This is a genomic window from Streptomyces sp. NPDC055239, from assembly GCF_053606205.1.
In genome coordinates this window covers 187,375-231,853 of sequence record NZ_JBSGRD010000016.1, presented here as the reverse complement: position 1 = coordinate 231,853, position 44,479 = coordinate 187,375, and the positions used below count along the sequence as shown (strand labels likewise).

At 69.9% G+C, this 44,479-nt stretch carries 34 protein-coding genes, 1 tRNA gene and 1 rRNA gene (1 of these 36 cut by a window edge); 23 read left to right on the top strand and 13 right to left on the bottom strand.

Features of this window, described 5'->3' with window-relative positions; all coding sequences use genetic code 11:
• The 3 genes from rrf to ACWFRJ_RS38310 all read left to right on the top strand — a co-directional run.
• Window positions 1–87 (top strand): 5S ribosomal RNA (gene rrf / locus ACWFRJ_RS38320); the annotation flags it as partial.
• A gap of 114 nt (window positions 88–201) precedes the next feature.
• Window positions 202–864: a DegT/DnrJ/EryC1/StrS family aminotransferase gene (locus tag ACWFRJ_RS38315; RefSeq protein WP_453542089.1), complete on the top strand. Its 663-nt coding sequence runs from the start codon at window positions 202–204 to the stop codon at window positions 862–864.
• Window positions 865–950: 86 nt separating this feature from the next.
• Window positions 951–1,023, top strand: a tRNA-Thr gene (locus ACWFRJ_RS38310).
• A gap of 109 nt (window positions 1,024–1,132) precedes the next feature.
• Here the strand turns inward: ACWFRJ_RS38310 and ACWFRJ_RS38305 are convergent.
• On the bottom strand, window positions 1,133–3,796 hold the full coding sequence (locus ACWFRJ_RS38305) for a SpoIIE family protein phosphatase (protein WP_453542086.1): 2,664 nt from the start codon (window positions 3,794–3,796) through the stop codon (window positions 1,133–1,135).
• A 274-nt stretch (window positions 3,797–4,070) separates the two neighbouring features.
• Between ACWFRJ_RS38305 and ACWFRJ_RS38300 the strand changes: the two genes are divergently transcribed.
• From ACWFRJ_RS38300 to ACWFRJ_RS38260, 9 genes are all read left to right on the top strand, one after another.
• Entirely contained in the window at window positions 4,071–9,584 is a 5,514-nt protein-coding gene (locus ACWFRJ_RS38300; protein WP_453542083.1) for a HAMP domain-containing protein, read from the top strand.
• Between the two features lie 244 nt (window positions 9,585–9,828).
• Window positions 9,829–10,512 (top strand): response regulator, encoded by a 684-nt coding sequence (locus ACWFRJ_RS38295; RefSeq protein WP_453542080.1) that lies wholly within the window; start codon window positions 9,829–9,831, stop codon window positions 10,510–10,512.
• A gap of 170 nt (window positions 10,513–10,682) precedes the next feature.
• On the top strand, window positions 10,683–13,466 hold the full coding sequence (locus ACWFRJ_RS38290; RefSeq protein ID WP_453542077.1) for a DNA translocase FtsK: 2,784 nt from the start codon (window positions 10,683–10,685) through the stop codon (window positions 13,464–13,466).
• A gap of 188 nt (window positions 13,467–13,654) precedes the next feature.
• On the top strand, window positions 13,655–14,566 hold the full coding sequence (locus ACWFRJ_RS38285) for a helix-turn-helix domain-containing protein (protein ID WP_453542074.1): 912 nt from the start codon (window positions 13,655–13,657) through the stop codon (window positions 14,564–14,566).
• A gap of 93 nt (window positions 14,567–14,659) precedes the next feature.
• On the top strand, window positions 14,660–16,153 hold the full coding sequence (gene rimO, locus ACWFRJ_RS38280; protein ID WP_453542070.1) for a 30S ribosomal protein S12 methylthiotransferase RimO: 1,494 nt from the start codon (window positions 14,660–14,662) through the stop codon (window positions 16,151–16,153).
• On the top strand, window positions 16,150–16,878 hold the full coding sequence (gene pgsA, locus ACWFRJ_RS38275) for a CDP-diacylglycerol--glycerol-3-phosphate 3-phosphatidyltransferase (RefSeq protein ID WP_453542067.1): 729 nt from the start codon (window positions 16,150–16,152) through the stop codon (window positions 16,876–16,878). The genes rimO and pgsA overlap by 4 nt, the downstream gene beginning before the upstream one ends.
• Window positions 16,878–17,459, top strand: coding sequence for a CinA family protein (locus tag ACWFRJ_RS38270; RefSeq protein ID WP_453542064.1), 582 nt, complete (start codon window positions 16,878–16,880; stop codon window positions 17,457–17,459). The genes pgsA and ACWFRJ_RS38270 overlap by 1 nt, the downstream gene beginning before the upstream one ends.
• A gap of 109 nt (window positions 17,460–17,568) precedes the next feature.
• Complete coding sequence (locus ACWFRJ_RS38265; RefSeq protein ID WP_160507571.1) at window positions 17,569–17,943, top strand: helix-turn-helix domain-containing protein; 375 nt, start codon at window positions 17,569–17,571, stop codon at window positions 17,941–17,943.
• A gap of 255 nt (window positions 17,944–18,198) precedes the next feature.
• Window positions 18,199–18,669 carry a Dps family protein gene (locus ACWFRJ_RS38260; RefSeq protein ID WP_453542061.1) on the top strand — a complete coding sequence of 157 codons (471 nt, stop codon included), beginning with the start codon at window positions 18,199–18,201 and terminating at the stop codon, window positions 18,667–18,669.
• 498 nt (window positions 18,670–19,167) lie between these two features.
• On the opposite strand, the gene ACWFRJ_RS38255 is transcribed toward ACWFRJ_RS38260, so the two are convergent.
• The 3 genes from ACWFRJ_RS38255 to ACWFRJ_RS38245 all read right to left on the bottom strand — a co-directional run bounded on the left by ACWFRJ_RS38255 (window position 19,168) and on the right by ACWFRJ_RS38245 (window position 25,776).
• Complete coding sequence (locus ACWFRJ_RS38255) at window positions 19,168–20,019, bottom strand: SDR family NAD(P)-dependent oxidoreductase (protein WP_453542058.1); 852 nt, start codon at window positions 20,017–20,019, stop codon at window positions 19,168–19,170.
• A gap of 142 nt (window positions 20,020–20,161) precedes the next feature.
• Window positions 20,162–20,962, bottom strand: coding sequence for a DNA-formamidopyrimidine glycosylase family protein (locus ACWFRJ_RS38250; protein WP_453542055.1), 801 nt, complete (start codon window positions 20,960–20,962; stop codon window positions 20,162–20,164).
• A gap of 113 nt (window positions 20,963–21,075) precedes the next feature.
• Complete coding sequence (locus ACWFRJ_RS38245; protein WP_453542052.1) at window positions 21,076–25,776, bottom strand: Lhr family ATP-dependent helicase; 4,701 nt, start codon at window positions 25,774–25,776, stop codon at window positions 21,076–21,078.
• A gap of 79 nt (window positions 25,777–25,855) precedes the next feature.
• On the opposite strand from ACWFRJ_RS38245, the gene ACWFRJ_RS38240 reads away from it, so the two are divergent.
• From ACWFRJ_RS38240 to ACWFRJ_RS38225, 4 genes are all read left to right on the top strand, one after another.
• A complete protein-coding gene (locus tag ACWFRJ_RS38240; RefSeq protein ID WP_453542049.1) occupies window positions 25,856–26,749 on the top strand; it encodes an AraC family transcriptional regulator in 894 nt (297 codons plus the stop codon).
• A gap of 44 nt (window positions 26,750–26,793) precedes the next feature.
• Window positions 26,794–27,579 carry an AzlC family ABC transporter permease gene (locus ACWFRJ_RS38235; protein WP_453542046.1) on the top strand — a complete coding sequence of 262 codons (786 nt, stop codon included), beginning with the start codon at window positions 26,794–26,796 and terminating at the stop codon, window positions 27,577–27,579.
• A complete protein-coding gene (locus ACWFRJ_RS38230) occupies window positions 27,576–27,884 on the top strand; it encodes an AzlD domain-containing protein (RefSeq protein ID WP_453542043.1) in 309 nt (102 codons plus the stop codon). Before ACWFRJ_RS38235 ends, ACWFRJ_RS38230 begins: the two co-directional genes overlap by 4 nt.
• Window positions 27,885–28,031: 147 nt before the next feature.
• A complete protein-coding gene (locus ACWFRJ_RS38225; protein WP_453542040.1) occupies window positions 28,032–29,231 on the top strand; it encodes a PucR family transcriptional regulator in 1,200 nt (399 codons plus the stop codon).
• Here the strand turns inward: ACWFRJ_RS38225 and ACWFRJ_RS38220 are convergent.
• Window positions 29,202–30,158, bottom strand: a complete 957-nt coding sequence (locus ACWFRJ_RS38220; RefSeq protein WP_453542037.1) for a hypothetical protein — start codon at window positions 30,156–30,158, stop codon at window positions 29,202–29,204. The two genes, ACWFRJ_RS38225 and ACWFRJ_RS38220, sit on opposite strands and share 30 nt — an antisense overlap.
• A gap of 79 nt (window positions 30,159–30,237) precedes the next feature.
• On the opposite strand from ACWFRJ_RS38220, the gene ACWFRJ_RS38215 reads away from it, so the two are divergent.
• The 6 genes from ACWFRJ_RS38215 (at window position 30,238) to ACWFRJ_RS38190 (ending at window position 37,603) form a co-directional block, all read left to right on the top strand.
• Window positions 30,238–30,432: a DUF3046 domain-containing protein gene (locus ACWFRJ_RS38215; protein ID WP_351173787.1), complete on the top strand. Its 195-nt coding sequence runs from the start codon at window positions 30,238–30,240 to the stop codon at window positions 30,430–30,432.
• A 106-nt stretch (window positions 30,433–30,538) separates the two neighbouring features.
• Complete coding sequence (locus tag ACWFRJ_RS38210) at window positions 30,539–31,849, top strand: AI-2E family transporter (protein ID WP_453542034.1); 1,311 nt, start codon at window positions 30,539–30,541, stop codon at window positions 31,847–31,849.
• A 365-nt stretch (window positions 31,850–32,214) separates the two neighbouring features.
• On the top strand, window positions 32,215–33,348 hold the full coding sequence (gene recA, locus ACWFRJ_RS38205) for a recombinase RecA (RefSeq protein WP_453542031.1): 1,134 nt from the start codon (window positions 32,215–32,217) through the stop codon (window positions 33,346–33,348).
• 3 nt (window positions 33,349–33,351) lie between these two features.
• Window positions 33,352–34,101, top strand: coding sequence for a recombination regulator RecX (recX, locus tag ACWFRJ_RS38200; RefSeq protein ID WP_453542028.1), 750 nt, complete (start codon window positions 33,352–33,354; stop codon window positions 34,099–34,101).
• A gap of 302 nt (window positions 34,102–34,403) precedes the next feature.
• Window positions 34,404–35,057: an ArsR/SmtB family transcription factor gene (locus ACWFRJ_RS38195; protein WP_453542025.1), complete on the top strand. Its 654-nt coding sequence runs from the start codon at window positions 34,404–34,406 to the stop codon at window positions 35,055–35,057.
• Entirely contained in the window at window positions 35,054–37,603 is a 2,550-nt protein-coding gene (locus tag ACWFRJ_RS38190; protein ID WP_453542022.1) for an FtsX-like permease family protein, read from the top strand. Before ACWFRJ_RS38195 ends, ACWFRJ_RS38190 begins: the two co-directional genes overlap by 4 nt.
• A gap of 6 nt (window positions 37,604–37,609) precedes the next feature.
• Here the strand turns inward: ACWFRJ_RS38190 and ACWFRJ_RS38185 are convergent, their stop codons facing one another.
• From ACWFRJ_RS38185 to ACWFRJ_RS38150, 8 genes are all read right to left on the bottom strand, one after another.
• A complete protein-coding gene (locus tag ACWFRJ_RS38185) occupies window positions 37,610–38,032 on the bottom strand; it encodes a rhodanese-like domain-containing protein (RefSeq protein ID WP_453542019.1) in 423 nt (140 codons plus the stop codon).
• Entirely contained in the window at window positions 38,029–38,565 is a 537-nt protein-coding gene (locus ACWFRJ_RS38180) for a cysteine dioxygenase (protein ID WP_453542016.1), read from the bottom strand. Before ACWFRJ_RS38180 ends, ACWFRJ_RS38185 begins: the two co-directional genes overlap by 4 nt.
• A 76-nt stretch (window positions 38,566–38,641) precedes the next feature.
• Complete coding sequence (locus ACWFRJ_RS38175; protein WP_383270722.1) at window positions 38,642–38,728, bottom strand: putative leader peptide; 87 nt, start codon at window positions 38,726–38,728, stop codon at window positions 38,642–38,644.
• Window positions 38,729–38,771: 43 nt separating this feature from the next.
• The gene (locus ACWFRJ_RS38170) at window positions 38,772–40,415 is read right to left on the bottom strand and encodes an FAD-dependent monooxygenase (RefSeq protein ID WP_453542013.1); all 1,644 of its coding nucleotides are present in this window, start codon (window positions 40,413–40,415) and stop codon (window positions 38,772–38,774) included.
• 260 nt (window positions 40,416–40,675) lie between these two features.
• Window positions 40,676–41,620 carry an amino acid ABC transporter permease gene (locus tag ACWFRJ_RS38165; RefSeq protein ID WP_453542010.1) on the bottom strand — a complete coding sequence of 315 codons (945 nt, stop codon included), beginning with the start codon at window positions 41,618–41,620 and terminating at the stop codon, window positions 40,676–40,678.
• Window positions 41,617–42,264 (bottom strand): amino acid ABC transporter permease, encoded by a 648-nt coding sequence (locus tag ACWFRJ_RS38160; protein WP_453542007.1) that lies wholly within the window; start codon window positions 42,262–42,264, stop codon window positions 41,617–41,619. Before ACWFRJ_RS38160 ends, ACWFRJ_RS38165 begins: the two co-directional genes overlap by 4 nt.
• A gap of 168 nt (window positions 42,265–42,432) precedes the next feature.
• Window positions 42,433–43,353 carry a glutamate ABC transporter substrate-binding protein gene (locus ACWFRJ_RS38155; protein WP_453542004.1) on the bottom strand — a complete coding sequence of 307 codons (921 nt, stop codon included), beginning with the start codon at window positions 43,351–43,353 and terminating at the stop codon, window positions 42,433–42,435.
• A gap of 46 nt (window positions 43,354–43,399) precedes the next feature.
• The gene (locus ACWFRJ_RS38150) at window positions 43,400–44,179 is read right to left on the bottom strand and encodes an amino acid ABC transporter ATP-binding protein (protein ID WP_453542001.1); all 780 of its coding nucleotides are present in this window, start codon (window positions 44,177–44,179) and stop codon (window positions 43,400–43,402) included.
• A gap of 287 nt (window positions 44,180–44,466) precedes the next feature.
• Here ACWFRJ_RS38150 and ACWFRJ_RS38145 point away from each other — a divergent pair, with 287 nt between their 5' ends.
• Window positions 44,467–44,479 carry the 5' portion of a response regulator transcription factor gene (locus tag ACWFRJ_RS38145; protein ID WP_453541998.1) on the top strand. Its footprint extends 677 nt past the window's final position, so only the first 13 of its 690 coding nucleotides appear in the window; it begins with the start codon at window positions 44,467–44,469; its stop codon lies beyond the right edge, outside the window.

Genomic DNA, 44,479 nt, shown 5'->3' with positions numbered 1-44,479 from the left:
GGTTACATTCCGAACCCGGAAGCTAAGCCTCACAGCGCCGATGGTACTGCAGGGGGGACCCTGTGGGAGAGTAGGACGCCGCCGAACTATTATTAGAAGAGCTGGTCCCTGAACTTCGGTTCAGGGACCAGCTCTTTTTTGTTTTGCGACACTTGCCGTTCACGTTCCGCGGTCAGCATCTGAGCCATGGGGACAGTTGGCATGTTGCGAGCCGCAGGTGTCGGTGCCGGTGACGAGGTCATCGTGCCGGCGTACGGAAACGTCGAGATCGCCGAGGCCGTGGTCCTGGCAGGGGCCGTGCCCGTGTTCGCGGACATCGATCGGGCGACGTACTGCCTTGATCCTGACGCGGTGAACGCCGTCGTGACCTCACGTACGGCCGCTGTGGCCGTCGTGCACCGCTTCGGGCACCCGGCCGACGTCAGGCGGCTTCGGGACGTCGGACAGCGGCACGGCGTCCTCGTGCTGGAGCAGGGCGAGTCGGACGCACCGTACGACGAGCTCGCGCAGCGGCGGGGGCACGCGACCTACCTGAGCGGTCGGCTCGGCGGTGTGATCACCCCGGACGGTGCCGAGGGGCACAGCTATCAGCAGTACGTCGTGCGTGTGCCCGGCAACGGGCGGCCGGACCGGGACGCGTTCGCGCGTGCCGTGCGGGCCAAGGGAATTGACTGCCGGGTGCCCGTGAAGACGCCCGTTCACCGCACGCCTAAGTTTTGGCGGGACGTCTATCTGCCGGAGACCGAGCGTGCCGCCGACGAGACGTTGTCGCTGCCGGTCGGCGCTTCGATGTCGCGGCGCGAACTTCAGCGGGTCGTATCGGCGTGCAATGCGCTCGGAGGGCTTTTGCAGCCTGCCTTCTGAGGGGCGCTCACCGCGGTTCGGACCGGGCGCGAGTTCGGGGTATGCTTTATTCCGTTGCGAAGCGGGAAACCGCGAAAGCGCAACAGGCCCCTATAGCTCAGTCGGTAGAGCGTCTCCATGGTAAGGAGAAGGTCAGCGGTTCGATTCCGCTTGGGGGCTCAGAGAGTAAGTCGGGAAAGTCCCCGCCCAGTTGGGCGGGGACTTTTTTCCTTTCCCCAGGCCTGTCCGGAGGTTCGTCCGAAGGCCTGAAGGCCCCCGGACGGAACTCTCAGTCCTTCTGGATACCGGGCACTCGCATCGCGAGGATCGCCATGTCGTCCGACGGGGCGTCCGTCGCAAAGCGCTCCACCGCGCGCATGATGCGGGCCGCGACCGCGCCCGCCGTGAGGCCCGTGCAGGTCGTGAGGACGTCCGCGAGGCCGTCGTCGCCGAGCATGCGCGTGCCCTCGCGGCGTTCGGTGACTCCGTCCGTCACGCAGAGCAGGACATCACCCGGGTCGAGCGTCATCGTCTGTTCGTAGAGCTCCAGGTCGTCCATGACGCCAAGCAGCGGCTGCGGCTCCGCGTACGGCTCGACCGTGCCGTCCTGGCGCAGGCGGAGCGGGAGCGGATGTCCCGCGCAGACGATCTTCAGTACCGCCGAGCCGTCCTCCTGCGGCCACAACTCCCCGTAGAGGAGCGTGAGGAAGCGGCTGCGGGCGCCCTCGTCGAGGATCGCCGCGTTCAGGCGCTCCAGGACCGCCGGACCGCCGAAGCCCTCGCGGGCGAGCAGGCGCAGGGCGTGGCGGGCAAGTCCTGTGACCGCGGCGGCCTCCGGACCCGTTCCGCAGACGTCGCCGATCGCGAAGCCGTACGCGCCGTCGCGGATGGGGAAGAGGTCGTAGAAGTCGCCGCCGACCTCATTGCCCTCGCCGGCCGCGCGGTAGATGACGTCGACCTCGACGCCCGGGATCTGCGGGAGCCCCGGCGGCAGCAGACTGCGCTGGAGGGACTGGCTGATGGCCATGCGCTCGGAGTAAAGGCGGGCGTTGTCCAGAGCCAGGGCCGCTCGGCGGGAGAGATCTTCGGCCAATTCCAGGATCTCTTGGCGGAAGTGTTCGTCGGAGGGCTTGCCCAGAGTGAGCATGCCGATGACGCGGTTGCGGGCGACCAGGGGCAGGACGACCGTCTCGCCGCCCACCGCGGATGCCGTGGAGAGCGTCGTGCCGATTCCGGAGCCCAGGCTGAGGGGCTCACCGAGGCCGAGGCTGCGCATGGAGGTGCGCAGGGCGGCCTGATGGGCGGCTTCCGAGGGTGCGGCCCAGACGCGGGCTCCGGGGGTCGGTACGGGGTCAGGAGGAGCGATCTTGGAGAGGAGCGCCTTCAGTCCGTCGATGCGCTCCTCGTCCTCGTGGAGGACGTACGAGAGATAGGGATCGGACGCCTGATCGGCGATCGTGTAGACGGCGCACCAGGTGGCGAGAGTCGGGACCGTCATCTGGGCCATGAGGGCCAGGGTCTGGTCGCGGTCCAGGGTGCCGGCGAGGAGGTCGGAGGCCTCGACGAGGAAGGAGAGCGAGCCGCGGCGCAGGCGTTCGAGCTCGCCGAGGCGCGCGGACTCGACGGCGAGGGCGATGCGGTCGGCGGCGAACTGGAGGCGCAGGGCCTCCTCGTTCGAGTAGCGGTCGGGGGACTCGGCGGCGACGCCGAGGGAGCCCGTGAGGCGGCCCTCGACTTTGAGGGGGACCGTGACCACGGAGCGCATGCCCGTGCCGCTGAGGAGCGGGACGGCACCGGGGACGACCGTGAGGTCTTCGTGTACGGCCGGCATGCGGGCGGAGCCGTAGCGTCCGGGCCCCGCCTCCACGGGGACGCGGGCGAAGCGCTGGCGGGCCGACGGAAGGCCTGTGGAGGCACGGACCTCAAGCTCCGTCTCGTCGTCAGTGGCGAGGAGCAGGAAGGCGGCGTCGCCGTCGAGCATGTCGCGGGCGCGCTCGACCGTGCGCTGGAGCAGACCGTCGAGGTCGTCCGGCGCCGGGGAGCCGATGAAGACCTCGAAGGGGTCGGCGGTGTGCGACTCGGCGAGCACCCCGGGCTCGGGGGCGGGGCCGCGCAGCGGTGTCTGCAGGACGGCGCGCTCGTCGTCGCGCACGAGCAGACAGACCGTGGACGGTTCGCCGTCGGCGTCGCGGACGCGCAGGTGCGAGGCGTAGACGGGGGTCACGCGGCCGTCGGAGCTGCGGATGCCGTAACTGCCCTCCCAGCGGGAGAGTCTCAGGGCCTCCACGATGCCGGTGCTGGTGCCCGGGGTGTGCGGCCAGGCGGCGAAGTCGGTGAGCGGTTTTCCGGTGACCTGTTCGGCGGCGTACCCGAAGAGTTCTTCCGCGTCTTCGTTCCAGGCGGAGATCGCGCCCACGCGGTCGATCTGGACGACGGCGACGCGGACTCTGCCGTCGGTGAGCGGGAGCATCTCGGCCGGGAGCGCGGGGCCGGCGGCGCGGGTGCCCACCGAGCGGTCGGGGAGGTCGAGTTGGAACCAGACCTTCTTGTGCTCGGGGGTGTAGTCGACGCCCCAGCGGGTGGCGAGCGCCGCGCACAGCTGGAGGCCGCGGCCGCCCTCGCGGTCGGGGCTGCCCATGTTCGCGGCGGACTGCTGGAGCGGGATCTCGCGCTCCGGATAGTGGTCGGACACCTCGATGCGTACGGCGTCCTCGCTGCGCAGGCAGAGGACGTCCGCGGCGGTTCCGGCGTGGACCACCGCGTTGGTGACCAGCTCGCTGGTGAGGACGACGGCGTCGTCGACGATGTCCGTGAACCCCCAGCCCTGGAGGGTGTCGCGGACAAAAGAGCGTGCCGTCGCGACGGAACGCCCGACGGGGTCGAAAGTCGCAGCCGCGCGCGCGGTGATCACAGAACTCCTCGTACGAGTATCGACGCCCAGATCTCCCACCATGGTGCGGCCGCCCCTCCGATGCCCGCTTGTACGTGTGCCACCGCCCAGGCCGGGCAGGACCGGGGTGGTTGGACAGCCGGATGCCAGGTTACTTACCTTCGCCGTCCAAGCTGATGCCGGTCGTCAGTGTTTTCCGCCCGGAGGGTGTGCGGACGGTGTGCGAAGCTGCCGAACTGTTATGGCCTGGTTCAGCCATGGTGAAACACTGGGCAAGCTTCTTGGAGAGAGCCCAGGTAACCCGAGCAGTACGGTCGACCCTTGCGGGAGGGACACAGTGGAGTCTGGCGCAGCGACGCGGGGCACTAAAACGCGTGCGAAAGACGGACAGTCCACGAGCAAACAGCGCAAACCGCGCCACGGGGCGACTACGTCTGTGGACACGGCGGCCCTGAACAGACTGCTCGCGGCGCTCGCGGCCATGCGGGACGGAAACTTCCGCAAGCGGCTCACGGTCTCCGGTGACGACGTCATGTCCGAGATCGCCGCCGTTTTCAACGAGGTGGCCGATCGCAATCTGCATCTGACGGGTGAGATCTCCCGGGTGCGTCGCATGGTCGGCCGTGAGGGAAAGCTCACGGAGCGGCTCGAGACCGGCGCCAGTGAGGGCTCGTGGGCACATGCGATCGACGCGTCAAACGCGCTCGTCGACGATCTCGTGCGTCCGGTCTCCGAGGTCGGAAGGGTGCTTTCCGCTGTCGCGGACGGTGACCTGGAGCAGCGGATGGAGCTGCGGGCGCAGGTCGACGACGGGAACGGCCACCCGCTGCGCGGGGAGTTCCTGAAGGTCGGCCGCACCGTCAACAATCTGGTCGATCAGCTCTCGACGTTCACCGACGAGGTCACGCGGGTGGCCAGCGAGGTGGGCACCGAGGGCAAGCTGGGCGGTCAGGCCCGGGTCCGTGGAATGTCCGGTTCGTGGAAGGACCTCACGGATTCGGTGAACACCATGGCGTACCGGCTCACCGCGCAGGTACGTGACATTGCTCTCGTCACGACGGCGGTCGCCAAGGGTGACTTGTCCCGGAAGGTGACGGTTCACGTCGCCGGCGAGATGCTGGAGCTGAAGAACACCGTCAACACGATGGTGGACCAGCTCTCGTCGTTCTCCTCCGAGGTGACCCGTGTCGCGCGCGAGGTCGGCACGGAGGGCGAGCTCGGCGGCCAGGCGCAGGTGCCGGGTGTGGCGGGAGTGTGGAAGGACCTCACCGACTCGGTGAATCTTATGGCCGGCAATCTCACCGCCCAGGTGCGTGGGATCGCCCAGGTCACGACGGCCGTCGCGAACGGCGATCTGTCCCAGAAGGTGACGGTGAGCGCGCGCGGCGAGGTCGCTCAACTCGCCGAGACCATCAACCAGATGACCGAGACGCTGCGTACGTTCGCGGACGAGGTCACCCGGGTGGCGAACGAGGTCGGCGCCGAGGGACAGCTGGGCGGTCAGGCGAACGTGCCGGGCGCGGCGGGGACGTGGAAGGACCTCACCGACTCGGTGAACACGGTCTTCCGGAACCTCACCACGCAGGTGCGGGACATCGCGACGGTCACGACGGCGGTCGCCAACGGCGATCTGTCGCAGAAGGTCACCGTCGATGTCGCGGGCGAGATGCTCGAGCTGAAGAACACCGTGAACACCATGGTGGACCAGCTCTCCGCCTTCGGTGCCGAAGTGACGCGTGTGGCGCGGGAGATCGGCGTCGAGGGTGAGCTGGGCGGCCAGGCGCAGGTACAGGGTGCGGCCGGTACGTGGAAGGACCTGACGGACTCGGTCAACACCGCCTTCCGCAACCTCACGGGCCAGGTCCGCAACATCGCGCAGGTGACGACGGCGGTCGCCAACGGTGATCTGTCGCAGAAGGTCACCGTCGATGTCTCCGGCGAGATGCTTCAGTTGAAGAACACCGTGAACACGATGGTGGACCAGCTGTCGTCCTTCGCCGACCAGGTCACGCGCATGGCACGCGACGTGGGCACCGAAGGCCGCCTCGGCGGTCAGGCGCGCGTGGACGGCGTCAGCGGCACGTGGAAGGAACTCACCGACTCCGTCAACTTCATGGCCGGGAACCTGACGTCGCAGGTGCGTCAGATCGCCCAGGTCACGACGGCGGTGGCCCGGGGTGATCTGTCGCAGAAGATCGACGTGGACGCGCGTGGCGAGATCCTGGAGCTGAAGAACACCATCAACACGATGGTCGACCAGCTCTCCGCCTTCGCCGACCAGGTGACCCGGGTGGCCCGCGAGGTGGGTACGGAAGGCCGTCTGGGCGGGCAGGCGCAGGTGCCCGGTGTGGCCGGTGTCTGGCGCGACCTGACCGACTCGGTGAACGGCATGGCCGGCAACCTCACGGCTCAGGTCCGCAACATCGCGCAGGTCGCGACCGCCGTGGCGCGAGGCGACCTGTCGCAGAAGATCGACGTGGATGCGCGCGGCGAGATCCTGGAACTGAAGAACACCCTCAACACGATGGTGGACCAGCTCTCGGCCTTCGCCGAGCAGGTGACGCGGGTGGCCCGCGAGGTGGGCACCGACGGCATCCTGGGCGGCCAGGCCGAGGTGCAGGGTGTCTCCGGCACCTGGAAGGACCTCACGCAGTCCGTGAACGGCATGGCGAACAACCTGACCCTTCAGGTCCGCAACATCGCCGAGGTCACCACGGCCGTCGCCATGGGCGACCTCTCCAAGAAGATCACCGTCGACGCCAAGGGCGAGATCCTCGAACTCGTCACCACCGTGAACACGATGGTCGACCAGCTCTCCAACTTCGCCGAGCAGGTGAACCGCGTGGCCCGCGAGGTGGGCACGGAGGGCAACCTGGGCGGCCAGGCGCGGGTCCCGGGTGTCACCGGCACCTGGAAGGACCTCAGCGACAACGTCAACCTGATGGCGAACAACCTGACCGGCCAGGTGCGCAACATCTCCCAGGTCGCGGCGGCGGTCGCCAACGGAGACCTCACCAAGAAGGTCACGGTCGAGGCGCGCGGCGAGGTCGCGCAGCTCGCCGACACCGTCAACACGATGGTGAAGACACTGAGTTCGTTCGCGGACGAGGTGACCCGTGTGGCCCGCGAGGTGGGCACGGACGGCATCCTCGGCGGTCAGGCCCGGGTGCCCGGAGTCTCGGGTACGTGGAAGGACCTGACGGAGTCCGTGAACGGCATGGCCTCCAACCTGACCGGTCAGGTCCGCAACATCGCGATGGTCACCACCGCGATCGCCAAGGGCGACCTGACCAAGAAGATCGACATCGACGCCCGGGGCGAGATCCTGGAGCTGAAGACCACCATCAACACCATGGTCGATCAGCTGTCGTCCTTCGCCGAGCAGGTCACGCGGGTGGCCCGCGAAGTGGGTACGGAAGGGCAGCTGGGCGGTCAGGCGCGGGTGCGGGACGTCGACGGCACCTGGCGCGACCTCACCGAGTCCGTGAACGAGATGGCAGGGAACCTGACGCGTCAGGTGCGCGCCATCGCCGAGGTCGCCACCGCGGTGACGCGCGGCGACCTGAACCTGAAGATCGACGTCGACGCGGCGGGCGAGATCCAGGTCCTTCAGGACAACATCAACTCGATGATCGCCAACCTCCGCGACACCACCCTCGCCAACAAGGAACAGGACTGGCTCAAGGGCAACCTGGCCCGCATCTCCGGTCTGATGCAGGGCCGCCGCGACCTGGACGACGTCGCCTCGCTGATCATGAGCGAGCTGACGCCGGTGGTCTCCGCACAGCACGGCGCCTTCTTCCTCGCCCTGCCCACGGAGGACGCCACGGAGCCGGGCGCCGGGCAGGAGGACGCGTACGAACTGCGCATGATGGGCAGTTACGGCTACTCCATGGGCTCCATGCCGACGTCCTTCCGGCCCGGTGAGACTCTGATCGGCACCGCCGCGCAGGAGCGGCGCACGATCCTCGTGGAGAACGCGCCGTCCGGCTATCTGCGGATCGCCTCCGGCCTGGGTGAGGCGCCGCCCGCCCAGGTGATCGTCCTTCCGGTGCTCTTCGAAGGGACCGTCCTCGGTGTGATCGAGCTGGCCGCCTTCCAGCCGTTCACGCAGATCCAGAAGGACTTCCTCAGCCAGATCGCCGAGATGATCGCGACGAGCGTCAACACCATCAGCGTCAACACGAAGACCGAGGTGCTGCTCAAGCAGTCGCAGGAGCTCACCGAGCAACTGCGGGAGCGCTCGGCGGAGTTGGAGAACCGGCAGAAGGCACTGCAGGACTCCAACGCCGAACTGGAGGAGAAGGCCGAGCTGCTCGCCCAGCAGAACCGCGACATCGAGGTCAAGAACACCGAGATCGAAGAGGCCAGGCAGGTACTGGAGGAGCGCGCCGAACAGCTCGCTGTCTCGATGCGGTACAAGTCCGAGTTCCTGGCGAACATGTCGCACGAGCTGCGTACGCCGCTCAACTCGCTCCTCATCCTCGCCAAGTTGCTCGCCGACAACGCCGACGCGAACCTCACCCCCAAGCAGGTGGAGTTCGCCGAGACGATCCACGGAGCGGGCTCGGACCTGCTGCAGCTGATCAACGACATCCTCGATCTGTCCAAGGTCGAGGCGGGCAAGATGGACGTCTCCCCGACACGCATCGCCCTCGTCCAACTCGTGGACTACGTAGAGGCCACTTTCCGGCCGTTGACCGCGGAGAAGGGGCTCGATTTCTCCGTACGGGTGTCTCCGGAGCTGCCGGCGACCCTGCACACGGACGAGCAGCGCCTCCTTCAGGTCCTTCGCAACCTCCTGTCGAACGCGGTGAAGTTCACCGACTCCGGAGCGGTCGAGCTGGTGATCCGGCACGCGAACGCCGATGTGCCCAACGCCATCCGCGAACAGCTCCTCGAGGCGGGTTCGCTGCGGGACGCGGACGCGGATCTGATCGCCTTCTCGGTGAGCGACACCGGCATCGGGATCGCGGGCAGCAAGATGCGGGTGATCTTCGAGGCGTTCAAGCAGGCCGACGGCACGACGAGCAGGAAGTACGGCGGCACGGGACTCGGGCTCTCCATCAGCCGGGAGATCGCGCGTCTCCTCGGCGGAGAGATCCACGCGGCGAGCGAACCGGGCCGCGGCTCGACGTTCACGCTCTATTTGCCGCTGCACCCGAGCGAACTGCCGCCCCAGGGCTACACGCAGCTGGCACCCCTGCCGGGAGCGCCCGCGCGGCCCGCCCTGGAGGAGGGGGCGTCCACAGCCGAGCAGCCGCCGCAGAGCGAGCCGACCACGCCGCCGCAGACGGACGCGATGCCGGGGCCCGGCACGCTCTTCAGGCGCCGCCGCCGTGCCGCCCACGCCTCATCGGAGCAGCCGCCCGTGCTGCCCGGGCAGGGCGTCCCGGAGCCCGCGGAGGCGCGCGCGCAGGAGCAGTGGCCGACCGCGGGGCAGGAGACGTCCCAGGCCCGTCCCGGCTACCACTTCGGGGGTGAGAAGGTTCTCATCGTCGACGACGACATCCGCAATGTGTTCGCGCTCACCAGCGTCCTGGAGCAGCACGGGCTCTCGGTCCTCTACGCGGAGAACGGCCGTGAGGGCATCGAGGTCCTGGAACAGCACGACGACGTGACGGTCGTCCTGATGGACATCATGATGCCGGAGATGGACGGGTACGCGACGACGACGGCGATCCGCAGGATGCCGCAGTTCGCCGGGCTCCCGATCATCGCGCTCACGGCGAAGGCCATGAAGGGCGATCGGGAGAAGGCCATCGACTCCGGCGCATCCGATTACGTTACGAAGCCGGTCGACCCGGATCATCTGCTGTCGGTGATGGAGCAGTGGATGCGCGGGGAGTGACCGAGAAGAGGCTCCATTACGCGGAGTTGCTGACAGAGTGTGGCCGAAGTCGTGTAGAACCACGGTATTCGGGGAACCTTCTGGTCTCCCACTGCGTTTCTGCTACGTGCACAGTGACATCGCGGTGACAGGGTGTGGCGACAGGCGGGGTGCGGCTACCATGACCGGCACAAGGACGGACGGCGTAAGGGAGTCGTCCCCTGGGGCGGCGCCCGGTGTACCGCCGGGGCGAGGAGGGCGGGCCATGGTGCAGAAGGCCAAGATCCTCCTGGTCGATGACCGGCCGGAGAATCTGCTGGCGCTGGAGGCCATCCTCTCTGCGCTCGATCAGACCCTGGTGCGGGCATCGTCCGGGGAGGAAGCGCTCAAAGCACTACTGACGGATGACTTCGCGGTCATCCTGCTGGATGTCCAGATGCCGGGCATGGACGGTTTCGAGACCGCGGCGCACATCAAGCGGCGAGAACGGACCCGGGACATCCCGATCATCTTCCTCACCGCCATCAACCACGGTCCGCACCACACGTTCCGGGGTTACGCGGCGGGTGCGGTGGACTACATCTCCAAGCCGTTCGATCCGTGGGTGCTGCGCGCGAAGGTCTCGGTGTTCGTCGAGCTGTACATGAAGAACTGCCAACTGCGGGAGCAGGCGGCCCTGCTGCGTCTCCAGCTCGAAGGCGGCGGCAAGTCGGCGGCGGGTGACGCCAAGGAGCCCGCAGGGCTTCTCGCGGAGCTCTCCGCGCGCCTGGCGGCCGTCGAGGAACAGGCGGAGGCACTCTCCAAACAGCTCGACGAGGACTCGGCGGATGCCGCCGCAGTCGCCACCGCGGCTCATCTCGAACGCAAACTCACCGGTTTGCGGCGGGCTCTTGACGCCTTGGAGCCGGGCACCGGCAGCGGTGCGCCTTCGGTGTCCTCGCAGAACTGAGTTCGGCGCGGACACCGGGCGGAGCGGTGTCGGGGGCGGTGAACATCCGGAATCTCCTGGACCGGAGGCGGTGAACATCCGTCAGTTCACCGCCTCCGCAAGGGCGACACAGGCGGGTGAAGCGGTGGGCACACGTGTCCGCAGTGGTCTCCACCGGTAACCTCGGACCCATGGCCTCACGTCCGTCCGCAGCCAAGAAGACGCCCGCGAAGAAGGCGGCCGCGCCCACAAAGGCTCCGGCGAAGAAGGCCGCCGCCAAGAAGCCGCCGCCCAAGAAGGGTCCGGCGAAGAAGGCGCCCGCCAAGAAAGCCGTGGCGAAGAAGCCCGCACCCAAGCCGGCGCCCAGTCCCACGGGCGGCGTCTACCGCCTCGCGCGCGCCCTCTGGCTCGGTCTCGCGCACAGCGTCGGTGCCCTGTTCCGTGGCATAGGGCGTGGCGCGAAGGGTCTCGACCCGGCGCACCGCAAGGACGGCGTCGCGCTGCTGCTTCTCGGTGTCGCGCTGATCGTCGCCGCGGGTACGTGGTCGAATCTGCGCGGCCCCGTGGGCGACCTCGTCGAGATGCTGGTGACCGGCGCCTTCGGCCGCCTCGATCTGCTGCTCCCGATACTGCTCGCGGTCATCGGCGTACGCCTCATCCGGCACCCCGAGAAGCCCGAGGCGAACGGCCGCATCGTGATCGGCCTGTCCGCGCTCGTCATCGGCGTGCTCGGCCAGGTCCACATCGCCTGCGGTTCACCCGCCCGCGCGGACGGCATGGAGGCCATAAGGGACGCGGGCGGCCTCATCGGCTGGGCCACGTCCACTCCGCTGATCTTCACCATGGGCGAGGTCCTCGCCGTACCGCTGCTCGTCCTGCTGACCGTCTTCGGGCTCCTCGTGGTGACGGCGACGCCCGTCAACGCCATCCCGCAGCGGCTGCGGCTGCTCGGCGTCAAGCTCGGCATCGTCCATCCCGCGCCCGAAGAGGTGGAGGGCGACTACGGGGACGACGAGCGGTACGAGGAGCAGTGGCGCGAGGCGCTGCCCGCCCGCTCGCGCAGGCGCGCCGAGGCTCCTGAGTCGTACGACCCGGACCAGGCGGAGGAGGAGGCGCTCACCCGGCGGCGCAGGCCCCGCAGGGCGTCCCAGCCCTCGCTGGACCGGCCGATGGACGCGGTGGACGTGGCGGCCGCCGCTGCCGCCGCCCTGGACGGCGCCGTCCTGCACGGCATGCCGCCATCGCCGCTGGTCGCCGACCTCACGCAGGGCGTATCGGGGGAGCGCGAGCGCGATGAGCAGCCCGCGGAGACCTCCGCGCCGGTGCCGCCCGCGCGCGCCACGGAGAGCCCCGCACGGGCCAAGGACGACCCGCCGCCCGGCGTACGCCGCAAGAAGCCCGGTGAGTCCGACGACTCCGGAGTGCCGGACCTGACCAAGGCTCCCTCGGACAGGCCCCGGGACCTCCCGCCGCGCGCCGAGCAGCTGCAGCTCGCGGGGGACATCACGTACTCGCTGCCCACGCTCGACCTGCTCGAGCGCGGAGGCCCCGGCAAGTCCCGCAGCGCCGCCAACGACGCGGTCGTCGCCTCGCTCAGCACCGTCTTCAGCGAGTTCAAGGTCGACGCCGACGTCACCGGCTTCACGCGGGGCCCGACGGTCACGCGGTACGAGATCGAGCTCGGCCCGGCCGTGAAGGTCGAGAAGATCACGGCTCTGGCCAAGAACATCGCGTACGCGGTCGCGAGCCCCGACGTCCGCATCATCAGCCCCATCCCCGGCAAATCCGCGGTCGGCATCGAGATCCCGAACTCCGACCGCGAGATGGTCAACGTGGGCGACGTGCTGCGGCTCGCTGACGCCGCCGAGGACGATCACCCCATGCTGGTCGCGCTCGGCAAGGACGTCGAGGGTGGTTTCGTCATGGCCAACATGGCGAAGATGCCGCACATCCTGGTCGCCGGAGCCACCGGCTCCGGAAAGTCGTCCTGCATCAACTGTCTGATCACGTCGATCATGATGCGGGCGACCCCCGAGGACGTACGGATGGTCCTCGTCGACCCCAAGCGTGTCGAGCTCACCGCGTACGAGGGCATCCCGCACCTGATCACGCCGATCATCACCAACCCCAAGCGGGCCGCCGAGGCGCTCCAGTGGGTCGTGCGCGAGATGGACCTGCGCTACGACGACCTGGCGGCGTTCGGCTACCGGCACATCGACGACTTCAACAAGGCCGTCCGCGACGGCAAGCTCAAGACGCCTGAGGGCAGTGAGCGGGAGCTCACCCCGTATCCGTACCTACTGGTGATCGTCGATGAGCTCGCCGACCTCATGATGGTCGCCCCGCGCGATGTCGAGGACTCGATCGTGCGCATCACGCAGCTGGCGCGCGCGGCGGGCATCCACCTGGTGCTCGCCACACAGCGTCCTTCCGTGGACGTCGTGACCGGTCTGATCAAGGCGAACGTGCCCTCACGGCTCGCCTTCGCGACCTCCTCGCTCGCCGACAGCCGCGTCATCCTCGATCAGCCGGGCGCCGAGAAACTGATCGGCAAGGGTGACGGGCTCTTCCTGCCGATGGGCGCGAACAAGCCCACCCGAATGCAGGGCGCCTTCGTCACCGAGGACGAGATCCACGCGGTCGTCCAGCACTGCAAGGACCAGATGGCGCCCGTCTTCCGGGACGACGTCACCGTGGGCACCAAGCAGAAGAAGGAGATCGACGACGACATCGGCGATGACCTCGATCTGCTCTGCCAGGCCGCTGAGCTGGTGGTTTCCACTCAATTCGGGTCCACGTCGATGCTCCAGCGCAAGCTGCGCGTCGGCTTCGCGAAGGCCGGAAGGCTCATGGACCTCATGGAGTCGCGGGGGATCGTGGGGCCGAGCGAGGGCTCCAAGGCTCGTGACGTTCTTGTGAAACCTGATGAGCTGGATGGCGTGCTGGCCGTGATCCGCGGGGAGGCTCACCCATAAGGGTGCGGCAGGCAACCGTTTCCCTTCGACATACGTCAAGTTGAGGGGAGGGACAGCACCATGCCCCACCATCAGGATGTGCCGCCATTCCGATGGCGTACAAAGTCCGTCGCCCAGTTGCCCCACCCTTCGCGAACCCCCCTAGACTGAACATCCGGCAGGTGGCTACACGCTCGAAAGGCGCCCCCGTGTCCATCGGCAACTCCCCTGAAGACGACCGCCCTTCAGACCACCGACCCAGCGACGACCAGCCCGCCGAGAGCCTTCCGGCAGCTGAGAGTCCGGCAGACGACCGGCCCGCCCCGGCGGAGAACCGGCCCTCGATCGGACGCGCGCTGCAGCAGGCACGCGTCGACGCGGGCCTGACCGTCGACGAGATCAGCACGTCCACTCGAGTGCGGATCCCGATCGTGCACGCGATCGAGCAGGACGACTTCTCCCGATGTGGCGGCGATGTGTACGCCCGCGGTCACATCCGGACGCTCGCACGCGCCGTGGGGCTCGATCCCGCCCTTCTCCTTGCCCAGTACGACGAGGCGCACGGCGGCCGCCCGCCCGCGCCGACCCCGGCGGCGCCGCTCTTCGAGGCCGAGCGGATCAGGTCCGATCCGCGCCGTCCCAACTGGACCGCCGCCATGGTCGCCGCGATCGTCGCAGTCATCGGTTTCGTCGGCTTCACCGCCTTCAGCGGGGGAGACGACAGCAACGGGTCGAAGTCGCAGGTCGCCGAGGGCTCCACGCCCGCCACCACCAAGCCCGTCACGAAGAAGCCCGCGCCCGACAAGCCCGCCGACCCCAAGCCGGACCCGTCGGACAGCGCGATCGCCGGCGCGCCCCGGGACAAGGTCACGGTCAAGGTCAACGCGTCGGACGGCCGCAGCTGGATCTCGGCCAAGGACCACAGCGGCCGGACCCTCTTCGACGGCGTCCTGGAGGAAGGCAAGTCGAAGACCTTCCAGGACAAGCAGAAGATCGACCTGGTCCTCGGCGACGCGGGCGCGATCAAGCTGTACGTGAACGGCAAGGCGGTCGACAACCAGTTCGACCCCGGCCAGGTCGAGCGGCTCACGTACACAAAGGGCGACCCCGAGGTCGGCTGAGCCGAGTGGGCTCTGCGGGCCGTGCAGGCCTTGTGGTGAGGGCCCGGACCCTCGCGGCGGGGGCCCGGGCAGGGACAAAGTAGTCTTGAGAGCATGCCCGAACGCCGCACCGTCGCCCTTGTCACTCTTGGCTGCGCCCGCAACGAGGTGGACTCGGAGGAGCTCGCAGGCCGCTTGGAGGCGGACGGCTGGCAGCTCGTCGAGGCCGCCGAAGACGCGGACGTCGCCGTAGTCAACACCTGTGGATTCGTCGAAGCCGCCAAGAAGGACTCCGTCGACGCCCTCCTGGAAGCCAATGACCTCAAGGGGCATGGCAGGACCCAGGCCGTCGTGGCCGTCGGCTGCATGGCCGAGCGGTACGGCAAGGAGCTCGCCGACGCCCTCCCCGAAGCCGATGGTGTCCTCGGCTTCGACGACTACTCCGACATCTCCGGCCGCCTGCAGACCATCCTCGGTGGCGGCAGTGTCGAGGCCCACACCCCGCGTGACCGGCGCAAGCTCCTTCCGATCAGCCCCGCGGAGCGACAGGAAGCGGGCTCAGACGTCGCGCTGCCCGGGCACGCGCCCGTGGACCTGCCCGACGGCCTCGCGCCCGCCTCGGGGCCCCGCGCCCCGCTGAGGAGGCGTCTGGGCACCAGCCCCGTCGCCTCGGTGAAGCTGGCCTCCGGCTGCGACCGGCGCTGCTCGTTCTGCGCCATCCCCTCCTTCCGCGGCTCCTTCATCTCGCGGCGCCCCTCCGACGTCCTCGGCGAGACGCGCTGGCTGGCCGAGCAGGGCGTCAAGGAGGTCATGCTCGTCTCCGAGAACAACACCTCGTACGGCAAGGACCTCGGGGACATCAGGCTCCTGGAGACGCTGCTGCCCGAGCTGGCGGCCGTCGACGGGATCGAGCGGGTGCGGGTCAGCTACCTCCAGCCCGCCGAGATGCGCCCCGGACTCATCGACGTACTGACCTCCACGGAGAAGGTCGCCCCCTACTTCGACCTGTCGTTCCAGCACTCCGCGCCGAGCGTGCTGCGGGCGATGCGGCGCTTCGGGGACACCGACCGGTTCCTCGAGCTCCTGAACACCATTCGGACGAAGGCCCCGCAGGCCGGTGTGCGGTCCAACTTCATCGTGGGCTTCCCCGGGGAGACCGAGGCCGACGTCGCCGAGCTCGAACGGTTCCTCACGGGTGCGCGGCTGGACGCCATCGGCGTCTTCGGGTACTCCGACGAGGAGGGCACGGAAGCGGCGACGTACGACAAGAAGCTGGATCAGGACGTCGTCGACGAGCGGCTCGCGCGTATCTCGCGGCTCGCCGAGGAACTGACCTCGCAGCGCGCCGACGACCGTCTCGGTGAGACCGTCGAGGTGCTCGTGGAGTCCGTGGACGAGGAGGACGGCGCGATCGGCCGGGCGGCCCACCAGGCGCCCGAGACGGACGGCCAGATCCGCTTCACGGGCGCCACGGGTGGGGACGGCCTGCAGGTCGGCCGTATGGTCGTGGCAAAGGTCGTCGGCACGGAAGGCGTGGACCTGGTGGCTGAGTACAGCGAAATTCTGGGGGACCCGCCCCGGATCCCGGCCGAGGAGGCGCGCAGATGACCGGAGTCCCGGCATCCGCGGCGGGCGGCTCCGGCGCGCAGGGCGCCAAGCCGGTGCGCGGTGGAAAGTTGGGCGCTGCGGCCGTCAATCAGGCCAGCGTGTGGAACGTCGCCAACTTGTTGACGGTGATCCGGCTGCTGCTCGTGCCGGGCTTCGTGATGCTCCTGCTCGCTGAAGGCGGGTACGACCCGGCCTGGCGCGCGTGGGCCTGGGCGGCCTTCGCCGTCGCCATGATCACCGACCTGTTCGACGGACACCTGGCACGTACGTACAACCTGGTCACGGACTTCGGGAAGATCGCCGACCCCATCGCCGACAAGGCGATCATGGGTGCCGCGCTGGTCTGTCTCTCCTACCTCGGCGATCTGCCGTGGTGGGTGACGGGCGTCATTCTCGGACGTGAGCTCGGGATCACACTGCTGCGGTTCTGGGTGATCCGCTTCGGTGTCATTCCGGCCAGTCGCGGCGGCAAGATGAAGACGCTCTGGCAGGGCGTGGCGGCCGGGATGTACGTCTTGGCGCTCACCGGGCCGCTCGCCACGCTGCGGTTCTGGGTGATGGCGGTCGCCGTCGTCCTGACCGTCCTGACCGGGCTCGACTACGTGCGACAGGCCGTCGTACTGCGTCGCCTCGGTCTCGCGGAGGCGCGGGAGGCGGCAGCTGCTTCCGCTGCGGTCTCCGGCGAAGGGGCTTCCGGCGAGGGGGCCCGGGAGTCGGCGACGTGATGTCCGCCGAACCGGCTGCGGAGGTTCTGCGGCTTCTTCAGGCTCGGGGCGAGACGCTCGCCGTCGCCGAGTCGCTCACCGGGGGTCTGGTGGCCGCCGAGGTGACGGCGGTGCCGGGGGCCTCGCGGGTCTTCCGGGGGTCCGTGACGGCGTACGCGACCGAGCTGAAGCATCAGGTGCTCGGAGTCGACGGCACTCTTCTGGCCGAGCGTGGAGCCGTGGATGCCGAGGTCGCGCTCCAGATGGCGGCCGGTGTGCGCAAAGTCATGGGCGCGGACTGGGGAATCGCGACCACGGGCGTCGCGGGGCCGGATCCGCAGGACGGGCAGCCGGTCGGGACCGTTTTCGTGGCGGTCGACGGGCCGGATCTCGCCGTTGGCGGGCTGGATTCCGCCTCTAGTGGGCCGGGGGACGCGCTTCGCTCTGAGGGGAAAGTGGCGGCACTGCGGTTGAACGGTGAGCGTTCGGACATTCGTATGGAGAGTGTACGGAGCGTGCTCAGGCTGCTGCTCGAGCGGCTGTCCGGCGAACGTGCCGGGAATGGGCGGGCACAGGATACGGAACAGAACGGGGGGACTTGATGTTTGCAGCCCTGAGTGAACACGACATCGCTCCCCGCACGGCCGCGGCGCGAGGCGGTACGGTGGGGCGTGAAGGATGCGGCTACGCGGTCCGAGGAGGGAGCCACCGATGATTCTGCTCCGTCGCCTGCTGGGTGACGTGCTGCGTCGGCAGCGCCAGCGCCAGGGCCGTACTCTGCGCGAAGTCTCCTCGTCCGCCCGAGTCTCGCTCGGCTATCTTTCCGAGGTGGAGCGGGGGCAGAAGGAGGCATCCTCCGAGCTGCTTTCCGCAATCTGCGACGCGCTTGACGTACGGATGTCCGAGCTCATGCGCGAGGTGAGCGATGAGCTCTCTCTCGCCGAACTGGCTGCGTCGGCAGCGGCTACGGAACCGGTGCGCGCACCGGTTCGCCCTATGCTCAATTCCGTCTCGGTGAGCGGTGTGCCGCCGGAACGGGTGACTATCAAGGCGCCTGCGGAGGCGGTGGACGTCGTCGCCGCGTAATGCTGCGCTGACTGTGCACGCTGCTTGAGCGCTCAGATGTGACGAAAGCCCCGGCCGGGTTACCGGCCGGGGCTTCGCGCGTTCTGACGTCCGGTTCGCTTCTTAGGCGTGTTCGGCGGTTCGGCCTGTTTAAAGGTGTGATCTGCGGTGACTCGTTCATCTGCTGAACCGACCGTGAGATGTCCCTATTGGTGCACTCGTGTCATGGTTGGTGGGGATTTTCGCTTACGCGATCCCATGATCTTTGGAGGTTGGATGAACGTCGTGAAGAGCCCCCTGTCCGAAGCGGATCTGAAAACGGTCTCGGACGCCCTGCAAGGGGCGCTCGTGGACCTGATCGACCTCTCCCTGGTGGCCAAGCAGATCCACTGGAACGTGGTCGGCCCGCGATTCCGCTCCGTCCACCTGCAGCTCGACGAGGTCGTTGACACGGCGCGGACGCACTCCGACACGGTGGCCGAGCGGGCTTCCACGCTCGGCGTCTCGCCCGACGGCCGTGCGACGACCGTGGGGCGGAGCAGCGGCATCGGCGAGGTCGCCGGCGGCTGGGTCAAGGACACGGACGCGGTAGGGACGCTCGTGGACGGGCTCGGTGCGGTGATCACGCGGATGCGGGAGCGGGTCCAGGCGACCGGTGAGGCGGATCCGGTGAGCCAGGACATTCTCATCGGGATCACGGCCGATCTGGAGAAGCATCACTGGATGTTCCAGGCGGAGAGCGGCTGATGGCGAGAGATGCCGTGAGTGTGAGGAACGGTTGAACAGGGCGGGGCGGGGCTGAGCGCGGGGGTGGCTGTGCCTCGTGTGCTCTGTGGTGCGCCCTCCCGCCCGGTGAAGCCGGGCGTCTAGCGTTCACGCACGGGGCGTCTGGGGGCGTCTGGCGTCGGGTATCGAGCGGGCCTCGTGCGGAGGTGGTGGCCGTGGCATGGAGAGTCGTGCGGTGGGCGCCGGCTCTGGCGTTCGGGGCGCTCTGGTGGTGGGGCGTGCTGCGGCTGGCGCTCGCTCCTGATGCGGGAGTCCTGGAGGGGGCCGTCGCGGCCGGAGGGTGGGGGCTGAGTCTGCTGCCGGTGCACTGCGTGCCGCAGTCCCGGGCGGTGCGCGCCGCGTCCCTGGCCAAGGGGCGCACTCCGCGGGTGGATGGTGCGCGGTGGCCCGGTGGGCCTGCGCTGCGGTGGTCCGAGGAGCGTACGGCCAGGGGTGCCGCCCGGTCCGCTGCCGGTGCCGTCACCAAGGCATGGCGACGCCGCCGTTCGGGCGGAGAATCTGGCCCGTCGTGAAGGCGGAGGCGTCCGATGCCAGATGCAGGACGGCGTGCGCGATGTCTTCCGGTTCGCCGACGCGGCCCAGCGGGGACATGCGGACCATCAGGCCCTCGGTGTGCGCTTGGGCGGCACTGTCGTGGCGGTCGGTCATGGGGGTGCGGATCCAGCCCGGAGCGACGGCGTTGACGCGGATGCCGTGCGGGCCGACCTCGGTGGCGAGGGTCTTCGTGAGCTGGACGACGGCGGCTTTCGCGGCGCCGTAGCAGAGGAGGCCGGGGCCGCCGGTGTCCACGGCTCCTGAGGCCATGGTGATGATGCTGCCGCTGCTGCTTCCGGGGTGGCGGCGGGAGTGGTTGGTTTCGTCGGCGTTCGCTGCGGTCGCCGTGTTCGCCGCGCGTCCGGCGTTCGCGGCGATCATCGCGCGGGCCGCGGCCTGGCAGGCGTACAGGACGCCCTTGAAGTTGATGTTCAGGACCCTGTCGAGGTCTTCGTCGCGGGTCTCCAGGACCGGGCTGTTGTGCATGATCCCGGCGATGGCGGCCATGACGTCCAGGTGGCCCGTGGCTGCCGTGGCGCTCGCGACGGCCTGGTCGACCTGGGTTCTGTCCGCCACGTCCAGGGGGTGGGTGTGCGCGGTGCCGCCCGCGTCCTTGATGAGCGTGGCCGTCTCGTGGAGCCCCTGGGTGTCGCGGTCGGCGCAGTGGATGGTGGCGCCTGCTTCGGCGAGCAGTACGGCCGATGCCCTGCCGATGCCGCTTGCCGCGCCGGTGACGAATGCGGTGCGTCCGCTGAGGTCGTACGCCGTTAGGGGCATGACGGGACGGTACGGCTGGATCTGACGGGGCGTCAACTGGTGTGCGGGTGTGGGGTGCTGTGGGTGGGTGCTGTGTGTGGGGTGCTGTGGGTGGGTGCTGTGTGTGGGCGGGGTCTCTCTTAATTTTGGGAGGCCGCCGGGTTCAGGGGGTCGGGCCCCGTTGGCAGGTGGGGCACCAGTACGTGGGGCGGTCGCGGGAGCCGTCGCCCTGTTGGGCTTTGCGGATCGGGGTGCCGCAGCGCAGGCAGGGGCGGGGTGCGCGGCCGTAGACGTACAGGCGCTGGCCGGGGCGGTCGCGGCCCGTGGTGGTGCGCGACGGGCGGTCGCGGTTGGCTTCCAGGAGCTTCTTGGAGAGGGCGGGGAGGCGTGCGGCCGTCTCGGCGGGCAGCTCGCCGATGGGGAGCCACGGTGTGGTGCCGAGGAGGAAGCAGATCTCGCTCTTGAATACGTTCCCGATGCCAGCGAGATTGCGCTGGTCGAGCAGAGCCTCTCCGAGGGGGCGCTCGGGGGTCGCGAGGAGGTTGTCGAGCGCCTTGCCGGGGTCCCAGTCCGGGCCCAGGAGGTCGGGGCCGAGGTGCCCTACGGCCTTGTGCTCGTCGGCGGTGCGCATGAGCTCGAGCACGGGCAGGCGGTAGCCGACGGCTGTGCGCTCGGCGGTGCCCAGGATCGCCCTGATCTGGTAGCCGGGGCCGCCGCTCCACCGCTCGCCGGGGGCGTACACCCGCCAGGAGCCGTCCATGCGGAGGTGGGAGTGCAGGGTGAGCCCGCCCTCGATGCGGGTGAGGAGGTGCTTGCCGCGCGGGGTGACGTCCAGGACGGTGCGCCCGGTGAGGTCGACGGTCGCGAGCTTCGGTACGCGGAGGTCGGAGCGCGTGACCATGTGCCCGGCGAGAGCGGTGTGCAGCCGCCGGGCTGCCTGGTGGATGGTGTCCCCTTCGGGCATGAGGTCCAGGGTGGCATGTCGGATGCGGGGGGAGGGCGAGGCGAGGTGCTCCGGGCGCGGCTGGGCGGGGCTGGGCTGAGTGTCGGGTGCCTGGTGGCCCTACGTGTGGGGCGTCATGCCCGCAGGCGTAGGCCCCGTGGGGTGGCGTGGAAGCCTGCTCCTTCCAGGAGTGGGGCGAAGGGTGAGGTCAGTGAGGAGCCTCCGTTGATGCGCTCGACCGTGACCGTGCCGAGTGAGCCCGCTCGGGCCGCGGCGGCGAGGGCTTCGGCGGCCGCGTGCAGGCGGGCGTCCTCGGTGGCGGGGGCGTCGTCCTGCGGGGACGATGGCCAGGCGAGCAGGGTCTTGCCGCCGCGCTCCATGTAGAGGGTCAGTTCGCCGTCGACGAGGACGACCAGGGACCCCGCCTTGCGGCCCGGTTTGTGGCCCGCGTCGGTGGGCGGATCGGGCCAGGGGAGTGCCGCTCCGTACGCGTTGGCCGGGTCGGCGGCGGCCAGAACGACGGCCTGGGTGTCCGAGGGGCGCGGGGAGTAGTTCATGGCGGACGGTGAACTGTCCGTGCGGTCGCGGGCGTTCGCCGCCGCGCGGAGCCGGTCCACCGCGCCGTCCATGGCGAACTGCGCGGCGCCGAGCCCTTCGACGACATAGCCGCGCCGCGCCTGACCGCTGTCCTCGAAGGCGGACAGGACGCGATACGTCGCCGAGAAGCCGCCCTCGACCCCCTCGGCCGCGACCGCCCCGCGGGTCACCACGCCGTGCCGGTCCAGGAGGGTGCGGGCCAGGGCGTGGGCGCGCAGGGTGGGGTCGGGTTCGTGGGCGGGGAGCAGCGACCAGCGGCCCGCGACGGTCGGCGGGCCCGTACGCGAGGTGGGACGGGCGGCGGCCGTCAGTGTGCCGTAGCGTCCGCGCGGGGCGGAGCGCTTGGCGCGGTGGGCCGTGGAGCCCGCGGTGCGGCCCGAGCCGAGGAGCGAGCGCATCGGGGCGAGTGTGTCGTTCGTGAGCCGTCCGGACCAGGCGAGATCCCAGATCACGTCGGCCAGTTGGGTATCGGAGGCCTCGGGGTGGGTGGTGGCCCGGACCTGGTCGGCGATCTGCCGGAAGAACAGGCCGTACCCGCCGGAGAGGGTGTCCAGGACCGATTGGTGGAGCGCGGTGAGCTCCAGGGGATGGGCCGGCGGCAGGAGCAGGGGTGCCGCGTCGGCCAGATACAGGGAGACCCAGCCGTCCTTGCCCGGAAGGGATCCGGACCCGGCCCACACCACCTCTCCGGCAGCGGTGAGTTCGTCGAGCATCGCCGGTGCGTACCCGGAGACGCGGGAGGGCAGGACGAGCTTTTCGAGGGCGGACGCGGGCACGGTCGCCCCCTGCAACTGCTCGATGGCGCGCACGAGGCCGTCCACGCCCCGCAGCCCGTGCCCGCTCAAGTGCTGCCACTGCGGCAGGAACTGGGCGAGCGCGGCGGGCGGCACCGGCTCAAGCTCATGCCGGAGGGCGGCCAGGGAGCGGCGGCGAAGGCGGCGCAGGACGGTCGCGTCGCACCACTCCTGGCCGATGCCCGCCGGATGGAACTCTCCTTGTACGACACGTCCGCCCGCGGCGAGGCGCTGCAGCGCGCCCTCGGTGACCGCCGCTCCCAGGCCGAAGCGGGCGGCGGCCGTGGCGGAGGTGAAGGGGCCGTGGGTGCGGGCGAACCGGGCGATGAGGTCACCGAGGGGGTCCTTGACGGGCTCGGTGAACGCCTCGGGGACACCGACCGGCAGCGCCGTTCCCAGCGCGTCGCGCAGGCGGCCCGCGTCCTCGATCGCCGCCCAGTGGTCGGCTCCGGCGATGCGGACGCGGATCGCGCGGCGGGCGGAGGCCAGCTCCTGCGCCCACTCCGGTTCGCCGCCGCGCTCGGCCAACTCGGTCTCGGTGAGCGGCCCGAGGAGACGCAGCAGGTCGGCGACGCCTTCGGCGTCCTTGATGCGGCGGTCCTCCGTGCGCCACTGGAGCTCCTGCTCCAGTTCCGCCAGGACGTCCGCGTCGAGCAGCTCGCGCAGTTCGGCCTGGCCGAGGAGCTCGGAGAGCAGCCGGGAGTCCAGGGAGAGGGCAGCCGCGCGCCGCTCGGCCAGCGGTGAGTCGCCCTCGTACAGGAACTGAGCCACGTAGCCGAACAGGAGCGAGCGTGCGAAGGGGGACGGTTCGGGGGTGGTGACCTCGACGAGCCGGACCTTGCGGGACTCGATGTCGCCCATCAGTTCCGTGAGGCCGGGGACGTCGAAGACGTCCTGGAGGCACTCCCTGATCGCTTCCAGGACGATGGGGAACGATCCGAACTCGCTCGCCACCTGAAGCAGTTGCGCGGCGCGCTGGCGCTGCTGCCACAGGGGCGTGCGCTTGCCGGGGCTGCGGCGCGGCAGCAGGAGCGCGCGGGCGGCGCACTCACGGAAGCGCGAGGCGAACAGGGCCGAGCCGCCCACCTGGTCGGTGACGATCTGGTTGACCTCGCCCTTGTCGAAGGCGACGTCTCCCGCTCCTACGGGCGGCTTCTCGTTGTCGTAGTTCTCGTACTCCAGAGGCTGGTCGGTGGGTTCCTGGTCGAGCAGGTCCAGGCTCATCAGGTCGGCGTCCGGCAGGCGCAGCACGATGCCGTCGTCGGCGTGCATGACCTGGGCGTCCATGCCGTACCGCTCGGTCAGCCTGGAGGCGAGCGCCAGAGCCCAGGGCGCGTGCACCTGCGCGCCGAACGGGGAGTGCACCACGACCCGCCAGTCGCCGAGCTCGTCGCGGAACCGCTCGACCACGATCGTGCGGTCGTCCGGGATGTGGCCGCAGGCCTCACGCTGCTCGGCGAGGTACGTCAGGATGTTGTCGGCCGCCCAGTCGTCCAGGCCCGCTGCCTTCAGGCGCACGCGCGCGTCGTCGCGCGACAGGGAGCCGACCTCCCGGAGGAACGCGCCCACCGCACGGCCCAGTTCGAGCGGGCGGCCCAGCTGGTCGCCCTTCCAGAAGGGGAGCCGTCCCGGGACTCCGGGTGCGGGGGAGACGAGCACGCGGTCGCGTGTGATGTCCTCGATGCGCCAGGAACTGGTGCCGAGCGTGAAGACGTCGCCCACCCGGGATTCGTAGACCATCTCCTCGTCGAGCTCTCCGACGCGGCCTCCGCCCTTCTTGGGGTCGGCGCCGGCCAGGAAGACCCCGAAGAGGCCGCGGTCGGGGATCGTGCCTCCGGAGGTGACCGCGAGGCGCTGTGCCCCGGGGCGCCCGGTGACGGTGCCTGCGACGCGGTCCCAGACCACGCGGGGGCGCAGCTCCGCGAAGGCGTCCGAGGGATAGCGGCCCGCGAGCATGTCCAGGACGGCCGTGAACGCCGAATCCGGGAGTGAGGCGAAGGAGGCGGCCCGGCGGACCAGGGCAAGCAGGTCGTCGACCTGCCAGGTGTCGAGGGAGACCGTCGCGACGAGCTGCTGTGCCAGGACGTCCAGGGGATTGGCCGGGACGCGCAGCGACTCGATGGAGCCGGTCCGCATCCGCTCGGTGACCACGGCGGCCTGCACCAGGTCCCCTCGGTACTTGGGGAAGACGACGCCGGTGGAGACCGCGCCCACCTGGTGCCCTGCCCGGCCCACCCGCTGCAGACCCGAGGCAACGGAGGGCGGTGACTCGACCTGGACCACCAGGTCGACCGCACCCATGTCGATGCCCAGTTCCAGGCTGGACGTGGCGACTACTGCGGGCAGACGGCCCGCTTTCAGGTCCTCCTCGACGAGCGCGCGCTGCTCCTTGGAGACCGAGCCGTGGTGGGCCCGTGCGAGGACCGGAGGGGCGCCCTTGGCCGCGCCCGACTCGGCCATCAGCTCCGCGGGGGAGTGGTCCTCGGGGAGGGGCTCTCCCGTCGCGCGTTCGTACGCGATCTCGTTGAGCCTGTTGCACAGGCGCTCCGCGAGACGGCGTGAGTTGGCGAACACGATCGTCGAGCGGTGCGCCTGGACGAGGTCGGTGATGCGCTCCTCGACGTGCGGCCAGATCGAGGGGCGCTCCGCACCTTGGTCGGAGTCGGCGACCGGGGAACCGCCCAGCTCGGCGAGGTCCTCGACCGGCACGACCACGGACAGGTCGAACTCCTTGCCGGACGGCGGCTGGACGATCTCCACCCTGCGCTGCGGGGAGAGATAGCGCGCCACCTCGTCGACAGGTCGGACCGTCGCCGACAGGCCGATGCGGCGGGCGGGCCGGGGAAGGAGCTCGTCGAGCCGCTCCAGGGAGAGGGCGAGATGGGCGCCACGCTTGGTGCCCGCGACGGCGTGCACTTCGTCAAGGATCACCGTCTCGATGCCCGTCAGGGCGTCCCGCGCGGCGGAGGTGAGCATCAGGAAGAGCGACTCGGGTGTGGTGATCAGGATGTCCGGCGGGCGGGTGGACAAGGCGCGGCGCTCGGCGGGCGGGGTGTCGCCCGAGCGGATACCGACCCGCACGTCCGGCTCGGGGAGCCCGAGGCGGACGGACTCCTGCCGGATACCGGTCAGCGGGCTGCGCAGGTTGCGCTCCACGTCGACCGCGAGGGCCTTCAGCGGAGACACGTACAGCACCCGGCAGCGCTTCTTGGGGTCGGCGGGCGGCGGGGTCGAGGCCAGCTGGTCGAGGGCCGCGAGGAACGCGGCCAGCGTCTTGCCCGAGCCGGTGGGCGCGACGACCAGCACGTCCGAGCCCTCGCCGATGGCCTTCCACGCCCCGGCCTGTGCGGACGTGGGTGCGGAGAAGGCCCCCGTGAACCAGCTGCGGGTCGCGGAGGAGAACCCGTCAAGGGCGCCGAGGGCGCTGGATGCGGACCTGACCATGACCCCATCGTGCACCCCGCCACTGACAACTGCCCCGACCTGCGGAAAAGGGCTTGCGTGGCTGTCGCAGAATGGAGTCATGGCGGGTTCGGCGGAGCAGGCGAGGCACTGGCGGTACGCGGAGCTGCCCGGGGTCGATCTGCTGCGTGCCCACTACATCAGCAAGACGTTCGTGCGGCACACCCACGAGCACTTCGTGATCGCCGCGATCGCCGAGGGCGTCGACGTCTTCCACCACGGCGGCGCCGATCAGCACGCGGGGCCCGGAACCGTCGCCCTGATCAACCCCGACACCATGCACACGGGCCGGGCCGGTGTGCCCGAGGGGTGGCGGTACGGGGTGGTCTATCCGTCGCCCGACCTGGTCGCGGCCATCGCCGCCGAGACCACCAACGTCCGCGGGACCCCCGGCTTCGTCCGTCCGGTCCTCGAGGATCCGTACGCCGTCACGCTCGTCCACCGGGTGCTGCGTGCCGCGGAGGAGGGCAACGCGCTCGCCGCCGACACGCTGCTGCGGGTGGCCGTGACCCGGCTGCTCCGGCTGAACGGCGGACCCGTTCCCCAGCGTGCCGTGCGCACGGCGGGCGCCAGGGTCGCGGCACGCGCGCGTGACGTCCTCCAGGAGCGTCTCGCCGACCCGCCGAGCCTGGAGCGGCTCGCAGCCGATCTGGGAGTCGGTCCCTTCGCCCTGCTGCGGGCCTTCCGCGACGCGTACGGGATGCCGCCGCACACGTGGCTCACCGACGCGCGTGTGCGCGCCGCACGGCGCCTCCTGGACGCGGGGACGGCGCCCGCGGAGGCGGCCGTCGCCGTGGGGTTCACCGACCAACCGCACCTGAACCGGCACTTCGCGCGGATCGTCGGGGTACCGCCAGGGGCCTACCAGCGCGAGCGCAAGAACGTACAAGACGGGGAATCGGCCCTGCTCGTACCGTCCGGCGTGTGGCAGAACAGACGACACCCGCAGACATGACAGTCTGCCGCTCGGCAGACGTGACGGCAGAGCTCCCGGCAGACATGGCAGCAGAGCTCCTGGCAGACATGACAGGCGACCGCACACCGAAGAAGCCCGATTCCGCCGTCGTCCGCGACGCTCTCGGCGTCGGGATCGCCGTCGGTCTCTCCGGATTCGCCTTCGGAGTGACCTCGGCGGGCAGCGGCCTCACCGTGCTGCAGACCTGCGCGCTCAGCCTGCTGGTCTTCACAGGCGCCTCGCAGTTCGCACTGGTCGGGGCGCTCGCGGGCGGTGGGAATCCGTTCACGGCCGCGGCGGGCGCCTTCTTCCTCGGCGTACGCAACGCGTTCTACGGACTACGGCTCTCGCAGCTCCTGTCCCTCCCGCGCGCGCTGCGCCCGTTCGCGGCCCACTGGGTCATCGACGAGACCACCGCCGTCTCGCTCGCACAACCGACACGGCGCGCCGCCCGCATCGGCTTCACCGTCACCGGACTGAGCCTCTACGTGCTGTGGAACATCACCACGCTGCTCGGCGCTCTCGGCGCCGAGGCCATCGGTGACACCGACGCGTGGGGGCTCGACGCCGCGGGACCCGCGGTCTTCCTCGCGCTCCTCGCGCCGATGCTGCGTACGCCTACGGAGCGGGCCGTGGCGGGGATCGCGGTCGTCCTGGGGCTCGGCCTGCTGCCCGTGCTGCCCGCGGGGGTGCCGGTCCTGGTGGCCGCGCTCGCCGCGCCGGCCGTGCTCTACGTAGAGGGCCGCAGGACCGCCGCCAGAGAAGACGCACGCCCCGACGGCACGCACGACGACGCACGCTCCGACGACACGCACAAGGAAGACCGTTGAACATCTGGATCGCGATCGGCGTGACCTTCGTCGGTTGTTACCTCGTGAAGCTCGCGGGCCTGCTGGTGCCCGTGGGCGCGCTGGAGCGCCCGCTCGTCAAGCGCATGGCCGCCCTGCTGCCCGTGGCGCTGCTCGCCTCGCTCACGGCCCAGCAGGCCTTCGCCGAAGGCCGGGTCCTGGAGCTCGACGCCAAGGCCCTGGGACTCGTGGCGGCAGCCGTGGCGCTGCTGCTGCGCGCCCCGTTCCTGGTCGTCATCGGGTCGGCCGTGGTCGTCACCGCGGGGGTGCGGGCACTCACGGGCTGACCGCTGCCGCCGTCCCCACAGCCTCGAACACCCGATCCCGTCGTACACGGGCCCCGTGGGTAATGTGACGCGTCACCACCGCGGCCCCGCCCCCGGAGACCGCCCCCGGAGACCGCCCCTGGAGACCGCCCCCGGAGAGGAGACACCGTGGCGCTGTCCTCCGAAGCCAGATCCCTCGCGGCGCGCTGCGAGCCCAGGGTCAATGAACTGGCCCGCAGGATGGCCCGTGAGTCGTTCGAGGAACTGCCCGGGTACGCGGAGCTCCCCGACGACGTGAAGGACCTGGAGATAGCCGCGACCGCACGCCACGGAGTGCGCCTCTTCCTGCGCCGCGTCACCGATCAGCCCGGCAGCCACCGGGTCTTCCGTGAGCGGGCGGCGCAGCGGGCGGAAGAAGGCATGCCGCTGCACCTGTTGCTGCGTACGCACGCCCTTGGGGTCTACGTCCTGTGGCAGGCGCTGCGCGACGTGGCACGCCCCGGCGAGGAAGCGGCCCTGGTCGAACTCGTGGACGTGCTGCTGCAGTCGCACCCCGCCGTCGTCGGGACCGTTGCCGAGACCTACCTGGACGAGCGCTCCGCGCTGGAGGCCGAGCAGCGCGCCCAGCGCGGTTCCCTGATCCGCGGCCTGCTCGACGGCATGGTGCCGCCCGGCCATGTGCTTCTGGACCAACTGAGCCTGGCGGGGCCCGCGCTCGTCCTCGCGATCGGCTTCGACGGGGCGCCGATCGAAGGCCCCGTTGCGGTACGGCGGCGGCTGCGGCGGGTGCAGACCGCCCTGGACCACGCCTTCGGCGTGGAGGTGCTCGCGCTCCTGGAGGCCGACGGCGGGCGGGTCATCGTGCCCAAGGAGTGCCGGCCACCCGATGACCTGCCGCGCCGCCTCGGCAAGGCCTGCGACCTTCAGGTGCGGGTGGCCGCCGTGGACGCCGCCGGACCCGATGCCGTGACCGGCGCGGCCCGCACCGCGACCGAGATACTGCGCGTCACGCGCGCGTGCGGGATGCCTCCGGGCCTGCACCGCATGGCCGACGTACTGCTGGAGTACCACCTCTCCCGCCGCAACGAGAGCAGCCACCTCATCTCCGCGCTGCTCGACCCGGTGGCCGACCACCCCGAGCTCATGGAGACACTGCGCACCCACCTCGCCCATCAGCAGGAGCGCAGGGCGACCGCCACCGCCCTCGGCCTGCATCCCAACACCGTGGACAACCGCCTCGCGAAGATCGGCGAACGCACCGGCATCGACCTGTCGGCGCCGCGCGGCACGGCACTGGCCATCGCGGCGCTGCTCCTGAGGGAGGCGGAGGAAGAGCCGTCAGGCGATGGGGCGTCCGTGCGCCCGTAGCGTGCGCAGCGCCTCGACGGTGACGATCGGGCGCGATTCGAGGGCGCTGCCCGGCGCCCACTGCCGCCAGCGGATCGGCCAGCCGCCGTCCTCCTGCTGCTCCCGTTCGAGGAAGTCCAGGGAGCGCGCCATCTCCTCGTCGGTGAACCACGCGCGCGCGAGCGACTCGGGCGTCTTCGCGTAGTCGTGGGCGAAGTGGTGCTCGGCCGGTGCGTAGCCGGGCGCCACGGGATACGCGTCGAGCCGCTCGGGGTCGAGCGCCACGAGGCGCTGCTCCCGGGTGAGCCTGCCGAGCCGGTCGGCGGCCGCCTGCGCGCGCGGGCGGTCGGGCGCCCCGTCGAGGAAGGCGACGGCCGCCTGGATCTCGTACGGATGAGACTTCTCGAGGGACTCGACGGCGGCCCAGCAGAAGTCGGTGGCCCTGAACAGCCAGGCGTGCCACACCTCGTTGCGGTGCAACAGGCCCACTACGGGTCCGGTGGCGAGGAGTTCGCTCGGCGGATCGTCCACCACGGGCACGAACGGAGCCGAGGGATAGCCGCGCTGGCTCGGATGGATCGCGGGAAGGGCGCCGTCGGACGTGGAGACCGAGGTCAGATAACGGCACACGCGCTCCACCCGCTGCCCGCCGCATCGCCGGATCGAGTCCAGGACGCGCAGCGCGTGCCCGACGTGCAGGGGCTGGCTCACGGGGCCGCGCAGATCCGGTTCGAGCGCATACCCGTACCCGCCGTCCTCGGTGTCGTAAGAGGCCAGGGCGGACTCGACCGCGTCAGCCAGCGGGCCGGCTCCGCCGCCGCCCGTGCCGCTCAGGAAGTGGTACGCGAAACGCCGCTGCTCCAGGACGCGCGCGGTGAGCCAGACGAAGTGCTCGGCGCGTGCCACCGGCGAGGGCACGGCGTGCGGGGATGCTCCGGTTTCGGCCATGCACAGACCGTAGGCCGGAAAACGCCTTCGGTAAGCCCTCTGCGTCCGGCTGCACTCTCAAGGGCGTGATACTGGAGGCATGCGGTTGACGATTTTCTGGGAGCGGATGGCGGACCACTTCGGACAGGGGTACGCCGACTCGTTCGCTCGCGATCACGTGATGGCGGAGCTCGGCGGGCGCACGGTGCATCAGGCACTGGACGCGGGCTGGGACGCCAAGGACGTCTGGCGCGCCGTGTGCACGGCGATGGACGTACCGGCCGACAGGCGCTGACGCCGGACAGTCCGCCGTCCTCGGGCGGGCCCTTCCCTGGTTCTGGTGGGCGTGAAGATGTGGGGGGCGGCGGCTGAATGTCGGTGGCGTGGGCGAGACTGGGCCCGTGGCACCGACAGACGAGACCGCGCAGGTCACCCAGGATGTAGCTCCGCTCGGCACGACGCCGCCCGCACAGCCCCCGAACGGGGCGCAGACGGGGCGGGGCGCCAGCATGCCGCGCTGGCTGCCACGGGCCATGGTGCTGGCCCTCGCGCTCATCGCCTGTTTCCAGTTGGGCAGTTGGGCCTTCCACCAGCTGACCGGGCTCCTGATCAACATTTTGATCGCGTTCTTCCTGGCGCTCGCGGTCGAGCCCGCGGTGAGCTGGATGGCCGCGCGCGGGCTGCGCAGGGGCTTCGCGACCTTCCTGGTCTTCCTCGGTGTCCTGATCGCGAGCGCGGGCTTCGTCACGCTCATGGGCTCGATGCTCGCGGGCCAGATCGTGGACATGGTCGACGACTTCCCCGACTACCTCGACAAGGTCATCAGCTGGATCAACCAGACCTTCCACACGGAGCTCTCCCGGGTCGAGATCCAGGACAGCCTGGTCCACTCGGACTGGCTGCAGAAGTACGTGCAGAACAGCGCCAGCGGCGTCCTTGACGTGTCGGGGCAGGTCCTCGGCGGTCTCTTCCAGCTCCTGACGGTCCTGCTGTTCTCGTTCTACTTCGCGGCCGACGGACCGCGGCTGCGGCGAGCGCTCTGCTCCGTGCTCCCGCCCGCGCGGCAGGCCGAGGTGCTCCGCGCCTGGGAGATCGCGGTCGACAAGACCGGCGGGTATCTCTACTCGCGTGGCCTGATGGCACTGATCTCCGGAATCGCGCACTACATCCTGCTGCAGGCACTCGGTGTGCCGTACGCGCCCGTGCTCGCCGTGTGGGTCGGCCTGGTCTCCCAGTTCATCCCCACCATCGGCACGTACCTGGCGGGCGCGCTGCCGATGCTGATCGCCTTCACGGTCGATCCCTGGTACGCGCTGTGGGTGCTGATCTTCGTGGTGGTCTACCAGCAGTTCGAGAACTACGTCCTGCAGCCCAAGCTCACCGCCAAGAGCGTGGACATCCACCCGGCGGTCGCCTTCGGTTCGGTCATCGCGGGCACGGCACTCCTCGGCGCGGTCGGCGCCCTGATCTCCATCCCGGCGATCGCGACCCTGCAGGCCTTCCTGGGGGCGTACGTGAAGCGGTACGACGTCACGGACGACCCGCGTGTCCACGGGCATCGGCGCAGGGGCGGAACGTCGCTCCTCACGCGCATGCGGCGTGCTCTGCGCGGGCCGAACCATCCGGGGGCGGCGTCGGAGGCCGAGGTGGCGGCGGACGAGGCCGCTTCAGGTGGGGACCCCGACTCCGGGGCGGGCCCCGAGCGTCGATAGGCAGCGAGCGTCAGCAGGCCGCTGTTCCCCGGATTCCCCGGATTCCCCGGGGTGTCTCTGGGAGGACAGGACCGCGGCACGGAGGCTCGCGAGGGCGATGTGCGCCCGGCGGACCGGACCCTTCCGTACTCTCGGTGGAGCCGCGTGGTGCGCTTGACACCAAAATCGAACATCCATTCTTATGGGTTGCCTGGCGGCGTTTTCCCGGGGTTTTCGCGGGGGGATCCCTGGGGCTCCGGCGGATTCCGGCGGGGTGATCGCCCCGAGTTATCCACAGGTCGGACGGCCGTCGGGGCGGATTGTCAGTGGCAGGCGCTAGCGTCATTGACGTGAAGCGATCGACACAAGCAAATCGGGTGGAACCCATGGCAGGAACCGACCGCGAGAAGGCGCTCGAAGCCGCGCTCGCACAGATTGAACGGCAATTCGGCAAGGGCGCAGTGATGCGCATGGGCGAGCGGCCGAACGACCCCATCGAGGTCATCCCCACCGGGTCGACCGCGCTCGACGTCGCGCTCGGCGTCGGCGGCATCCCGCGCGGCCGTGTGGTGGAGGTGTACGGACCTGAGGCCTCCGGCAAGACGACCCTGACCCTGCACGCCGTGGCCAACGCGCAGCGGGCAGGCGGCTCGGTGGCCTTCATCGACGCCGAGCACGCCCTCGACCCCGAGTACGCGAAGAAGCTCGGCGTCGACATCGACAACCTGATCCTGTCCCAGCCGGACAACGGCGAGCAGGCTCTGGAGATCGTCGACATGCTGGTCCGCTCCGGCGCGCTCGACCTGATCGTCATCGACTCCGTCGCGGCCCTGGTGCCGCGCGCGGAAATCGAGGGCGAGATGGGTGACTCGCACGTGGGTCTGCAGGCCCGCCTGATGAGCCAGGCACTCCGGAAGATCACCAGCGCGCTCAACCAGTCCAAGACCACCGCGATCTTCATCAACCAGCTCCGCGAGAAGATCGGCGTGATGTTCGGCTCCCCGGAGACCACGACCGGTGGCCGCGCGCTGAAGTTCTACGCCTCGGTGCGTCTCGACATCCGCCGCATCGAGACCCTTAAGGACGGCACGGACGCGGTCGGCAACCGCACCCGCGTCAAGGTCGTCAAGAACAAGGTCGCGCCGCCCTTCAAGCAGGCCGAGTTCGACATCCTCTACGGGCATGGCATCAGCCGCGAGGGCGGCCTGATCGACATGGGCGTGGACAACGGCTTCGTCCGCAAGGCGGGCGCCTGGTACACGTACGAGGGCGACCAGCTCGGCCAGGGCAAGGAGAACGCCCGCAACTTCCTGAAGGACAACCCCGATCTCGCTGACGAGATCGAGAGGAAGATCAAGGAGAAGCTGGGCGTCGGCGTGAAGCCGAAGACGGAGGAGCCGGTCGCCGAGCCCGGCAAGGACGCGGCGGGTGTGACGGGCGCGGCCGAGGACGCCGCCAAGACGGTGCCCGCACCGGCGGCCAAGGTCACCAAGCCCAAGGCCGCCGCGGTCAAGAGCTGATCCATGACGCGGCGCACGGACTGGGCGGACCAGATCACTCCCGAGCACCACACCGACCCCGCGGGCCGAGGCTTCGCGGACGGTGCGGATCAGGGCGGCGCCGACCAGGCCGGTGACGGCACCGGCCTCCGCGGGGGCGGCGGCCGGAGGGGCCGCCGACGGCGTGGCGGCTTCGGTGAAGGTCGAGGTGACGGTGCACAGGACAGCGGCCCCCCTTCCTCGTCGAGGGCCGAGAAGGGGGAGCCGCCGACGGGGGATCCGGGTGAGCGGGCGCGGGCGATCTGTCTGCGGCTGCTCACCGGGACCCCGCGCACGCGCAAACAGCTGGCGGACGCGCTGCGCAAACGGGAGATCCCGGAGGACGTGGCGGACGAGGTGCTGACCCGCTTCGAAGAGGTCGGTCTGATCAACGACGGTGCCTTCGCGGGTGCGTGGGTGGAGTCCCGGCACCACGGCCGGGGCCTGGCCCGGCGAGCGCTCGCGCAGGAGCTGCGTACGAAGGGTGTGGACCCCACGCTGATCGAGGAGGCCGTGGGACAGCTGGACTCGGAGCAGGAGGAGGCGACCGCGCGCGATCTCGTCGCCCGCAAGCTCCGTGCCACGCGGGGCCTCGACCGAGACAAGCGACTGCGCCGACTCGCGGGCATGCTCGCCCGCAAGGGCTACTCGGAAGGCCTGGCGCTCCGGATCGTCCGGCAGGCACTCGAGGAAGAGGGCGAGGACGCGGGGGACTTGGGGTACGACGGGGGTTGAGCCGGCCAGGGCCCTCGCGGGGGTGGGGCTCAGGCCAGGGCCGGGCAGCGCGGTGCGAACCGCGGCCCGGCCCTTTTGCGTTCCGCGGGGGGTGTGTCTCGCTCCGTAGGCGCCGGGTACGCCTCACTCCGTAGGCGCGCCCGCCCTCAGCCCCCCTCCTAGGCGCGCCCGCCCTCAACTCCCCCTCCTAGGCGCGCCCCCCTCAACTCCCCCTACTCGCCCAGGGGGTGGGGTTAACCCCCCGCTGAAGACGCCGGTCCACCGCACTGCAAAGGAACCTGTGCACAGACGACTGTGTACGCATGGCAAAGGAACCCGGCACGACCGATGACGCCCCGGAGGAGCTGAGCGACCTCCGCGTCCTCAAGGCGCTCGCACAGCCGCGCCGCCAGCAGATGCTGCAGCACCTCACCGCACACGGCCCGGCCACCTCCGCGACGCTCGCCAAGGCGCTCGGCCTCAATACCGGAGCCACCAGCTACCACCTGCGCGAGCTCGCCCGCTACGGCTTCGTCGAGGAGACCGAGGGCGCGGGCGCAGACGCGGGCGCGGGCCACGGACGCGAACGCTGGTGGCGCGCTGTCCCCGGCGACCGGCGCTTCCCGCCGCGCAGTCGGCAGAACGCCGAGACGCTGCTCGTCATGGACGAGTTGAACCATCTCTCGTACGCCGCCGACCTGGAGCTCTTCGAGCAGCTGCAGCGAGAAGGTGGCGCCGAACCCGGTGAGTGGGCCGACGCGTTCCCGTACTCGCGCGGCACGATCCGGCTGACGCTCCCCGAACTCCGCGAATTCTTCGAGGAGTACATCGCCCTGCTCAACCGTTACAAGCGCCCCGATACCGATACGCCGGCCGATGCCCGCACCGTACTCACGCGGCTCCTGGCCTTCCCGGCGCCCACATCGACCGATGAACCCCTGCCCTCCCCCTCCTCCGAGCCCGAGGCGACCTCATGATGCTGCGCTACGCACTGCAGACGGTCCGAGACCGCAAGGGCGGGTTCCTCGGTGCCTTCCTGGCACTGATGTGCGCCGCCGCGCTCATCACGGCCTGCGGCACCCTCCTGGAGACCGGCCTGCGCGGCACCATCCGGACCGAGCGCTACGCCGCGGCCCCCGTGATCGTCTCCGCCGACCAGAACGTCCACCGGACCACCGTCAAGCACAAGAAGGGCAAGACCAAGGTCAAGCACAAGGCCAAGCCGATCGCCGAGCGGGCCTGGCTGTCGGCCGACATCGCGCACAAGCTCCAGGGTGTGCCGGGCGTCGGCCGAGTCGTCCCCGAACTCACCTTTCTCGCAGCGCCGTTGACTCAAGGCGCCGGTGACCTCGGCGGCAAGGACAAGCCCGCGTACGGCCACGCCTGGGAGTCGGCCGCGCTGACGCCCTTCCGCCTCGTCGAGGGCGAGGCCCCGCGCGCCGCCGGTGACCTCGTCATCGACCAAGACCTCGCCGGGCGCGCCCACCTCAAGACCGGCGACCACCTCACCGTCCAGTCGACGCAGGCCCCGCGCTCCTATCGCGTCACCGGTGTGGCAGCCCCCTCCGAAGGCGCCCTCGCCCACCAGACGTCCCTCTTCTTCTCCGCCGAAGAGGCCGAGCGGCTCGCCGCGCACCCCGGCCGGATCACCACCCTCGGCGTCGTCCCCGCCAAGGGCACCGGGACGGGTGACCTCAAGAAGGCGGTCACGGACGCCCTCGCCGGTACGAAGGCGCAGGTAAGCACCGGTGACGACCGTGGCCCCGTGGAGTTCCTCGACGCGGCGGCCGCCCGCGTCAAGCTGGTCAGCATGGGCGGCGCGATGGGCGGCACCTCCCTCCTCGTCGCCATCCTCGTGGTCGTCGGCACCTTCGCCCTCTCCGTGCAGCAGCGCCACCGCGAACTTGCCCTGCTCCGCGCCATCGCCGCGACCCCGAAGCAGATCCGGGGGCTCCTCGGCCGCGAGGCCCTGATCGTCGGCGCGGCGGCAGGCGTCACCGGTTCACTAGCCGGGATCCCGCTGGGCGGCTGGCTGCACGGCGAGTTCGTGGACATGGGCGCCGTCCCCGCCACCCTGGAGCGGACGGTGAGTGTCTTCCCGGTCTTCGCCGCCATGGCCGCGACGCTGCTCGGAGCCTGGGCCGCGGCCCGCCTCTCGGCCCGCCGCATCGCCCGTATCCGACCGGCCGAGGCCCTCGCCGAAGCGAGCGTCGAGAGCACCCGGCCGCCGTGGATCCGCGTCATCGCGGGCCTTGTCCTCCTTGCCGGAGGGGCCGTCCTTGTCGCCGTGCTCAGCGTGCTGCGCACCGAGCCCGCGTCGACGCCGGTGACGTTCCTGGCCGTCGTGGTCCTCGCCTCCGCCGTCGCGCTCCTCGGCCCGCTCCTGGTCAGGGCGGCGGCTGCCGTACTCCGTGGCCCGCTGCGGATCTCCGGTCCCGGTGGCCGACTCGCGCACGCCAACCTCCGTGGAAACGCCGCCCGGATGGCGGCGGCCGTCACCCCGCTCACCCTCCTGATCGGCATGACCTGCACCGTCCTGTTCGTCCAGCCCACCCTCGGCGACGCCGCCCGCGCACAGGCACGCGAGGGCGTCCACGCCGACTGGGTCCTTGCTGCGCAGGGGCCCGGTGTCCCGGCCCAGGCCGCGCGGAAGCTACGTACGACCGAAGGTGTCGAGGCCGCCACCGAGGTCGTGCGCACGACCGTGCGCGTAGGGCTCGACAAGTACCCGGCGCAGGGCGTCAGCACGGCAGGGCTCACCCGCACCTGGGACCCTGACGTGACCGCCGGAACCCTGAAGGGCTTCGGCAAGGACAGCGTCGCGTTGAGCGAACTGGCCGCGGATCAGCTCGACGTGAAGCCCGGCAGCACCCTGAACCTCACGCTCGGCGACGGCACGAAGGCCACGCTCAAGGTCGGCGCCGTGTACGCGCGCGGGCTCGGGTTCGGAGATCTGACCATGGCGCACGACCTGGTCGCCCGCCACGTCGACAACCCGCTCGCCACCACGGTCCTGATCAAGAGCGACCGTACACAGGAACAACTCGCGGCAGGCATCGCAAAGTTCCCGGGCGTGCGGGTGCTCGCCCCGGCCGCCGCCGACAACCTCCAGGCCGAGCGCCGACAGGCGAACTCCGAGGTGAACTACCTGGCCATGGGCCTCATCCTGGCCTTCACCGCGATCGCCGTCGTCAACACCCTCGCGATGTCGGTCTCCGAGCGCGTCCGCGAGTTCGCGATGCTGCGCCTCGCGGGAGCGAGCCGCCGCCAGGTCCTTGGCATGCTGCGTACCGAGGCACTGTCCGTCCTGCTCATCGGTACGGCCATCGGCAGCGGCATCGCGCTCGCCGTCCTGACCGCCTTCAGCGTCGGCATGACGGGCAGCGCCGCGCCCTCGATCACGCCCCTGGTGTACGTCTCCGTGGTGGCCGTCGCGGCTCTGCTCGCCCTCACCGCGACCGCGCTCCCTGGCCGCGCCGCCCTGAAGCCCCGCCCCGTCACGGTGGCAACGGCCAAGGAGTGAGCGTGCTCAGCCCCCGGCAGGAAGCCCGGCGTCGACAGGAAGCCCGGCGGCCTTCCATGCCTGGAACCCGCCGATGAGGTCGGTCGCGTGCCGCAGTCCCAACTGCCGCAGAGAGACGGCCGCGAGACTCGACGCGTAGCCCTCGTTGCAGATCACGACGACCCGCAGGTCGTGGCTGACCGCCTCCGCGGCACGGTGGCTGCCCTGGGGGTCCAGGCGCCACTCCAGCTCGTTGCGTTCGACGACGAGGGCGCCGGGGATCAGACCGTCCCGCTCGCGCAGGGCCGCGTACCGGATGTCGACCAGAAGCCCACCGGCGGCAGCGGTGTCCCGCGCCTCCTCCGGAGTGACCCGGTCGAGGTCGAGCCGCACCCGCTCCAGCAACTCATCGATGCCTACGGGACGTACGTCTACGGGCTGCTCACTCACTGCCAGTCCTCCGGGCGCTCCACGGACTCCAGGCGCAGGACAGCGCCCGTACGGCTGTACCGGCGGATGCGCGGCAGCGGCGGATAGTAGGCGTGCACGGAGATGGCGTGCTCGCTGGTGGACTCGTTCAGCACCTCATGTACGTGGTTCTGGCCGAACGCCCTGCCCTTGCCGGCCGTCAACTCGCGCTCGCGGTCCACCCCTTCGGACAGTTCAAGGGTCTTCCAGCCGTCGGTGGGCAGCCGGGCGGCGAGCGAGTTCTCCTTGAGGGCGCCTGCGGCGGTCAGGAAGGCACCGACCGACTCCGCGTGGTCGTGCCAGCCCGTGCCGGTGCCGGGCGGCCAGCCGATCAGCCAGGCCTCGCTGCCGCCGGGCCCTTCCAGACGCAGCCAGGTACGTCCCTCGGGGTCGAGCGGCAGTGAGGCGATGAGCTCGGGGTCAGCCGCGCTGCGGCGTACGAAGTCGAGAAGCTCGGCGGCGGTGGGCGCGGGCGCCGCCGTGGCAGTCGAGCCGGTGGAAACAGAAGGAGACACAGCTACCGTCCTGGAAGTTCGCGGAAGCGCGCGCCAAAGACCCGAAAAAGGGTGGACGCGCAGAGGGAAGGCGAATTCAGAAGGACGTGCGACACACGCAGCCCGCATAGCGGATGAGGTCCATATGGACCCTCCGCCACAGGCGCACATCGGTGTCGGTCATATTTCGGAGTAGACCATGACGCTGCGTACCGGTCAACTCCTGTTCACTGGGTGGTCGGCCGACTCGTGACGGCCGTGCTCTCCTCCTTCTCCGTGGTGTCCGCACCGTCCGCGCGTCGCCTCGGCACCGCCCCGCCGAGAGCCGCCTCGGCCGCCGTATACAGCTCGGCGGGGCGTACCCCGCCGAGCGCGGTGACCAAGTGACCGTCGGGGCGGATGAGCAGTACCGAGTGCGCGGGGGCCCCGGGGTAACTCTCCGCGACCAGAAGTTCCGCCGGGTGCGGCAGCGCCGTGACGGCGGCGGCGAGCCGGGGCATGATCCCGGCCGTCACCCAGTGTCGCCGCTCCCACACCGCCGTGCCGGGCGCGATAAGGACGACGAGCAGATGCCCCACGCCGAGCCGGTCCCGCAGCCGCACGAAGGAACCGTCGGGCGCCGTCACCGGCACATCGGCCACGGGCGCCCCCGGCTCCGTGTCCACGGCCACCTCGGACTCGGAGGGCGCGGGCGCCAGCGGTGACTCCGCGTACGACGTGGGCGCGCCGAGGGGCCCGCGGCCCACATGGCCGTCGGTGAGGAGCGTGTCGTGTCCGCGCGCCGACCCCGGCACGTACGAGCGCAGGCCTCCGCCGCCCCGCAGTATCGGCAGTGACTGATCGGCGGCGCGCAGGCGTGCGGCGACGCTCGCCCGCCGCTCGGTCTGATAGCTGTCGAGCAGGGCGTCCCGCGGGCCGTGATGCCAGGCAAGGGCCAGCTTCCAGGCGAGGTTGTCCGCGTCCCGCAGCCCTTCGTCGAGCCCCTGCGTACCGAGTGCGCCGAGCAGATGCGCGGCGTCCCCCGCGAGGAAGGCACGGCCGACCCGCCACCGCCGGGCAAGCCGGTGGTGGACGGTGTGCACGCCCGTGTCGAGCAGTTCGTACGGTGGCGTGGAGCCCCCGCACCAGCCCGCGAGGGTCTCGCGGATGCGGACCACGAGGGCGTCGGGCGTCACGAGATCGCCGCGCGGCGGAAGGAGCCAGTCGAGCCGCCACACCCCGTCGGAGAGCGGGCGGCCCGTCACCTCGGCGCCTCCGTGGCGCCACGGAGGCATCCGATGCAACAACGCCTCGCCGGGGCCGGGAAGTTCCGTGCGCAGTGCGGCCACGGCGTGTCGTTCGACGGCCGTGCGCCCCGGGAAGCGGACGTCGAGTAGCTTGCGCACGGTGGACCGTGGCCCGTCGCAGCCCACCAGATAACTTCCGCGCCACCAAGTGTCCTTGGGGCCGCGTGTGTGGGCCGTGAGGCCGCCCGCGTCCTGCTCCAGGGAGTCGAGCTTGCTCTCCGCCGCGATCTTGACCAGACGCTCATCGGCGATGGCCGCGCGCAGGGTTCCGGTCAGCGCATGCTGGGGCACATGCAGCGGGGCGGGCGTCTCGTCACTGAACGTGAGCTCCCGCATCAGCTGCTTGCGCCGCAGGGACCGCAGGCCGACCCATCGCGCGCCGGATTCCTGGTCACCGAACGAGTGACCGGTGAGCCGCTCCATGAGGGCCGCTGTGTCATCCCGCAGGACGACGGTCCGTGCGGGCCGCTGTTCGTCCTTGCCGGGACCTTCGTCGAGTACGACGGTGGGTACGGAGTGACGCGCGAGAGCCAGGGCGAGCGTGAGACCCACGGGGCCCGCGCCGACGACGATCACCGGGTCCACGGGACGCACCCTCCCGCCGCAAGGGCCCGGGAGCGCTGGACGTACGTACAGGAACTTACAGTTGGAGCCCGGTGCGCGATCACAGAACGTATGCAACAGACTGCTCGGCGAGCCGTCAAGCTGGACGCACGGGTGGCCGGGCTTCCTCTGGGATGGTTCGTGCAGGCGCCCGGCGGGACATGCGTCAGGGCCCGTCGAACGGATTCGACGGGCCCTGAGACATGCACTGCTGACAGAGCATCACTGCCGCTGGGATCGCGTCAGTTCTTCTTCTCCGGGCCATCACCCGGCTGTACGTCCGCTGCGGCGGTGCCCCCGGCGGCTGGGCCCTGCGGCGCGGAGGGGTCGAGCACACCGGGTGCCTCGGCGGGCTCGGCGGCCGCCGCGACGGCGATACCGGTCTTGGCGCGACGTCCGCGCTTCTCGATCCAGGTGGCCAGCGAGGACAGGAGCAGGCAGAGCCCGATGTAGATGGCGCCGAACACGGTGACCGTCTGGACGAACGGGTACACGCCGTTGACCGGTGTGTTGTTCGCGATCAGTCGGGCCGACTGGAGCAGCTCGGGGTAGAGGACGAAGAATCCGAGCGAGGTGTCCTTCAGCGTCACCACCAGCTGGCTGATGATGGTCGGCAGCATCGACCGGATCGCCTGCGGGAAGAGCACCGAACCCATGACCTGGGTCTTGCGCATCCCCAGGGCGTAGGCGGCCTCCATCTGTCCCTTGGGCACCGCGTTGATGCCCGCACGGAGCACCTCGGCCTGGACGCATCCGTTGTAGATGGTCAGGCCGATCACCAGCGCCCAGAACGGGGTCATGTTGCCGACGAGGCCGACCCAGAACGCGAAGATGGTGATGAGCAGCGGAATCGACCGGAAGAGGTCGATGAAGGCGACGGCGAACCAGCGCACCGGCTTGTGCACGGAGAGCCGCGCCACACAGAGCACCACGGCGAACACCAGCGAGAAGATGCCCGCGAGGGCGAACACCTTCAGTGTGGCGACGAGGGCGTCCAGAATGTTCTGCTGAATTCCGGTGTAGTTGAAGATGTCCCAGAGGTCACCTTCGAACTCGCCCTTGCTGTTCAGCCGAAGAATGATCCAGACAATGCCGCCCAGGAAAGCCGCGGTACCGACAACGCTGTAGATGATGTTGCGGACGCGGGCTTTGGGGCCGGGAGCGTCGAAGAGAACGTTGGCACTCATCGGGCGACCTCCAGGCGGTGCTCAAGGAGTCGGAAGAGGCCGTTGATGGCGTACGTGATGATCAGGTACGCGATGGTGATCCAGACGAAGATCATCACGATGTCGTAGCCCTCATTGCTCAGCGTCTTGGAGATGTTGAACAACTCGACGTTGTCGAAGGCGCCCGCGATGGCGGTGTTCTTCGTCAGGGCGATGAAGATGCTGGAGAGCGGCGGCACCACCGTGCGCGTGGCCTGGGGCAGGACGATGAGCCGCATCGTCTGGGTGAAGCTGAGCCCGATCGCTCGGGCCGCCTCCGCCTGGCCGAGCGGCACGGTGTTGATGCCTGAGCGGACAGCTTCGGCGACAAATGCCGACGTGTAGAAACCGCAGGCGAGCGTGGCGAGGAGGAACGAGTCGAGGTCGGGGTAGAGAACCTTGGGCACGACGAAGAACGCCACAAGGAAAAGCAGAGTCAGAGGGGTGTTCCGCAGCAGCGTGACCCAGAGGGTTCCGAATATTCGCAGCGGCGGTACGGGTGAAACCCGGAACCCGGCGATGATGACCCCGGCCAGTACAGCCACGAGCGCGCTGGATGCGGTCAGCTTCAGAGTCCCCAAAAACCCTTCGCGGAAAAGCGACAGGTTGTCGAGCAGTACGTCCATGAATTCTCCGCGAGGTCTTTCGCGACGGGTCGCAGGTGATCGCGACGGGCCCCGGCCGGCGGGGCCGGGGGCGGTGGCAGGGTTGTGCGACAGGTCCGGCAGCGATGCGGGCAGCGGGCGTCCCGCTCCGCACCACTGATGGGTGCGGGCGGAGCGGGACGTACCGGACTACTTCGGGTCGGTGAAGGCCGGCGGGTCCTTGTAGTCGGAGCCGGACTTGCCGAGGGTGGCGTCGTAGGCCTTCTTGTAGTCGCCGTTCTCCTCGTGCGCCTTGATGGCGTCCGCGACGGCCGTCTGCAGGGCCGCGTCGCCCTTCTTCAAGCCGACGCCGTAGGGCTCGTCCGAGAACGGCTTGCCGACGACCTTGAGCTTGCCCTTGTTCTGCGCCGCGTAGCCCATCAGGATCGCGTCGTCGGTGGTGACGGCGTCGACCTGGTTGTTCAGGAGCTGGGCGACGCACTCCGAGTACTTGGAGAGCTCGGTGACCTTGGCGCCGTACTTCGGCTTCTTGATGTTCTGCAGCGGCGTGGAACCGACGATGGAACAGACCTTCTTGCCGCGGACCGTCTCCGGGCCCGTGAGCTCCTTCTCGTCCTTGCGGACCAGGAGCGAGGCGCCGGCGTGGAAGTACGGTCCCGCGAAGTCGATCTGCTTCTTGCGCTCGGGGTTGATCGTGTACGTACCGATCATCAGGTCGACGTCACCCTTGGCGACCGCGGTCTCACGCGCGCCGGAGTCGACCGTCTTCCACTCGATCTGCTTCGGCGAGAAGCCGAGATCAGCCGCGATCATCTTGGCGATCTCGATGTCGAAGCCGGAGTACTCCTTGGTCGACTGGTCCTGGAAGCCGAGGTACGGCTGGTCGGCCTTGGCACCGATGACCAGTTTTCCGCGCTTCTTGGCAGCCTTGAAGACGGACGAGTCGACCGACGCGTCCTTCTTGACGTCGTAGCTGAGGGCCTTGGAGCCGGAGGTGTCCGGTCCTTCCGGCTTGTCGCCGGCGGAGCCCTCCTTGCCGCCGCAGGCCGTGGCGGCAAGTGACAGCGCGGCGATCGCCGCTACTGCGGCGGCGGACTTACGGAGCTTCATGGTGAACATCCTTTGATTCGACTGACGTTGAGACGACGTAGGAGCCTCAGTGTTTAAGGATCTTCGACAGGAAGTCCTTGGCCCGGTCGCTGCGCGGGTTGCTGAAGAACTGGTCCGGTACGGCCTCTTCGACGATCCGGCCGTCCGCCATGAAGACGACGCGGTTGGCCGCCGATCGTGCGAAGCCCATCTCGTGGGTGACCACGACCATGGTCATGCCGTCGCGTGCGAGCTGCTGCATGACCTCCAGGACCTCGTTGATCATCTCCGGGTCGAGCGCCGACGTGGGCTCGTCGAAGAGCATCACCTTGGGGTCCATCGCCAACGCGCGTGCGATCGCTACGCGTTGCTGCTGGCCACCGGAGAGCTGCGCGGGGTACTTGTCGGCCTGTGTGGCGACACCCACACGGTCCAGAAGGGCACGTGCCTTCGTCTCTGCTTCCGCCTTGGACGTCTTGCGCACCTTGATCTGGCCCAGCATCACGTTCTCGAGCACGGTCTTGTGCGCGAAAAGGTTGAAGGACTGGAAGACCATGCCCACGTCCGCACGGAGGCGGGCGAGCTCCTTGCCCTCCTGGGGCAACGGCTTGCCGTCGATCGAGATGTCTCCCGACTCGACCGTCTCCAGGCGGTTGATGGCGCGGCACAATGTCGACTTGCCCGACCCGGAGGGGCCGATCACGACGACGACCTCACCGCGGGTGATGGTCAGGTCGATGTCCTGGAGGACGTGCAGAGCGCCGAAGTGCTTGTTGACGTTCTTCAGCACGACCAGGTCGTCCGCTCCAGACGGTATGGCGTCCTTGGTCACCGATACTTCGGTCACGGCTTGTTGCTCCATCCTCCTCGGTTGGGAGGACAGTAATAACCCGGTGCGACCAGCGTCATTACATCTGAGGGGAAATTGAGCATAACGATCCGGCCGCAACCGGACACTCCGCGTGAACGGGACGCCCCCGCACGTTCCGGCTGCGTAACGGAACGTGCCCGTGACCCGAACCCTCTTGACGCGGTCCTTACCTATCGGAGTGGATGCGTTGGTGCCTGTGCACGCGCGCGTACCGGCCATCGGCGAGCGCGAACGGAACGACCGATGAACCGGAGGGGGCCCGTATGAGACTGCTCC

Bases quoted from the DNA above. Each gene is read 5' to 3' on its own strand.
- ACWFRJ_RS38305 (WP_453542086.1), bottom strand. From the start codon at position 3,796: ATGGTGGGAGATCTGGGCGTCGATACTCGTACGAGGAGTTCTGTGATC.
- ACWFRJ_RS38240 (WP_453542049.1), top strand. From the start codon at position 25,856: ATGGCGGGTTCGGCGGAGCAGGCGAGGCACTGGCGGTACGCGGAGCTG.
- ACWFRJ_RS38250 (WP_453542055.1), bottom strand. From the start codon at position 20,962: ATGCCCGAAGGGGACACCATCCACCAGGCAGCCCGGCGGCTGCACACC.
- ACWFRJ_RS38175 (WP_383270722.1), bottom strand. From the start codon at position 38,728: ATGACCGACACCGATGTGCGCCTGTGGCGGAGGGTCCATATGGACCTC.
- recA (WP_453542031.1), top strand. From the start codon at position 32,215: ATGGCAGGAACCGACCGCGAGAAGGCGCTCGAAGCCGCGCTCGCACAG.
- rimO (WP_453542070.1), top strand. From the start codon at position 14,660: ATGCCCGAACGCCGCACCGTCGCCCTTGTCACTCTTGGCTGCGCCCGC.
- ACWFRJ_RS38220 (WP_453542037.1), bottom strand. From the start codon at position 30,158: ATGGCCGAAACCGGAGCATCCCCGCACGCCGTGCCCTCGCCGGTGGCA.
- ACWFRJ_RS38315 (WP_453542089.1), top strand. From the start codon at position 202: ATGTTGCGAGCCGCAGGTGTCGGTGCCGGTGACGAGGTCATCGTGCCG.
- ACWFRJ_RS38255 (WP_453542058.1), bottom strand. From the start codon at position 20,019: ATGCCCCTAACGGCGTACGACCTCAGCGGACGCACCGCATTCGTCACC.
- ACWFRJ_RS38165 (WP_453542010.1), bottom strand. From the start codon at position 41,620: ATGAGTGCCAACGTTCTCTTCGACGCTCCCGGCCCCAAAGCCCGCGTC.
- ACWFRJ_RS38160 (WP_453542007.1), bottom strand. From the start codon at position 42,264: ATGGACGTACTGCTCGACAACCTGTCGCTTTTCCGCGAAGGGTTTTTG.
- ACWFRJ_RS38195 (WP_453542025.1), top strand. From the start codon at position 34,404: ATGGCAAAGGAACCCGGCACGACCGATGACGCCCCGGAGGAGCTGAGC.
- ACWFRJ_RS38245 (WP_453542052.1), bottom strand. From the start codon at position 25,776: ATGGTCAGGTCCGCATCCAGCGCCCTCGGCGCCCTTGACGGGTTCTCC.
- ACWFRJ_RS38270 (WP_453542064.1), top strand. From the start codon at position 16,878: ATGTCCGCCGAACCGGCTGCGGAGGTTCTGCGGCTTCTTCAGGCTCGG.
- ACWFRJ_RS38215 (WP_351173787.1), top strand. From the start codon at position 30,238: ATGCGGTTGACGATTTTCTGGGAGCGGATGGCGGACCACTTCGGACAG.
- ACWFRJ_RS38190 (WP_453542022.1), top strand. From the start codon at position 35,054: ATGATGCTGCGCTACGCACTGCAGACGGTCCGAGACCGCAAGGGCGGG.
- recX (WP_453542028.1), top strand. From the start codon at position 33,352: ATGACGCGGCGCACGGACTGGGCGGACCAGATCACTCCCGAGCACCAC.
- ACWFRJ_RS38290 (WP_453542077.1), top strand. From the start codon at position 10,683: ATGGCCTCACGTCCGTCCGCAGCCAAGAAGACGCCCGCGAAGAAGGCG.
- pgsA (WP_453542067.1), top strand. From the start codon at position 16,150: ATGACCGGAGTCCCGGCATCCGCGGCGGGCGGCTCCGGCGCGCAGGGC.
- ACWFRJ_RS38155 (WP_453542004.1), bottom strand. From the start codon at position 43,353: ATGAAGCTCCGTAAGTCCGCCGCCGCAGTAGCGGCGATCGCCGCGCTG.
- ACWFRJ_RS38295 (WP_453542080.1), top strand. From the start codon at position 9,829: ATGGTGCAGAAGGCCAAGATCCTCCTGGTCGATGACCGGCCGGAGAAT.
- ACWFRJ_RS38235 (WP_453542046.1), top strand. From the start codon at position 26,794: ATGGCAGCAGAGCTCCTGGCAGACATGACAGGCGACCGCACACCGAAG.
- ACWFRJ_RS38260 (WP_453542061.1), top strand. From the start codon at position 18,199: ATGAACGTCGTGAAGAGCCCCCTGTCCGAAGCGGATCTGAAAACGGTC.
- ACWFRJ_RS38265 (WP_160507571.1), top strand. From the start codon at position 17,569: ATGATTCTGCTCCGTCGCCTGCTGGGTGACGTGCTGCGTCGGCAGCGC.